Source organism: Roseospira goensis, assembly GCF_014197795.1.
Lineage (GTDB): Bacteria > Pseudomonadota > Alphaproteobacteria > Rhodospirillales > Rhodospirillaceae > Rhodospira > Rhodospira goensis.
On sequence record NZ_JACIGI010000026.1, the window covers coordinates 1 to 50,492 of the forward strand.

General features: G+C 72.4%; 43 protein-coding genes. 20 read left to right on the forward strand and 23 right to left on the reverse strand.

What is annotated here, in order from left to right:
* Positions 1-201: 201 nt before the first annotated feature.
* Complete coding sequence (locus GGD88_RS13695) at positions 202-3,927, reverse strand: vitamin B12-dependent ribonucleotide reductase (protein WP_184436384.1); 3,726 nt, start codon at positions 3,925-3,927, stop codon at positions 202-204.
* 470 nt (positions 3,928-4,397) lie between these two features.
* A complete protein-coding gene (locus tag GGD88_RS13700; RefSeq protein WP_184436386.1) occupies positions 4,398-6,986 on the reverse strand; it encodes a hypothetical protein in 2,589 nt (862 codons plus the stop codon).
* A 543-nt stretch (positions 6,987-7,529) separates the two neighbouring features.
* On the opposite strand from GGD88_RS13700, the gene GGD88_RS18920 reads away from it, so the two are divergent.
* Positions 7,530-7,913 (forward strand): DUF2155 domain-containing protein, encoded by a 384-nt coding sequence (locus GGD88_RS18920; RefSeq protein WP_343056372.1) that lies wholly within the window; start codon positions 7,530-7,532, stop codon positions 7,911-7,913.
* Here the strand turns inward: GGD88_RS18920 and aat are convergent.
* The 9 genes from aat to GGD88_RS13750 all read right to left on the reverse strand — a co-directional run bounded on the left by aat (position 7,829) and on the right by GGD88_RS13750 (position 18,415).
* On the reverse strand, positions 7,829-8,503 hold the full coding sequence (gene aat / locus GGD88_RS13710) for a leucyl/phenylalanyl-tRNA--protein transferase (protein WP_184436390.1): 675 nt from the start codon (positions 8,501-8,503) through the stop codon (positions 7,829-7,831). The genes GGD88_RS18920 and aat overlap by 85 nt on opposite strands.
* Before the next feature lie 155 nt (positions 8,504-8,658).
* Complete coding sequence (locus tag GGD88_RS13715) at positions 8,659-12,156, reverse strand: ATP-binding protein (RefSeq protein ID WP_184436391.1); 3,498 nt, start codon at positions 12,154-12,156, stop codon at positions 8,659-8,661.
* Positions 12,153-12,866, reverse strand: a complete 714-nt coding sequence (locus GGD88_RS13720) for an OmpA/MotB family protein (protein WP_184436392.1) — start codon at positions 12,864-12,866, stop codon at positions 12,153-12,155. Before GGD88_RS13720 ends, GGD88_RS13715 begins: the two co-directional genes overlap by 4 nt.
* Positions 12,863-13,816: a hypothetical protein gene (locus tag GGD88_RS13725; RefSeq protein WP_221237154.1), complete on the reverse strand. Its 954-nt coding sequence runs from the start codon at positions 13,814-13,816 to the stop codon at positions 12,863-12,865. The genes GGD88_RS13720 and GGD88_RS13725 overlap by 4 nt, the downstream gene beginning before the upstream one ends.
* 428 nt (positions 13,817-14,244) lie before the next feature.
* Entirely contained in the window at positions 14,245-14,634 is a 390-nt protein-coding gene (locus GGD88_RS13730) for a response regulator (RefSeq protein ID WP_184436394.1), read from the reverse strand.
* Positions 14,635-14,792: 158 nt separating this feature from the next.
* Entirely contained in the window at positions 14,793-15,587 is a 795-nt protein-coding gene (locus GGD88_RS13735) for a MotE family protein (RefSeq protein ID WP_246423769.1), read from the reverse strand.
* A 267-nt stretch (positions 15,588-15,854) separates the two neighbouring features.
* On the reverse strand, positions 15,855-16,421 hold the full coding sequence (locus tag GGD88_RS13740) for a DUF6468 domain-containing protein (RefSeq protein ID WP_184436395.1): 567 nt from the start codon (positions 16,419-16,421) through the stop codon (positions 15,855-15,857).
* 142 nt (positions 16,422-16,563) lie between these two features.
* A complete protein-coding gene (gene fliM, locus GGD88_RS13745; protein WP_184436396.1) occupies positions 16,564-17,766 on the reverse strand; it encodes a flagellar motor switch protein FliM in 1,203 nt (400 codons plus the stop codon).
* Between the two features lie 76 nt (positions 17,767-17,842).
* Positions 17,843-18,415 carry a flagellar basal body-associated FliL family protein gene (locus GGD88_RS13750; RefSeq protein WP_184436397.1) on the reverse strand — a complete coding sequence of 191 codons (573 nt, stop codon included), beginning with the start codon at positions 18,413-18,415 and terminating at the stop codon, positions 17,843-17,845.
* Between the two features lie 385 nt (positions 18,416-18,800).
* Between GGD88_RS13750 and flgF the strand changes: the two genes are divergently transcribed.
* The 4 genes from flgF to flgH all read left to right on the forward strand — a co-directional run bounded on the left by flgF (position 18,801) and on the right by flgH (position 22,642).
* Complete coding sequence (gene flgF / locus GGD88_RS13755) at positions 18,801-19,544, forward strand: flagellar basal-body rod protein FlgF (RefSeq protein ID WP_184436399.1); 744 nt, start codon at positions 18,801-18,803, stop codon at positions 19,542-19,544.
* A gap of 159 nt (positions 19,545-19,703) precedes the next feature.
* On the forward strand, positions 19,704-20,489 hold the full coding sequence (flgG, locus tag GGD88_RS13760) for a flagellar basal-body rod protein FlgG (protein WP_184436401.1): 786 nt from the start codon (positions 19,704-19,706) through the stop codon (positions 20,487-20,489).
* A 46-nt stretch (positions 20,490-20,535) separates the two neighbouring features.
* Positions 20,536-21,696: a flagellar basal body P-ring formation chaperone FlgA gene (flgA, locus tag GGD88_RS13765; RefSeq protein WP_184436403.1), complete on the forward strand. Its 1,161-nt coding sequence runs from the start codon at positions 20,536-20,538 to the stop codon at positions 21,694-21,696.
* Between the two features lie 136 nt (positions 21,697-21,832).
* Complete coding sequence (gene flgH / locus GGD88_RS13770) at positions 21,833-22,642, forward strand: flagellar basal body L-ring protein FlgH (protein ID WP_184436405.1); 810 nt, start codon at positions 21,833-21,835, stop codon at positions 22,640-22,642.
* 72 nt (positions 22,643-22,714) lie between these two features.
* Here the strand turns inward: flgH and GGD88_RS13775 are convergent, their stop codons facing one another.
* Positions 22,715-23,302: a HupE/UreJ family protein gene (locus GGD88_RS13775; RefSeq protein WP_184436407.1), complete on the reverse strand. Its 588-nt coding sequence runs from the start codon at positions 23,300-23,302 to the stop codon at positions 22,715-22,717.
* Between the two features lie 502 nt (positions 23,303-23,804).
* Between GGD88_RS13775 and GGD88_RS13780 the strand changes: the two genes are divergently transcribed.
* The 7 genes from GGD88_RS13780 to GGD88_RS13810 all read left to right on the forward strand — a co-directional run bounded on the left by GGD88_RS13780 (position 23,805) and on the right by GGD88_RS13810 (position 31,128).
* The gene (locus GGD88_RS13780; protein WP_184436409.1) at positions 23,805-24,152 is read left to right on the forward strand and encodes a flagellar biosynthesis regulator FlaF; all 348 of its coding nucleotides are present in this window, start codon (positions 23,805-23,807) and stop codon (positions 24,150-24,152) included.
* A 260-nt stretch (positions 24,153-24,412) separates the two neighbouring features.
* Positions 24,413-25,900 carry an FAD-linked oxidase C-terminal domain-containing protein gene (locus GGD88_RS13785; protein WP_184436411.1) on the forward strand — a complete coding sequence of 496 codons (1,488 nt, stop codon included), beginning with the start codon at positions 24,413-24,415 and terminating at the stop codon, positions 25,898-25,900.
* A 206-nt stretch (positions 25,901-26,106) separates the two neighbouring features.
* Positions 26,107-27,345 (forward strand): glycolate oxidase subunit GlcE, encoded by a 1,239-nt coding sequence (gene glcE, locus GGD88_RS13790; RefSeq protein ID WP_184436413.1) that lies wholly within the window; start codon positions 26,107-26,109, stop codon positions 27,343-27,345.
* Between the two features lie 3 nt (positions 27,346-27,348).
* Positions 27,349-28,623: a glycolate oxidase subunit GlcF gene (gene glcF / locus GGD88_RS13795; RefSeq protein WP_184436415.1), complete on the forward strand. Its 1,275-nt coding sequence runs from the start codon at positions 27,349-27,351 to the stop codon at positions 28,621-28,623.
* A gap of 526 nt (positions 28,624-29,149) precedes the next feature.
* Positions 29,150-29,569, forward strand: coding sequence for a secondary thiamine-phosphate synthase enzyme YjbQ (locus GGD88_RS13800; protein ID WP_184436417.1), 420 nt, complete (start codon positions 29,150-29,152; stop codon positions 29,567-29,569).
* Positions 29,553-29,846 (forward strand): DUF3253 domain-containing protein, encoded by a 294-nt coding sequence (locus tag GGD88_RS13805; protein WP_184436419.1) that lies wholly within the window; start codon positions 29,553-29,555, stop codon positions 29,844-29,846. Before GGD88_RS13800 ends, GGD88_RS13805 begins: the two co-directional genes overlap by 17 nt.
* Positions 29,847-29,877: 31 nt before the next feature.
* Positions 29,878-31,128, forward strand: coding sequence for an ABC transporter substrate-binding protein (locus tag GGD88_RS13810; protein ID WP_246423770.1), 1,251 nt, complete (start codon positions 29,878-29,880; stop codon positions 31,126-31,128).
* Between the two features lie 26 nt (positions 31,129-31,154).
* Here GGD88_RS13810 and GGD88_RS13815 read toward each other — a convergent pair whose 3' ends face one another.
* The 11 genes from GGD88_RS13815 to GGD88_RS13865 all read right to left on the reverse strand — a co-directional run bounded on the left by GGD88_RS13815 (position 31,155) and on the right by GGD88_RS13865 (position 40,120).
* On the reverse strand, positions 31,155-31,343 hold the full coding sequence (locus GGD88_RS13815) for a hypothetical protein (protein ID WP_184436421.1): 189 nt from the start codon (positions 31,341-31,343) through the stop codon (positions 31,155-31,157).
* Between the two features lie 135 nt (positions 31,344-31,478).
* The gene (locus GGD88_RS13820; protein WP_184436424.1) at positions 31,479-31,823 is read right to left on the reverse strand and encodes a NirD/YgiW/YdeI family stress tolerance protein; all 345 of its coding nucleotides are present in this window, start codon (positions 31,821-31,823) and stop codon (positions 31,479-31,481) included.
* A gap of 26 nt (positions 31,824-31,849) precedes the next feature.
* The gene (locus tag GGD88_RS13825; protein ID WP_184436426.1) at positions 31,850-31,996 is read right to left on the reverse strand and encodes a hypothetical protein; all 147 of its coding nucleotides are present in this window, start codon (positions 31,994-31,996) and stop codon (positions 31,850-31,852) included.
* Positions 31,997-32,265: 269 nt separating this feature from the next.
* Positions 32,266-32,880 carry an SMC-Scp complex subunit ScpB gene (gene scpB, locus GGD88_RS13830; protein ID WP_246423775.1) on the reverse strand — a complete coding sequence of 205 codons (615 nt, stop codon included), beginning with the start codon at positions 32,878-32,880 and terminating at the stop codon, positions 32,266-32,268.
* Positions 32,881-32,959: 79 nt separating this feature from the next.
* Positions 32,960-33,766 (reverse strand): segregation and condensation protein A, encoded by an 807-nt coding sequence (locus tag GGD88_RS13835; RefSeq protein WP_184436430.1) that lies wholly within the window; start codon positions 33,764-33,766, stop codon positions 32,960-32,962.
* Positions 33,767-33,898: 132 nt separating this feature from the next.
* Entirely contained in the window at positions 33,899-34,579 is a 681-nt protein-coding gene (locus GGD88_RS13840) for a site-2 protease family protein (RefSeq protein WP_184436432.1), read from the reverse strand.
* A complete protein-coding gene (nagZ, locus tag GGD88_RS13845) occupies positions 34,576-35,598 on the reverse strand; it encodes a beta-N-acetylhexosaminidase (protein ID WP_184436434.1) in 1,023 nt (340 codons plus the stop codon). Before nagZ ends, GGD88_RS13840 begins: the two co-directional genes overlap by 4 nt.
* Positions 35,585-36,712, reverse strand: coding sequence for an SPOR domain-containing protein (locus GGD88_RS13850; RefSeq protein WP_184436435.1), 1,128 nt, complete (start codon positions 36,710-36,712; stop codon positions 35,585-35,587). Before GGD88_RS13850 ends, nagZ begins: the two co-directional genes overlap by 14 nt.
* Positions 36,712-38,487: an arginine--tRNA ligase gene (argS, locus tag GGD88_RS13855; RefSeq protein WP_184436436.1), complete on the reverse strand. Its 1,776-nt coding sequence runs from the start codon at positions 38,485-38,487 to the stop codon at positions 36,712-36,714. The genes GGD88_RS13850 and argS overlap by 1 nt, the downstream gene beginning before the upstream one ends.
* Before the next feature lie 44 nt (positions 38,488-38,531).
* Positions 38,532-39,758 carry a deoxyguanosinetriphosphate triphosphohydrolase gene (locus tag GGD88_RS13860; RefSeq protein ID WP_246423771.1) on the reverse strand — a complete coding sequence of 409 codons (1,227 nt, stop codon included), beginning with the start codon at positions 39,756-39,758 and terminating at the stop codon, positions 38,532-38,534.
* A gap of 113 nt (positions 39,759-39,871) precedes the next feature.
* Positions 39,872-40,120, reverse strand: coding sequence for a YfhL family 4Fe-4S dicluster ferredoxin (locus GGD88_RS13865; RefSeq protein ID WP_184436437.1), 249 nt, complete (start codon positions 40,118-40,120; stop codon positions 39,872-39,874).
* Positions 40,121-40,497: 377 nt separating this feature from the next.
* Between GGD88_RS13865 and GGD88_RS13870 the strand changes: the two genes are divergently transcribed.
* From GGD88_RS13870 to mnmC, 8 genes are all read left to right on the forward strand, one after another.
* Positions 40,498-42,219 (forward strand): 2-oxoacid:acceptor oxidoreductase subunit alpha, encoded by a 1,722-nt coding sequence (locus tag GGD88_RS13870; RefSeq protein ID WP_184436438.1) that lies wholly within the window; start codon positions 40,498-40,500, stop codon positions 42,217-42,219.
* A 49-nt stretch (positions 42,220-42,268) separates the two neighbouring features.
* On the forward strand, positions 42,269-43,093 hold the full coding sequence (locus tag GGD88_RS13875) for a 2-oxoacid:ferredoxin oxidoreductase subunit beta (protein ID WP_184436439.1): 825 nt from the start codon (positions 42,269-42,271) through the stop codon (positions 43,091-43,093).
* Positions 43,094-43,110: 17 nt separating this feature from the next.
* The gene (locus GGD88_RS13880) at positions 43,111-43,638 is read left to right on the forward strand and encodes a ferritin-like domain-containing protein (protein WP_246423772.1); all 528 of its coding nucleotides are present in this window, start codon (positions 43,111-43,113) and stop codon (positions 43,636-43,638) included.
* A gap of 10 nt (positions 43,639-43,648) precedes the next feature.
* Positions 43,649-44,701 (forward strand): zinc-binding dehydrogenase, encoded by a 1,053-nt coding sequence (locus GGD88_RS13885; RefSeq protein WP_184436440.1) that lies wholly within the window; start codon positions 43,649-43,651, stop codon positions 44,699-44,701.
* Positions 44,702-44,771: 70 nt separating this feature from the next.
* Complete coding sequence (locus GGD88_RS13890; RefSeq protein WP_184436442.1) at positions 44,772-45,491, forward strand: alpha/beta hydrolase; 720 nt, start codon at positions 44,772-44,774, stop codon at positions 45,489-45,491.
* Between the two features lie 172 nt (positions 45,492-45,663).
* Positions 45,664-48,024: a methyl-accepting chemotaxis protein gene (locus tag GGD88_RS13895; RefSeq protein WP_184436444.1), complete on the forward strand. Its 2,361-nt coding sequence runs from the start codon at positions 45,664-45,666 to the stop codon at positions 48,022-48,024.
* A 20-nt stretch (positions 48,025-48,044) separates the two neighbouring features.
* Positions 48,045-48,377, forward strand: coding sequence for an HNH endonuclease (locus GGD88_RS13900; RefSeq protein WP_246423773.1), 333 nt, complete (start codon positions 48,045-48,047; stop codon positions 48,375-48,377).
* Positions 48,374-50,365, forward strand: coding sequence for a bifunctional tRNA (5-methylaminomethyl-2-thiouridine)(34)-methyltransferase MnmC2/FAD-dependent 5-carboxymethylaminomethyl-2-thiouridine(34) oxidoreductase MnmC1 (gene mnmC / locus GGD88_RS13905; protein ID WP_184436446.1), 1,992 nt, complete (start codon positions 48,374-48,376; stop codon positions 50,363-50,365). Before GGD88_RS13900 ends, mnmC begins: the two co-directional genes overlap by 4 nt.
* The last annotated feature ends 127 nt before the right edge of the window (positions 50,366-50,492 follow it).

Genomic DNA, 50,492 nt, shown 5'->3' on the forward strand with positions numbered 1-50,492 from the left:
TCGGTTATAAACCGAATTCGCACCGGGCTGGGGGCATGCCCCCAGCCCGGTGCAAGCGCGGCTCACCCAGTCTCACATCTGCCTGGACCTACACAGGGGCGGCGCCTCCACACGGCGCCGGAGGTTGATCTGCCATGATGGGCGGGCACGGCCCGCGCGCGCAAGAGACCCCATGCCGCGCGGACCGGCCCGTTCTGCGTGTCACGAACAGCCGCTGGTCGCTCCGCACGTGTCGCACTTGAGGCAGGTGCCATTGCGGACCAGCGTGAAGTTGCCGCATTCGGCGCACGAATCGCCCTCGTACCCCCTCATGCGGGCTTCCCGGATGCGGGCCATGGTGGCCTCGCCCCCGCCGGGGACGGCCGTGACCCCGGCGCCGCCGCCGAACCCGCCGGCCGCGACCGCGCTGACGGCGCCGGCCTGGCCGACCATCGCACCACCGCCGGCCTCGGCACCGACGGCGCGGGCCTCGACCGTGGCCGCCGTCCGGGCTCCGGCGTCACGCTCGTGGCCGCGACCGGTGCCGTGCAGCACATACAGGTTGGAGCGCACGTAGCCCGCCGACACGGAGCGCGGCAGCGCCTCCTCCTCCCAGTCCTCGGCAAAATCGCCCTCGTCGTTGCCGCGGCCCAGCGTGTCCGCGCGCAGGTCGTCGGGCTGGACGTGCGCCAGATCGTTGCGGCCCAGGTAGGAGATGGCGATCTCGCGGAACATGTAGTCCAGGATCGAGGTCGCCATCTTGATCGCGCCGTTGCCCTCGACCATGCCCGACGGCTCGAAGCGGGTGAAGGTGAACGCCTCCACGAACTCCTCCAGGGGAACCCCGTATTGGAGACCGATCGAGATGGCGATGGCGAAGTTGTTCATCAGCGAGCGGAAGGCGGCCCCTTCCTTGTGCATGTCGACGAAGATTTCGCCGAGCTTGCCGTCCTCGTATTCACCCGTGCGCAGATAGACCTTGTGCCCGCCGATCACGGCCTTCTGGGTGTACCCCTTGCGCCGGTCCGGCAGGCGACGGCGCTGGGTGCGGTGCACGACGCGCTCCACCACCCGTTCCGCGACCACCGCGGCGCGCTCGGCGGCCGGCGCCTCGGCGACCGCCTCGATCAGGTCGTCGGCGTCGTCGTCCAGCACCTGGGCGTTCAGCGGCTGCGACAGCTTGGAGCCGTCCCGGTACAGCGCGTTGGCCTTCAGGCCCAGCTTCCACGAGGTCCGGTAGGCGCGGTCGCAGTCCGCGATGGTGGCGTCGTTGGGCATATTGATGGTCTTGGAGATCGCCCCCGAGATGAACGGCTGTGCCGCCGCCATCATCTTGATGTGGGCGTCCATCGACAGGTAGCGCGTGCCCAGCCGCCCGCAGGGGTTGGCGCAGTCGAACACCGGCAGGTGTTCCGGCTTCAGGCCGGGGGCGCCCTCCAGGGTCATGGCACCGCAGACGTGGGTGTTGGCGGCCTCGATGGCGGCGCGCGAGAAGCCGAGCGCGCCCAGCATGTCGAAGCCCGGGTCGGCGAGCTGCTCGGCGGTGAGGCCCAGCACGCGGGTGCAGAGGTCCTCGCCCAGGGTCCAGACGTTGAACACGTAGCGGATGTCGAAGGCGCTCGCCAGCGCGTCCTCCAGACGGGCCAGCGCCTCGTCCGTGAAGCCCTTAGCGCGCAGGGCCGCATGGGTCAGCGCGCCCTCGCCCGCCGGCGCGCCCTCCAGGGTGCCGTGACCGGTGGCGTAGCGGCCGACGGCGGCGATGGTCTCAGGGTCGTAGCCGAGCGCCCGCAGACCCTGCGGCACCATGCGGTTGATGATCTTGAAGTAGCCGCCGCCGGCCAGCTTCTTGTGTTTGACGATGGCGAAGTCGGGTTCGATGCCGGTGGTGTCGCAGTCCATCACCAGGCCGATGGTCCCCGTCGGCGCGATCACCGAGACCTGGGCGTTGCGGTAGCCGTGGGCCTCGCCCAGCGCCAGGGCGCGGTCCCACGCGGCCACGGCGGCCTCAACCAGATCGGCCTGGGGACAGGCGGCGTGATCGAGCGGCACCGGCGTGACCGACAGGCCCTCGTAGCCGCTGAGCGCCCCGGTGGCGGCGCGGCGATGGTTGCGCATGACCCGCAGCATGGCGTCGGCGTTCTCGGCGTAGCGCGGGAAGGCGCCCAGTTCCTCGGCCATCTCCGCCGACGTGGCATAGGAGACACCGGTCATCAGCGCCGTGATGGCGCCGCACAACGCCCGGCCGGCGTCGCTGTCGTAGGGCAGACCGCTGGCCATCAGCAGGCCGCCGACATTGGCGTAGCCCAGGCCCAGGGTGCGGTAGGCGAACGACCGCTCGGCGATCTCACGCGCCGGGAACTGCGCCATCAGCACCGAGATTTCCAGCGCGATGGTCCACAGCCGCACCGCATGGGAGAAACCGGCGACGTCAAAGGATCCGTCCGCCCCGCGGAACTGGATCAGGTTCAGGGACGCCAGATTGCACGCCGTGTCGTCGAGGAACATGTACTCCGAGCACGGGTTGGAGCCGTTGATGCGCCCGCCCGCCGGGCAGGTGTGCCAGTCGTTGATGGTGGAGTCGAACTGTAGCCCCGGGTCGGCGCAGGACCACGCCGCCTCGCAGATCTGGTCCCAGAGCGCGCGCGCCTTCATCGTCTTGGCCACCGCGCCGTCGAGGCGGCGGGTCAGTGTCCAGTCGCCGTCGCGCTCCACCGCTTCCAGGAAGGTGTTGGTGACCCGCACCGAGTTGTTGGAGTTCTGTCCCGAGACGGTCTGGTAGGCGGCCGAATCCCAGTCGGCGTCGTAGGTCTCGAACTCGATGGTGACGAAGCCCTGGCGGGCGTACTGAAGGGCGCGCTGGATCACGTTCTCCGGCACCAGGGCCTTGCGCGCCGCCAGCACGGCCTTCTTCAGGGTCTTGTTGGCCTTGGGCTCGAACCGATCGGGCGCATCGGCGGCGCCGTCCCACGCCCGGCACGCCCCCAGGATGGCGTTCAGGTGGTGGGCCAGCGTCTTGGAGCCGGTGACCAGGGCGGCCACTTTCTGCTCCTCGCGCACCTTCCAGGAGATGAAGGATTCGATGTCGGGATGGTCGACGTCGCAGATCACCATCTTGGCCGCGCGCCGGGTGGTCCCGCCGGACTTGATGGCCCCGGCGGCGCGGTCACCGATCTTCAGGAAGCTCATCAGGCCGGACGAGCGCCCACCGCCGGACAGCGGCTCGCCCTCGCCGCGCAGCGACGAGAAGTTGGTGCCGGTGCCGGAGCCGTACTTGAACAGGCGCGCCTCGCGCACCCACAGGTCCATGATGCCGCCGTCGTTGACCAGGTCGTCGTTGACCGACTGGATGAAGCAGGCATGCGGCTGCGGGTGCTCGTAGGCGGTCCCGGACGCCACCAGGTCGCCGGTGCGGTAGTCGACGTAGTAGTGCCCCTGGGACGGGCCGTCGATGCCGTAGGCCCAGTGCAGGCCGGTGTTGAACCACTGCGGGCTGTTGGGCGCGCCCATCTGGGTCGCCAACATGCGCCGCATCTCATCGAAATAGGCCCGCGCATCGGATTCGGCATCGAAGTAGCCGGCCTTCCAGCCCCAGTACGTCCAGGTTCCGGCGAGGCGGTCGAACACCTGGCGCGCGCTGGTCTCGCCGGCCGTACGCTCGGCCGCCGGACGGTCCGCCAGGGCCGCGTCGTCGGCCGCGTGACGCCACAGCCACTGCGGCACGTCCGCCTCCTCGACCGGCCGCAGCGCGACCGGCACGCCGGCCTTGCGGAAGTACTTCTGGGCCAGCACGTCGCAGGCGACCTGCGACCAGGCGGCCGGGACCTCGATGTCCTCCTGCCGGAACACCACCGAGCCGTCCGGATTGCGGATCTCGCTGGCGGTGTGCCGGAAGGCGATGTCGGCGTAGGGGTCCTGGCCCTCGGTCGTGAAGTGGCGGTCGATGCGCATGATGCGGGGTCCCCTGTCGCGAGCGTGATCGGTCGGCGCCCCCGCCGCCACGGGGGCGGACGCGGACGCCGCAGGTCTCATGAATGGCAACGGCCGGCGCGCGCCGCGCCAAGCCTGAGTCTCGGGAAACCCGGGGCGGACACTGGATATCGTGGTCGCCCCGGTGGATGGCCCCAAGACTATGCATCCCGGGGCGCGGTGGCAACAGATATATTGTTATCCACAGGATGTGGATAACCAAATATGGTGGCTGGGGAGGCTTGACAGGGGCCGGACCGGGCGGCGGCCCTGGGGCCGGCGCGGCGCTGCGGGCGCGCCATCCACAGGCATGCTCTGCCGGGCCGCGTCCGGCCGGCGCGTCACCCCGACGCGGCGGCTGGGGATCCGACCGACTCGGTCTCTCGACCGGACCCCGGCGCGGGACCGGCGGGGCCCCACGGACGGGGGGAGACGGGCGGCCCGTCCGGGCGCTACTGCGCGCCGCCGCCCGGCGCCGCCTGACCGGGGCCGCCTGGCCCCTGGGTCATGACCTCCTCGAAGCGGGCCATGGCCAGCTTGAGGCCGTTCACCCCCTTGTTGGCCTGGGTGCTGGCCGCGATGGCCTGGCGCGCAGCGTCCTCGGGAGTCCAGCCGCTGCCGCCGCCGTCCGACCCAAGCACGAACGACAACTGGCGCGACAACGCCTCGTACTTGGCGACGGCGTCCTTCAGGCTGCCCTCGGCCGTGGTGATGATGTCCCGCACCTCGGCCAGCCCGGGCCGGCGCGGATCATCCGACGGCAGCGCCTCCATGCGGCGGACCAGATCGGCCCGCACCGGATCGACCTGCCCGAGGATGTCCTTGGCCTTGGCGTGCTGCGCCTCGACCTGGGCGGCGATGCGCGAGAACTGCTCACGCGGCGCCGGGTCCGCCGGGGCCCCGGCCCCCTCGTCCGAGGACTCGAACGGCCGCACCCGGGCCGGCCGTGGTCCCTCCGGCAACGGCGCCGGCTCGGCCACCGGCGCCGGGGGCGGCGGCGCGGCGGCGACGGACTCACGTTGGGCGGGCTCGCGTTGGGCGGGCTCGCGGTTGGAGTCACGGCTGGAGTCGCCGGTGTCGGGGCCGCCGGCGATGCCGGTCGCCCCGGTGGCGTTCGGACGGCCGGGCCACGGCGGCACGGCCGGTTCGGGCGCAGAGGTCGCAACGGGTGCGGCCTGGGGCGCTGGGTCGGCGGTGGACGAACCCGGCCACGGGGGCACCGCCGGGTCCGGCGCGGTCGCGGCGCCCGGCGCTTCGGGCCACGGCGGAACCGACGGCTGGGGGGCGCTGACCGGCGCCGGCGCCCCCATGGGGCGCGGCAGGGGCGCGCCGGGCGGCGGCAGCTCCAGCGAGCGGGTGCGCGGCAGCAGACCGGCGGCGTAGGCGCGCGCCTGCGCGGGCGGCAGCGCGCCCGGCTGGAAGCTCGCCCCCGCGCCCGGGGTGCGGAGCGGTCCCCCCTGAGCATCCGGCGAGACCGTCGCGGCCCCCGGCGGCGCGCCGAGGGGCGCGGCCGGCGTCGGCGGCGCCGGCGGGGTGGAGATCTCGGGCTGACCCATCGCCGGCGTGATGGCGCGGTAGGCCGGCATCGGGCCGGCGTAGTCCGGATGCACCGTCACCGACGGATCCCCGGGCGGGCGCGCCAGCGGATTGACGGCCGGCGCCCAGTCGGCGGGTCCGCCGCGCCGGAACGGCCCGCTGCCGGCGGGCGGCAGCGCCGCCGGCCCGGTCGCCTGCACCGGCGGCGGCGACGGCAGGGTGCGCCCCAGGGAGTCGGACACGGCATCGCGTTCCGCCGGAGCGGCGGCGAGAGCGGCGGCCGGTGCCGGTGCAGACGGCGGCGGCGGTGCATCCAGCGCCCCCAGCCCCCCGCCGGTCGGCGCGCCCGGCGTTGGATCCGCCGGCGTCGAAGCGGCCGCCGCCCCGCCGATGCGCGGTTGCGGAGGGGGCGCCGGCACGGCCGGCAGAGGCGCGGTTGCCGCGGACGCACGCGCCGGCGGGGCAGTCTGCGCCGGACTCGCCGGAGCCGAACGAGTCGCCGGCACCGCCGGCCTCGGTGTCCAGCCCGGCGCGGCCTGGGGGGGGACCTGATCGGCGACCGGCACGGACGCCGGCGCGGCTGCGGGCGCCGGTGCCGGATCCCGCGCGGGCGGAGGCTCGGCCGGCGTGGCCGCGGCCGGCGCCGGCGCGGGCTCCGCCTCGGGCACAGTGGGCGGGGGCAGCGGCGTCGGGGTCCAGCGCGGCGCGGCGGGCGAGGAGTCCACCGGCGATGCGGGAGACGACTCCAGCGGTCGCGGTTGCGCGACACTGGACGCCGGGGCGGGGACCGGGGCGGACACCCCCGATCCGGGCGCGGCCGTGGCCGATGGGGCCACCGGCTCCGGCGCATCGGCGGGCGGAACCTCGGGGACGGCGGGAGATCTCCTCTCAGCGAGTCCCGCACGCGCAGGCTCCGGTGCAGCCCTGGGCTCAGGCCCCGGCTCGGGTCCCGGCCGCGCCACCACCACGGGCGCCGCCGGACCCACGGGGTCCGGACGCCCGTCGTGCGCCTGGGCAAGCCGCGCCTGGGTAAGCAAGGTGTGACCATGCTTGGTGATGGCGGCCGCCGTCTCCGACTCCGCGCGCAGCCGCGCCACCACCGTGGGGTCCACGGCCTCCAGGCCGGCCGTCAGCTCACGCACGATCATGGCGCGGCGCGCACGGCCGGCCGACAGAGCCATGATGGCCTCGTCGAGCTGCTCGCGGCGGCGCCCCTCGGCCGCCGCCCGTTCCTTGCGGACGACGGCAAGGAGGCCTGTCAGACGCCGCACTTCGGCCTTGGCCTGGTCGTACAGATCCTGCGCCTCGGCCCGCGTGCCGGCCGCCTGGGCGAGCATCGGGGCGGTCGTCGGCGTGGCGGTCGGCGTGGCGGTCGCGGGACGCTGTCGCGCCGGCGGCACCAGCGCCGCCGCCGCCGCATCGACCCGGCCCGCCTGGGCCTCGCCCCGGGCCGTCGCCGCCTGCGAGGTCAGCATGGCGGCCGCCGTCACGCCGGCGATCGGCATGCAGGCCACCATCGCCAGCGCGAGCAGGCGCTCGCGGGACCACGCCCCGCGGCGGCAGCCCCCGCCCCGGCCGCGCGACCGCGCCCCGTCACCCCGCTGTGCCCGCCTTGCCGTCACCCAAGCCTCCCCAGGGCCGTGGCCCGATCGCGTCTCGGGTCGTCGCCGGCCGACCAACCGGCTCGACCGCGAAGCTACGACAGAACCTTCAAAACGCTTTCCACGTTATTGTTTTGCCACATTATTGTCGGTATCACCAGTGACAAAAGGCGGGTCGCGTACCGGCCCTGCCTTGCTTCCGCCCGAAAGGGACGGCACACAGGGCGCCGTCTGCGGCATCCTCACCCGTCCCTCTCTTGCCCGAGCCCCGCCATTATGCCAGTGCATCGCCTCCGTCCCCGTCAAGTCCTGCGTGGCGCATCCGGTTGGAGACCGGCCCGGCAGCCCGGCAACCGGTCGCGCCTGGCATCGTCGCTGGCCGCAACCGCGGCGGCCGCGGCGCTGACGGTGGCCGCGTCGACGGCGCCGCCGATTGGCCCGACTCCGGTGCAGGGGGGGCCCCTCGACGACCGCCCGCGCATCGAGTCGGAGCAGGCGGTGCTGCGCTGGCTGGACAAGTCGACCGCCCGAGTCGACCGCATCACGGTTCCGGTTGAGGGGACCGTGACCCTGGGCGCGCTCGACGTGACAGTGCGCGCCTGCCGCCGCACCGCGCCGGACCAGCCCCCCGAGCACGCGGCCTTTCTGGAGGTGCGCGAGACCCACCCGGGAGAGGCGCCGCGCAAGATCTTCCAGGGCTGGATGTTCGCGTCGAGCCCCTCGCTGTCGGCCCTGGAACACCCGGTCTACGACGTCTGGGTGCTGGAATGCGTGGACGCCGCCCCGGACAGCCCCGCCAGTTCCGACTCCACCGCCGCCGGCTCGCAATAGAACCGGCCCCACGGCTTGGCCAGCGCGTCGTCCAGCCGGGCGTGGTACAGGCCGCGCGGGATCTCCACCGCGCCGAAGCGGCTCAGGTGCTCGGTGATGAACTGGGTGTCCAGCAGCCGGAAACCGCCGGCCCGCAGGCGGGCCACCAAGTGGCACAGCGCCACCTTGGAGGCATCGGTGGCGCGCGAGAACATGCTCTCCCCGAAGAACGCGCCCGCCAGCGCCAGGCCGTAGAGCCCCCCCACCAGCCGGTCGCCCTGCCAGCATTCGACGCTGTGCGCCATGCCCCGGTCGTGAAGCGACAGGAACAGGGTCTCGATCTCGTCATTGATCCAGGTGTCCGGCCGGCCCGGCACCGGTGCCGCACAGCCCTGCACCACCGCGGGAAACGCGGTGTCCACCCGCACCTCGAACGGCCCGCGGCGCAGCGTCTTGCGCAGCGAGCGCGGCACGTGGAACGCCTCCAGCGGCAGCACCCCGCGCATGTCGGGGTCGACCCAATAGACCTTGGGATCGTCACGCCCGCGCGCCATCGGGAACAGTCCGGAGGCATAGGCACGCAGCAGAATGTCGGGGGTGATGTTGAACACGGGGCACGGCGGGGCTGGATATGGGAGCGGCGGAGCGAGGACGACGGCGGCACCGGCCCGGACCGACCGTCGCCCGTGCCACCTGCGCGGCGGATGAAGCGGGCGCGCAAACGCCGTCCTGACCCTCTGGTTTAGAGAGCCGATCGCGATCGGCTCTAGTTTATGGCGCTCAGGCGTTCCTCGCGCAACTTGTCCCGGTAGGCGGTCAGGTAGCTGCGGAACTTCTCCGCCTGCCGGATCTTCCCGCCCACCGAGGCGATGTCGATCACACCCGATTCCGGCGTCGCCGTCACCAGGTCGAACGCATCCTGGAACGGCGTGCCGTCCAGCGTCTCCAGGTAGCGCTGACGCAGCAGCGACACGCCGGTCTCGTCGCCGGCGAGCGTGAGGGCCGTCGCCCAGTCGATCAGCCGGAAGGCGTCCTTCTCGGCCAGCCCCTCGCCGTCCGGCGGCGGCGACGGCACCAGCTCGGCCAGCGCGCGCGCGGCCTCGGCCCAGTTCTGGTCGCGCCAGTGGATCTCGGCGCGCAGCACCCGGGCGTCCTCGCTGGGGTCGTTCTCCAGCAGGGCGATGGCCGCCGCGGCATCGCCGGTGTCGGCCAGGCCACGGGCCCGCAGGTGCCGGCGCTGCCGCTCCAGGCGCTCGGGCAGCGGCGCGAAGCGGGTCTTCTGCAAGGCGTCGAGGGCGTTCTGGGGCTGGCGGTTGAGCAGATAGACCAGCGCCAGGCGGGCGCCCACCTTGGTTCGGTCGAGCCCCTTGAGGCGGTAGCGGATCTGGCGCTCCAGCAGGGCGGCGGCCGGGTCCAGCAGGTCCACTGCCACCAGGCGGTCGGCCAGCCGGCGGATCATCTCGTCGCCCTTGTCGCCGGTCGGGGTCAGCTCGCGGAACTCGTCGAACAGAGCGATCGCCTTCAGCGGCGCCATGTCGTTGGCCGCGCCCTCCAGGAACAGGGTGTCGAAGACCGCGCGCATGGTCTCGGTCAGCTCCTCGGCGCCCGGCCGCTCCTGGAAGTACGACGCCGCCAGCCGCAGGGTGCGCAGCGCATCGCCGTAGCGCTGCTGCTCCAGGTAGAGCGCGCCCAGATCCTTGAGCAGGCTGTATTCGAAGTCGCCGCCGCGCCAGGCGAAGCGCAGGCCCTCCAGCCCCTGAATCAACGCGTCGGTGTCGATCAGGTCCAGGCGGTGTTCCAGGTCCAGGCGGTCCCGGGTGGCCAGGGCCGCGTGCCGGCGGCTGTAGCCCGCCTCGGCCTCCCGCCACGCGGCGATGGCGGCCTCGAACGCCCCGGTGCTGGCCAGCAGCTTGCCTTCCAGGTACTGGATCGCCGCCTCGTCGTGGGTGGTGTTGAACTCGGGATCGCGCGCCGACTCCAGGAACGTGTTGGCCGCCAGGTCGTCGCCGGCCTCGATGGTGGCATCGGCCGCCACCAGCGCCAGCGGAATGCGCACGTCCGGCGGATAGTTCTCCAGCACCGCCCCGGTGGCCTCCAGAACGGCCGCCTGCAAGCCCGCCTGCCCGAGCCGGGACTGGGCGGCGGCGCGCCAGAAGGCGGCCTCGTCCACATCCGCGAGGCTGGGGTGGCTGAGGTCGTCGACCGCCTGGCCGTCGCGGTGCATGAGGAAGCGGGTGGCGCCCCGCAGCGCCCGGAACGCGGCGGTGTTGACCATCTCCGTGTGGTCCGCTGCGATCGCCCGCAGAACCCCCAGGGCCTCCGGCGCATAACCGTTGGCGAAGTAGAACCGTGCCAGCTCCAGACGCGCCTCGCCGCGCTGGCTCTCCGGGGCCATGGCGACGGCATAGCGCAGGTCGTTGAGGACGGCCTGGAAATCGCGGTCGCCCGAGTCGCGCCGCCACCCCGGGATGTCGAACACCGCCTTGAGGGCGCCCTGCCCCAGGGTCGCCAGCGTCTCCAGGCGACCGCTCTCCGGCGACAGGATCAGACCGCCCTCGGCGGTCACCTCGGCGCCGCTGCGGCTGGAGCGCATCTCGATGCGGTCCGAGTGCGGCACCACGACCACACCCTGGGCGGTCACCGGGAGCGTCACCTCCGGGAAGCGGCGTTCGGGATAGACGCCATGGCCGAGCTGAATCAGCGGCAGCACGAAGAACTGGTCGCCGCGCTCCGGATCGCGCACCGGCACCACGCGTCCGCCCTCCACGACGGGCAGCAGCAGGCGCGCGCCCACCGGGGAGTTGACCTGCGGCTGAACCGCCACCGGCCGCTCGGGCCGCAACGGGCGCTGCATCAGGTCGACCACCCACAGCAGGCCGTCGCGCCGCAGCGACGGATTGAACCCCGGCGCGGTGGTCAGGCGGACCAGGGTCGAGTCCGGCCCGACCCGGACCTGCTCGACCGAGCGCACCACACCCGCGCCGGCCCGGCGCAGCAGGTCCAGATCGACCTCCTGGAAGCGGTCGAACACCACCCAGAGATACCCGGCCCGGCGGAACACGGCGGCCGCGGTGGGCTTGTCCCACGAGAATCCAAGGCTGACCACGGCCGGGCGGCCATCACCGGCGCCGGCCTCGTCGGTGTTGCGCACGGCCTCGGCCAGGCGCTCGGCGATCGCGGCCTCGGCACCGGGGCTCAGCGCCGCGCCACGATCCGTCCCCACGCCGGCGCCGGCGTCCGCGTCCGCGCTGGCATCGGCCGGCGCGTCGGGGGTGGGCTCGGCCGGCGGCGCCGCGACCGACGCCGGCACCGGCGCCGCCAACGGTGCATCGGCCGCGTCCTCCACAGGTCCCTCAGCTCCCTCGACGGCCCCGGCATCCGGACGCGCCGCGTCCGCCGCGCCCGTCCGGGGTGCGATCGGTGCCACGGGCGCCGGTTCGGCGGCCGGTTCGGGCTCGTCGGCACCCGCGGCCGTTTCGGCGGGTTGCGGCGGCGTCGCGCCGGGCGGCGGCAGGGTGACGTCCAGCACCACCTTCGGACCCGCCGTGAACGCGCGCGGCGACGCCCCGGGCGGGATGCGCATCGCGAACACGCTCGCGTCGTCCTCGACCGCCGTCGTCAAATCCGTGAAGCCCTCGGGCAGGTCGCCCCGGATGCGGTCGAGCGACAGCGGCACGGCCCGGTCGAAGCGCACCGTGACCCGGTCACCCTCGCTGTCGACCGCATAGTCCACGGACCGGGGCCAGTCGAACACGATGCGCTGGAAGCCGTCATGACTGCCGGTGCGGACGCGGATCGGGCCGGGCGCCGCGGCGGTCGGCGCGGCCGCCGCCGGGGACTCGGCCGGCGCCGGGGCAGGGGTCGGCGCCGGGGGCGGCGCGGCCGGACCGCCGACCAGGTCGATCACCACCCCGCTGCCCAGGGTGAACACCCGCAGCGTGAAGTCGTCCTTCAGTAGCATGGTAACGGTGCGGCGGTCGCCGGAGACCTGCACCGTGTCGACGTAGGCGTCGAGCCGGCCGGGCACCAGCGCCACGTCGGCCGGCACCGGAGCGTCGAACGCCGCCACCAGACTGCCACCCCGGATCTCCACCGTGTAGCGCACCGGCACGTCCCAGCGGAACACCATGCGGCCGTAGCCGTCGTTCGGCGTGGCGATCACGTCGGCGGCCCGGGCGGGGGCCGACCCGGGGCCAAGGCCGGCCACGACCCCGGCGACCAGCAGCACCAGAAGCAGCAGTGCGCGCAGCACAGGGCTGGTCATCCCGCGCCTCCCTCGGGACGGTCCGGCAGGATGACGATATCGACCCGGCGGGCCAGGCGCGCCCGCTCCGACTCCGCCACCTCGGCCAGGGCGCCCTGGCGGGTGTCGGCATGGCCCCACACCTCCAGCGGCGCGGCGTAGCCGGCACCACGCAGGCCGTTGGCCACCGCCGCCGCGCGCGCCAGCGACAGCTCCCAGGTATTGGCGAACGGGCTGTCCGGCCCGGGCGCTTCCGGGCCGGTGTGGCCGGCCACGGCAATACGATTGCGCAGGTTGGCGAGCAGCGCCCCGAGTTCGGCCACCACCGGCCGCGCCGTCGCGGCCACGGCCGCCTGACCGGGATCGAACAGCAGATCGGCGGGCAGCAGAACCACCAGGCGGTCGTCGAGCCACTGCACCAGCGTGCCCGCGAACCGGGGGTCGTCGGCAAAGGTCGTCTCCAGCACCGACGCCAGATAGCCGAGCCCCTGCCCCGGCGGGCGCACCAGTCCCTCGACGCCGACGGCGGGGCCGTCGGAGGCGTCATCCACCACCCGGTGCGGATTGAAGGTCTCGGTCAGCGAGGCCGACAGGCGCTCGAACGCCTCGATCTTGAAGGACGACATGGAGAACATCAGCACGAAGAACGCCAGCATCAGGACCACGAGGTCACTGAAGGTCACCATCCATGCGGTGCTGCTCGACGAGGTGTGGCGTCGCGGGCCGGTCATGGTTCCATCTGCTCCGGGAGCGGCCGCGCGGCCGCGCCCGCGTCCTCTCCAAGCCCCGTCCCGCGGCCCGGCTGACCCGGCCCCGGCGGCCCCTGATCGCGCATGGTAGCACCTTCCCGGCCGGGTTGGGGACCCTGCGCGGGCGCCGCCGGCGCGGGGCTCGCCGGGTCGCGCGGCGGCGGGTCGATCGGAACGGCGTCGGCCGGCGCGCGGCCGAGATCCGGGTCCCAGCGCGTGACGTCGACGACCCGGAAGGTCAGCCGCAGCCACGCCGGATCGCCCGGGGCCAGCCCGACGATCACCGATCCGGGCGCGGCCCCGCGCGCCGCCATCGTGGCGCCGAAGACACCGGCGCGCCGGGTCGCGAGATCGTCGCCGGACACCGGCAGGCGCCCCGGTCCGGGCCCGGTGTCGCCCTCGGGCGCGGTCTGCAGCACCACGGCCATCTCGAACCGCCGTCCGGTCGGCGCCCCGGCCAGGGCGGCCACCACGCTGTCGAGCATGGCCGCGCGCCGGTCCCGCAGCCGGGCGGCGCCGGGTTGGAACACCGCCTCCGTGCGCAGCGCCAGTTCGACGGCGCGGCCCGGGTTGATGCGCTCGACCCGCACCGACGGCACGTCGGCGCGAAACAGGTCGGTGACCAGCGCGATGACCGTCTCGGCGGCGCGGGCCTGGCCGGTCAGGTCGTCCAACGGCAGCGGGCCGGGCCGCGCCTCTTCCGCGTCGCGTGACGCCGAGAAGGTGAGGGTCAGACTGTCCAGCACCGCGCTGGCGCGCTGGCGTTCCAGGCTGGACAGCGCATTGAGCATGATGAAAAACGCCAGCAGCAGAAGGTACAGGGCGAGGAACAGCGCGATCGAGCCGCGCGCCACCGGGGCCACGGCCCAGCCCCCCGGATCGCCGCCGTCGCCCCCTGTCCACGGGCGGCCCGGCGCACCGGGCGCGGACACCCCCGCAGACACCCCAGAGGCGCCTGACGGGCGGCGCGGCGGCATGCCCCCCGCCATGCTAGCGGACGGCACCGGTCGGGACGGACGCGCCGTCGGTCATCGCACACCTCCAGTCGCCGCGTCACGCCGCTTCGGCGCTGCCTCGGAGTCGGCGCCACGGTCCGTTCAGGATGGCATGGAGGCCCTAAACAAATGCTTTCGCCGTGGACCACCGACCCGGCGCGATCGTCCCGGCGCGATCATCCCAGCACGATCATCCCGGCACGATGGCCCCGGACCGGGGGGGCCTGCGGCGACACGGCAGCGGCACGACGGCATGCGCACCCGCGGGCGGCGCCGTGCCGGCGCGGCCTCGCGGACGGTCGGCCCAGCGGGCTCCGGCGACCGCCGCCCCGCTGATGGCGGGGCAACGGACCCCGACCGCGGGATCAGAAGTCGCCGAGGACGCTGGCCATCTTGGACTTCAGGGTCTCGGCGTTGAACGGCTTCACGATGTAGTTCGACACGCCGGCTTCCTTGGCCGCGATCACGTTCTCAGACTTGGACTCCGCCGTCACCATGATGAACGGCGTGCCCTTCAGCTTGGCGTCCGCCCGCACCTCGCGCAGGAGCTGGAGCCCGGTCATCGGCTCCATATTCCAGTCGGAAATGATGAGGCCGTATTCGTTGCCGGACCGCAATTGCTGCAGGGCCTGGCTGCCGTCCATCGCCTCGTCGATATTGTTGAAACCGAGCTGACGCAGCAGGTTCCGGATGATCCGGAGCATGGTCTTGTAGTCATCCACGATGAGGATGCGCATGTTATGATCGACGGCCATCGTTCTCCTCACTCGCGTACGCGGCGTCTCATCCACCCGATCCTGGACGCAGCCCGTCCCGGCTACTTAATGGAAGCGGACGCGCCCGTGCAAGTCCCCTTTTTGTGTCGCGGTTTGGGTGATCGGCGCCGCGGCTGCCGCGGCGCCCCGCCCGGGTGTCAGGGCAAGGCGGCCTCCTGCTCCGGGGCCATCGGATCGCGGCCGGGCAGAGCGCGCCGGCGCGCCAGTTCTGTGGTCACTTCCTTCGCCCGGGTCGGCGTCATCTCGGCCAGAATGGCGGCGGACGAGCGCTCCTTCATGTTCTCGATGACGGTCAGCAGGATCGGCATCTCAAGGTCATTGAAGATGCGCGCGGCGTCCTTCGGCTTCATGGTGGCGTAGATGCTGACGAGCTGGTCGATCTGGGCCTGTTCCTGGGCCGAATGCTGCTCCAGCAGGCCCTGGATGACGCCCTCAAGCTCCTTCAACTCGCCGATCCGGGTCTCGATACGCCGTTCGGCGGCCTGCAGCAGGGCCTCGCGATTGGTCAACTCGCGTTCCACGGCGTCCAGTTCCTCCCGCCGTTCGGCCAGCCGTTGCAGGAGGTTGATCTCGGACTGCGTGAAGCCCGGCGGGGTGACGCCGGCCGCGGCCTCGGCTGCCATGTCGGGAGCACCATTGGCGGGCGGCGGCGGCATGCCGCCGGGCGTGGCCGGACCGATCGGCTCGGCTTCCGGACCCACCCGCTCGGGCGCCGCCGTCACCTGCGGGGTGGGCGCCGGCGTGGCGGACCGGCCGGTCTCGACGGCCAGCGCCTGACTCTGACCGACATGGATGGTCGCCACCCAGCCGTTGAGATCCTCGTACAGCGCGCCGATGCGCACCGACAGCATGAGCACACCGGCGACGATCACCGCCTGAAGCACGCCGAACCGCGGCAGCCCGCGCCGCTGCGCCCGCCGGCTCCCGGCCAATGGCCGCGCGCCGGGGCGCTGGCGGGACCCGGCGGCGGCGCCTGTCGCGCTCCGGCCCTTCGTCCGCCCGGCGGTCCTGCTCCGGCTCGCTGCACTGGCCTGCGCCATCGGGATCCCCTTTGCGTTGGACATGCTCTTGCGTTGGACATGCTCTGCGGTGGGCATGGATCGGACCGCCCGGCACCGGGCCGCCCGCAAGACTGTCGAGCGCCACTACAGCAGAGAGGCGTTAAGAAACCTGAAATGCAGACCCGCCGCGGGGGCGGATCAGCGCACGGATTGAAGGGCGCGCAGGAGTTCGCGCTCGGCGTCGGAGCGTTCGTCCTCGACGAAGAAATCGTCGTCGGTGTCCTCAGTGACGGGCGCCGGCCGCTCGCCGCCCCCGGCGCGGCCGGGCACCGGCGGCGGCGCCGGCACCGACGGCCCCGAGGCCGGCGCCGCGCCCGCGGTCCCGCCCCCCCGTCCACGGCGTTCGCCGGGGCGCGGCGTGGCGCGGACCCCAGAGCCCGCCCCGCGCCCGGCGCGCGTCCCGTCCTCCAGAGTGCCGAGCACGCTCTCGGCCCGGTCCACCATGAAGGCCAGGTCGTCACGCAGCGTCTGGGCCTTCTCGACCCGGTCCTGCAACGCGCGGCCGGCGTCGTCGGCCGCCTTGCGCAGTTTCGGAATCCCCGATTCCGCACGGTGCGTGGCCTCGTTGAAGTTGCCGATCAGGCGCGCCAGTTCGTCGCGGTTGCGGCGCAGGTCGGCGAGCCGCCCGTTGAGGATCCAGGCGAAAACGATGGTCGGCACCAGGAGCGCGACGATGACGATATCGAGAATCAGGCTGAGGGACATGTTCGCCTCTCGTGCGCGGACCCGGGCCATCCGGCTGCCCCGCGATGGATGGGCGTCGGACTCCGGTCCGCCGGCGCGTCCGACCCGGGCGCCGGCGGCATGAACACTTGCGGCCTTGCGGACGCGACGACTGCGGCGCCGCTCACATCGGCTTGGCCTTCTGGGGCGCCTTTTGATCGACGCGGATGGCGATGTTGCTGCCGCGCCGCCCCATGCGGCCGGAGAACATCGGCACATCGCCGCAGCGCAGCATCACCGCCGAGTCCGGCGTGGCATTGAACATGATCTGGGAGCCGACCTCCAGATTGAGGATGTGGCGCAGCGGCAGTTCGACCTCGTCCAGGATGGCCTCCATCTCCACCTCGGTGAACCACATCTCCTCGGCCAGGTGGGTTTCCCAGATGGAGTCACGGCCGAACTTCTCGCCCATGAACATCTGCAACAGCAGCTCGCGCACGGGCTCCAGGGTGGCGTAGGGGATCAGCAGCTCCAGGCGGCCGCCGCGATCTTCCATGTCGATGCGCAGCTTGGCCACGATGGCGGCGTTGGCGGGCCGCGAGATGGTGGCGAAGCGCGGGTTGGTCTCCAGCCGCTCGAAGCGGAAGGTGACCGGCGAGAGCGGATCGAACGCCGCCGACAGGTCAGCGAGGACAACGTGCACCAATCGCTCGACCAGATTGCGTTCTATGGTGGTGTACGGCCGACCCTCGATGCGCATCGCCGCGGTGCCGCGCCGGCCGCCCAACAGCACGTCGACGATCGAATAGATCATCGAGGAATCGATGGTGAGCAGGCCAGAGTTGTCCCACTCTTCGGCCTTGAACACCGACAGCATCGCGGGCAGCGGAATAGAGTTCAGGTAGTCACCGAACCGCAGCGACAGGATATTGTCCAGCGAGACCTCGACATTGTCCGAGGTGAAGTTGCGCAAGGACGTGGACATCATCCGAACCAGCCGGTCGAACACCACCTCCAGCATCGGCAGGCGTTCATAGGACACCAGGGCGCTGTTCAGGATCGCCTGGATGCCCGACTTGTCGGCGCTGACCTCCTCGCTTTCGTCGAAGCCCAGCAGGCTGTCGATCTCGTCCTGATTGAGGACGCGGGTGCTTTCTCGGCCGGTCCCGCCGCCCCCGGCCTCACCCTCCTTGTCATCCTCCTCATCGCCGAGCATGGCTTCCCATTCGGCGGCCATGGCGTCGGACGTGCCGCCACCGTCATCGCCCGCGCCGGACTCGGCGGCCTCACCGCCCTCTTCCTCCTCCACCATGGCGGCCCATTCGGCCATCATGGCTTCCTCGTCTTCCTTGCTGACCTCGCGGCCGGGTTCGTCGGACGGCGTCATGGGGGCGGTGTCCTCGATCGTCGCTCGTGTGCGGTCGGACGACGGCGGCGCGGCCACGCGGGGCCGGGCTGCCCGGTCACTGGACCAGCATCTCCTTGAACAGAACGGCGTTCACGCGCGCCGGCCGGACCGCGTTGCCGACCCGGCGCAACAGCTCCTCGCGCACGCGGTAGATCCCGGCGGCCCCCTGAAGGTCCTCCACCCGCAGTTCACGCAGGAAGACCTGGAAGTTGTCGATGACGCGCGGCATGACCTCCTCGACGCGGGCAACGTCGGCCTGGCTGGCCAGTTCCAGACTCACCCTGACCTTCAGGTAATGCTGCTGGCGCCCGCCGGTGTTCAGGTCAACCACCATCTCCGGCAGGTCGTAGAACACGGTCTGGCCGAGCGCCCCGGCCGCGCCGTCGTGGCCGTTGCCGCCCCCCCCGTGGCCGTCGTCGGCGCTCTCAGCCTTGTCGCCGCCGGCCACCATCTCCATCACCGGATCGAGCACACCGGTGAAGAACGCCCCGGCCGCCCCGCCGATGACCAGCAGCAGCGGCAGGATGATGATGAGCAGCTTGCGCTTGCCGCCGGAGGACTTGCCTTCCTCTTCGAAACCATCGTCGCCGTCGGCGTCGTAGTCGTCTTCTTCCAGGTCGTCGGCCATCGCTCTTCGCATCCGCTCGCGGGCGCAGCCCCAGGGTCGGCGTCGCGACGGTCCTCCGTCCCGAGCCCACCGGGTCGGCGCCCCCGCTGCCTCGACAGACCGGAGGACGCCCGACGCGGCGCGTCCGCGTCCCGATACGCCCCCTCCGGCTCCGCAGAGGCTAGGGCGGCACTCCTTAAGATTTCGTTCAGCGGGTCGCGCCCCCGGCAAGAACTGCCCGGCAACGGACACCGGGGCGGCAGACGCACCGGGGGCCGGCACCGCCCGTGCCGCCGCGATCCACCGCTACGCTCTTGCGGGCATCGCTGGCACGCGTCCTGCATGACCCGTGGCGCGTCGGGCCCCGTGCGGGCCGCGCCGGCATTCCAAGAGGACCGTCGAGGCCATGCAGACACCCTCCTACATCGCCCTGTCCCGCCAGACCGCCCTGTGGCGCCAGATGGACGTGGTGGCGACCAACGTCGCCAACATGAACACGCCGGGCTACAAGGCCGAGGGCATGATGTTCTCCGAGTACCTGGCCCGCTCCCGCGGCAGCGAGGGCGCCGGCTCGGACAGGCTGTCTTACACCATCGACTTCGGCACCGTCCGCGACCTTGCGCGCGGGCCGATGGAGGCGACCGGCAATCCGCTGGACCTGGCCCTCAACGGCGAAGGCTATTTCGAGGTGGAGACCGACTTCGGCCGCTTCTACACCCGCAACGGCCGCCTGATGCTGGACCAGGACGGGATGATCGTGACCTCGTCCGGCCATCCGGTGATGAGCACCGACGACACCCCGTTCTTCATCGCCCCCAACGAGACCACCGTCACCGTCGCCCGCGACGGCACCGTCTCCACCGAGAACGGCGCCATCGGGCAACTGCGCGTGGTCTCGTTCGAGGACGAACAGGCGCTGCTGCGGGTTCAGGCCGGGATGTACGACGCCGGCGAGCAGGAGGCCCAGGACGTCGCCCGGGTGACCGTGGAACAGGGCATGCTGGAGGGCTCGAATGTGGAGCCCACGGCCCAGATCACGCACATGATCCAGGTGCACCGGGCCTACGAGTCGGTGCAGCGCATGATCGAGGCGGAATCGGAGCGCCAGAAGCAGGCGATCAAGACCTTCACCGGGTCGTCGGGCGCCTAGAGCCGATCGCGATCGGCCCGAGACCGGGACACAGCGAAGCAGGGGGTGGCACCCGGCCACGGCCGCCCCGGACAGTGAATGAGGCCGAGACCAAGGCCGAACGGCTCCCCGCCCCGCGCGGGACGGGTCGCAAAGCGGAACAGACGGGCGGAGGAGATCATGCGGTCGCTCAACATCGGTGCCACCGGCATGCTGGCGCAGCAGCAGAACGTGGAAGTCATTTCCAACAACATCGCCAACATGAACACGACGGCCTACACGCGCCGCCGCACCGAGTTCCAGGACCTGCTCTACCAGACCCTGCGCCGCGCCGGCTCCACCTCGTCCGACACCGGCGACATCGTGCCGGCGGGCGTGCAGGTCGGCCTCGGCGTCAAGACCGCCGCCGTCTATCGCATCACCGAGCAGGGCAGCATGCTCAACACCAACAACAGCCTGGACCTGGCCATCGAGGGCAAGGGCTACTTCCAGGTCGATCTGCCCTCCGGCGAGACCGGCTACACGCGCGACGGCTCGTTCCAGCTCAGCCCCGACGGCGAGGTGGTCACCCACGACGGCTACAAGGTCCAGGGCATCCAGGCGATCCCGAACGAAGCCGTCAGCATCACCATCAACAAGTCGGGCGAGGTGCTCTACAAGCTGGACGGCCAGAACGCGCTCCAGAACGCCGGCCAGATTCAGCTCGGCATCTTCCCCAACGAGGCCGGCCTCAACCCGGAAGGCGACAACATCTACACCGAGACCGAGGCCTCCGGCGCGCCCGCCGCCAACAACCCGGGCCAGCCCGGCTACGGCACCGTGCTCCAGGGCTTCCTGGAGACCTCGAACGTCAACGTGGTGGCGGAGATCACCGAACTGGTGAGCGCCCAGCGCGCCTACGAGATGAACTCCAAGACCATCACGACCTCCGACGAGATGATGTCCACCGTCTCGCGCATGAAGTAACCACCCCCGAACCAGCCGGACCGGTCTCCGTCCGGAGGGAGTCGCCATGATCCGCATCGCCCGCCCCCTCGCCGCCACCGTCGCCCTGCTCCTCGCCCTGGGCGGGGCCGCCGGGGCGCGCGCCAACGAGGTCGTGCTGAGCGCCCCGGCCCCGCCGGCCGGGACCGCGGACGGTGTGGCGGCACCCGCGCCGGCCGAACCCGATATCACGGCGCTGGCCGAAGCGCTGGTCGAGGCCGCCAACCGGCGGGAGTCCGCGGCCGCCGCACTCGCGGCACTGCCCACGGCCCCCGCGGCGATGACCCGGGACGGCCGCGCCCGCGCCACGTTGCGCCCCGAAACCACCATCGAGCGGCCGTTCATCCATCTGGGCGACGTCTTCGGGGATCTGCCCGAGTCGATGGCCTCGGTGCCGGTCGGCCACGCCCCGGACCCCGGCGGCCGTCTGGTGCTGGATGCCCGCTATCTGGCGGAGCTGGCCACCGAGTACGGTGTCGACTGGATGCCGGCCAGCCGCTTCGTGCAGGCGGTGGTTCACCGGCGCGGCTACGACATCGGCCGCGCCCATGTCCTGGAGGCCGTGCGCGCCCGTCTGTTGGAGGCCGGCATGCCCGCCGACGCCGAGGTCGACGTCAGCGTGCTGAACGTGCACGCCACCGTGGGCACCGCGGACGAGGCCCGCGTCACGGTGCGCGACCTGTACTTCGACGACCGGACCGGCCGCTTCAACGCGCTGGTCGACGTGCCGGCCGAAGGGCCGAACAGCCGGCCGGTGCGCCTGACCGGGTCCACCCATGTCTCGATCGAGGTGCCCGTGCTGGTGCGGCCGCTGCGTCGCGGCATGGTCGTGCGCGCCGAGGACGTGCGCTGGGACACCATGCGCGAGGGCAACCTGCGGCCCGACATCCTGCTCGACCCGGACGACCTGATCGGCAAGGCGGCGCGCAACGGCATCCAGGCCGGGCAGCCGGTGCGCGCCAACCAGGTGACCCCGCCCGAGGTGGTCGAGCGCAACGGACTGGTCACCATGGTGCTGGAGACGCCGTTCATGACGGTCACCGCCCGCGGCCGCGCGCTGGAGGCCGGCGCGGTGGGAGACACGGTGCGGGTCGCCAATGTGGCCTCCGACAAGGAGGTGCTGGCCGAGGTCACCGGCCGCAATGCGGTGCGGGTGCGGGCCGGCACAATGAGCGCGACCGTGAACTGAGGCCCGCGCCGCGGCCCCTAACCGGCTGGTAACCCCCGCCGTGCCATACCAGGATCCGACTGGATCGCACCGGGACGCCTCCGCCCCCGGACCGTCCCGATCCCGCCACCGGCGGAATCCCCCAGGGAGAAGACCGATGACCGCTCCGACCCGTTCCGCCCCCGCCATCCCGCCCGCCGGCGCCGGCCGCGGCTGGGTCCGGGCCATCGCCCTGGTGGCCGCCGCGGGCCTGCTCGGCGGCGCGCTGGGCGGCTGTAACACCCTGAAACGGCTCTCCGAGGTCGGCGACCCGCCGTCGATGACGTCGGTCGAAAACCCGACGCTGCAACGGGACTACAAGCCCGTCAGCATGCCGATGCCGACACCGGAGGTCGCCCAGCCCAACCCCAACAGCCTGTGGCGCCCGGGTGCGCGGGCCTTCTTCAAGGACCAGCGCGCCAGCGAGGTCGGCGATATCCTGACGGTCGTGGTCGACATCGAGAACGAGCGCGCCAATCTGGCCAGCTCGCTGAATCGCGGCCGCGAGACCGGCGAGGGGGCGGGCCTGGACAACTTCTTCGGCTACGAGGCCGGGCTCAGCACCATCTTCCCGAACGAGATCAGCCCGTCCAATCTGGTCAACTTCGGCTCCACCAGCGAGCATCAGGGCACCGGCGCCATTCAGCGCACCGAGACCGTCAATATCCGCCTCGCCGCCGTGGTGCTTCAGGTGCTGCCCAACGGCAACCTGGTGATCGCCGGCCGCCAGGAGGTGCGGGTCAACGGCGAGCTGCGCGAGTTGACCGTGACCGGCGTGATCCGGCCGCAGGATGTGCGCTCGGACAACACCATCGAATGGGACAAGATTGCCGAGGCACGGATTTCCTACGGCGGGCGGGGATCGGTGACGGATCTGACCGAGCCGCGCTACGGTCAGCAGATCTACGATATCCTGTTCCCCTTCTGACCGCGATCGCGGCGCGTGGCGGACACGACGGCCGGCCGGAGCTTCCCCCGGCCGGCCGTTCGTGTGCCAGTGTCAGAGCGCCCCGGTCAGGATGCCGACGCCGGCCAACGCCGTCAGCGCCCCACCGGCCCGCACCGCCTTCAGGCCATGGGCCTCGCTCAGCCGGCCCAGGCCGAGGCCCGCCAGGATTCCAGCCGCATGCAGCAGGGCGGTGGCACCCATGAAGCCCAGGCCATAGGTCAGACCGGACATCGCCACCGGCATTTCGGTGCCGTGGGCGTGGCCGTGGAAGATGGCGAACAGACCCACGACCGCCGCCGCGACGGCCACGGGCAGGCTGCGCCCGAACGCCACCAGGGCGCCGACCACCACCACCGACAGGGCGATGCCGAGTTCAACGTAGGGCACGGCGATGCCGGCCACGCCGGCGGCCCCGCCCACGGCCATCATCGCGACGAAGGCCGCCGGCACCAGCCAGAGGGAGCGCCCGCCGAGCACGGCGGCGAACAGGCCGACGGCCACCATGGCCAGCACATGGTCGAGACCACCGATGGGATGCATGAAGCCGTGGCTCAGGCCGGCGGCGGCTCCGACTCCGGTGTGGGCGGCGGCGGGGCCGGCCAGCACCAGCCCGGCCAGCACGAGGGGAAGACGTCGCATGGTCACTCCTGTGGTGTGGGTCTCTTGGTATGGGTTTCTTGACGATGGGTCTTTCCGGGGATGCCCCGAAGCCGGGGATCGGCGGTGGCGGCACGCGCGCGGGATGCGGACCCGCCGGATGCGTAAGAAGAATATCCGGTTCCTCCTACGCATCAAGCCCGCCGGTCCCGGACCGCGCCCGGATGATCGCGCGGGGGCGGGCGCCGGGACGCGACACCATCCGGATCGAAATGGTCAGCAGACAACAAAGGACTGACAGGATTCCGTCTCGCGACAGGCAAGACTGTGGCCGATTTCAGGAGGCGTGACAGAGAATAGGTAGTGCGCTACCCTAAACAGGCTATGGCGTAACCTGGCCCGATCCCAAAGACAACCCTGATCCCAAAGACAACAAAGTCAAACTTTCCTCAACCACCAGGGTATCGCTGTCGCATCATCCGTTGCAAGACGTGGGCGCAACCTTACCTTCGCGTCCGAAATCAAGACGGGGGACCTCCACGCCATGACCGATGAGTCCGGCTTCACGGCCATTGAAGAGGAGGCCAGCGCGCTCGCGCAGGTCGCCCTTGCCCTCTCCAACGCCCGGGCCGGCAACGACCTGCCCGCCCTGTCGGCCGCCCTGGACACCAACCTGCGCCTGTGGATCGGGATCCGGACCCTGGCCTCGCGCGAGGACAGCGTCCTGCCCCCAGAGGTCCGCGACAACCTGATCCGCCTGTCCCGATATGTCTCCGACAAGTCCGCGGGGCCGCGCGACAGCCTCAGCGACGAGGACCTCGACGCCATGATCAACGCCAACCTGCAGATCTCCGAGGGGCTCCTGGAGAGCCAGGCGCGCGGCACAGCCTGACGCCGTCGGGCGGCGGGCGGGCGCGCCGACCCCCGGACAATCCGGCCGCCCGCCCGTTTCCACGCTTCGGAAAACGATTCCACGAACCATTGAACCGGCCGGCGCGCGGCGGTACATGGCAGGGCACTGTCGTGTCGCCATCGCGCGGGCTACACTCCCGGGCGACGCCGCCGCGACCCCACACGAGCCTCACACAAGAGCCTTACACAAGACCCCGCTCACGGGGCGCGGCACAGGACAGGCCCCAGGGAGGAGCGCCCATGCGCATGCCGGAGCCGGATGCCGGGATCATCGCCCGGCGCGCCACCATCGCCCGTGACCTCCAGGCCCTGGTTCCGGGCGAGGGCGTGATCGTCGACGAGGACGCCTTGCGCGCCTACGAGTGCGACGGCCTGTCGGCCTACCGCCAGCCGCCGATGATCGTCGTCCTGCCCTCCACGACCGAGCAGGTCTCCAGGGTCCTGCGCTACTGCCACGAGGCCGGCGTCAAGATCGTGCCACGGGGCGCCGGCACCTCGCTGTCGGGGGGCGCGCTGCCACTCGCCGACGCCGTCACCCTGGGGCTGGGCAAGTTCAACCGCATCCTCGACATCGACTATGAGAACCGCTGCGTGGTCGCCCAGCCCGGCGTCACCAACCTGGGCATCACGACCGCGGTGCAGGGCGAGGGCTTCTACTACGCGCCCGACCCGTCCAGCCAGATCGCCTGTTCCATCGGCGGCAACGTTGCCGAGAACGCGGGCGGGGTGCACTGCCTCAAGTATGGCCTGACCACCAACAACCTGTTGGGCCTGGAGATGGTCCTGATGACCGGTGAGGTCATCCGCCTGGGCGGCAAGCACCTGGACGCCGGCGGCTACGACCTGTTGGGGGTGGCGACCGGCTCCGAGGGCCTGCTGGGCGTTATCACCGAGGTCACGGTGCGCATTCTGCGCGCGCCCGAGACCGCACGCGCCGTGTTGATGGGCTTCCCCGACAGCGACTCGGCCGCCGCCACGGTCGCCGCCATCATCGCCGCCGGCATCATCCCCGCCGGCCTGGAGATGATGGACAGGCCGGCCATCCACGCCGCCGAGGACTTCGTCCACGCCGACTACCCGCTCGACGTCGAGGCGCTGCTGATCTGCGAGCTGGACGGCCCCGAGGCCGAGGTCACCCACCTGATCGAGCGGGTCGAGGGTCTGGCCCGCAACAACGGCGTCCAGACCCTGCGGGTGTCCGAGAGCGACCAGGAGCGCGCCCTGTTCTGGGCCGGGCGCAAGGCCGCGTTCCCGGCGGTGGGCCGCATCTCGCCCGACTACTACTGCATGGACGGCACCATCCCGCGCCATGCCCTGCCCACGGTGCTGAAGCGCATGGCGGAGATGGCCACCCACTACGGCCTGCGCGTCGCCAACGTGTTCCATGCCGGCGACGGCAACCTGCATCCGCTGATCCTGTTCGACGCCAACGTGCCCGACGAACTGGAGCGCGCCGAGGCCTTCGGCGCCGACATCCTGCGCCTGTGCGTCGAGGTCGGCGGGGTGCTGACCGGCGAGCACGGCGTCGGCGTGGAGAAACGCGACCTGATGGGCACGATGTTCACCGAGACCGACCTGATGCAGCAGCAGCGCCTGAAGTGCGCCTTCGACCCCGGCCAGTTGCTGAACCCGGGCAAGGTCTTCCCCACCCTGCACCGCTGCGCCGAGCTGGGCCGCATGCACATCTCCGGCGGCAAGATGCCGTTCCCAGACATCCCCCGGTTCTGAGCGGCGCCGTGTGCCCGGCGCCGCGTCACCGCCGACCGCGCGTCACCGAGCCGTAGCCGTAGGTTGGGGTGACGCCTGCAGGGCGGAACCCCAACAGCCCGGTGGGAGTCTCGCGCCCTCGCGTTGGGGTTCGCTGCGCTCACCCCAACCTACGTTTGACGGCGCGTCGCGCCCCCGACAGACATCACCTCTCCCATGAGCCCCCCATGACCCAGACCTACCGCCCCGAGAGCCCCGAGCAGGTCGCCGCCCTGGTGGCCTGGGCCGTGGCTGAAAAGACCCCGCTGGACCTGCGCGGGCACGGCACCAAATCCGACATCGGCCGCCCGGCCAACACCAGCCACGTCCTGGACCTGAGCGCCATCGCCGGGCTCGTGGACTACACCCCCAACGAACTGGTGCTGACCGCCCGCGCCGGCACGCCGCTGTCGGAGATCCAGGCCGCCCTCGACGACGCCGGCCAGATGCTGGCGTTCGAGCCGCCGGACTGGCGCGGCCTGCTGGGCCAGCCGGACGGCCCCGACGCCCCCTCGGGCACGCTGGGCGGGCTGGTAGCCTGCAACCTCGCCGGCCCGCGCCGGCTCAGCGCCGGGGCGGCGCGCGACCACGTGCTCGGCGTCCAGGGGGTCTCGGGTCGGGGCGAGGCGTTCAAGTCCGGCGGCCGGGTGGTCAAGAACGTCACCGGCTTCGACTTCTCCAAGCTGCTGACCGGCTCGTTCGGCACCCTGGCGGCGCTGACCGAGCTGTCGCTCAAGGTCATGCCGCGCCCGGAAGAGACCCGCACCGTGCTGATCCACGGCGTCGGCGAGCAGGCCGCCATGGAGGTGATGTCGCTCGGCCTGCGCTCCCCACACGAGGTCTCGGGCGCCTGCCACCTGCCGGCCGAGGCCGCCGCCCGGGCAGGCCTGGGCGATGCCACGCGCAGCGTGACCGCCTTGCGGGTCGAGGGGCCGGGACCGTCGGTGGACTGGCGCTGCACCGCATTGCGCAACGAACTGGCCGGCTGGGGGCCGACCGACGCCCTCGACGACGCCGCCAGCCGCCCGTTCTGGGCCGCCGTGCGCGACGCCCGCCCGCTCGCGGCCCCGCCCGAGGCGCAGGTCTGGCGGCTGTCCGTGCCGCCCATGAGCGGTGCCCGCGTGGTGCAGGCGGTGCAGCAGGCCGCGCCCGGCGCGGTGCTGGCGCAGTGCTACGACTGGGGCGGCGGGCTGGTGTGGCTGGCGCTGGCGCCGGCCCCGGACGCCCATGCCCCGGCGGTGCGCGCGGCCATCGACCACCACGGCGGCGGCCACGCCAGCCTGATTCGCGCCGACCGCGCCGTGCGCGCCCACGTGGCGGTGCTGCAACCGCTGCCGCCGGCCCTGGAGGCGCTGTCGCGGCGCGTCAAGGAGAGCTTCGACCCCAGCGGAGTCCTGTCGCCGGGGCGCATGGCGGAGGGACGGTAACCCATGCAGACCAACTTCGCGCCCGAGCGCCTCGCCGCCGACCGACTGGTGCGCGAGGCCAATGACATCCTGCGCACCTGTGTCCACTGCGGGTTCTGTACCGCCACCTGCCCCACCTACGTCCTGCTGGGCGACGAACTGGACAGCCCGCGCGGCCGCATCTACCTGCTCAAGGACATGCTGGAGAACGACAAACCGGCCAGCGATACGGTGGTCAAGCACATCGACCGCTGCCTGACCTGCCTGTCGTGCATCAGCACCTGCCCGTCCGGCGTGGACTACATGCATCTGGTCGACCACGGCCGGGCGCACATCGAGCGCACCTATCGCCGCCCGTTGCAGGACCGCCTCTTGCGCCGTCTGCTGGCGACGGTGGTCCCGTACACCGGGCGCTTCCGCTGGGCCATGCTGGGGGGCTGGCTGGCGCGCCCGCTGGCCGGGCTGGCGCCGGGCCGGTTCCGGGCGCTGGCGCGGATGGCGCGCAAGCGGCCGGCGCTGCGCTCCGAGATCGACGGCGCCCGGGTCATCTCGGCCGAAGGCCCGGTGCGCATGCGGGTCGCGGTCATGCGCAACTGCGTGCAGCCGGCGCTCAACCCGGAGATCGACTCGGCCACCTTGCGCCTCTTGCGCCGCCACGGCTGCGAGATCGTGATCGCCGAGGGCCAGGGCTGCTGCGGCGCCGTCGTGCACCACATGGGCCAGGAGGAGCCCGCCAAGGCGTTCGCCCGCGCCAACGTGCGAGCCTGGACCGCCGCCGGGGTCGACCGTGTGGTCGTCAATGTCTCCGGCTGCGGGACCACGGTGAAGGACTACGGCCACATGCTGGCCGACGACCCCGACATCGCCGACGACGCCCGGGCGATCAGCGCCAAGGCCGTGGACGTCACCGAGCTGCTGGCCGAGCTGGGCCTCAAGGATCCGGTGAAGGAACCGGGCCTGACCGTGGCCTATCACGCCGCCTGCTCGCTGCAACACGGCCAGCAGGTCAAGACCCACCCCAAGGCCCTGCTGGAGGCCGCCGGATTCCACGTCAAGACGCCGATGGAGCCGCACCTGTGCTGTGGCTCGGCCGGCACCTACTCGATCACCCAGCCCGACCTGTCGCACCAGCTCCGCGCGCGCAAGACCGAGAACCTGCATGCGCTGAAGGCGGACGTGATCGCGACCGGCAACATCGGCTGCATGACCCACCTGGAGCCCGGGCTGGACGTGCCCATTGTGCACACCGTGCAACTCCTGGACTGGGCCACCGGCGGACCGAAGCCGCCGACGCTCTGACATCCGCTGCCCGGTCTCGCGCCCACGCTCCGGCGTGGGCGCCTTTCGGGGTCGCCCGGTCCCACGCGGGAGCGTGGGACCGAGATGGGAGAGAGTCTTGCGCCCACGCTCCGGCGTGGGCGCCTTTCGGAGTCGCGCGGTCCCACGCGGGAGCGTGGGACCGAGATGGGAGAGAGTCTCGCGCCCACGCTCCGGCGTGGGCGCCTTTCGGAGTCGCGCGGTCCCACGCGGGAGCGTGGGACCGAGATGCGAGAGAGTCTCGCGCCCACGCTCCGGCGTGGGCGCCTTTCGGGGTCGCGCGGTCCCACGCGGGAGCGTGGGACCGAGATGGGAGAGAGTCTTGCGCCCACGCTCCCGCGTGGGCGCCTTGCGGGGTCGCGCGGTCCCACGCGGGAGCGTGGGACCGAGATGGGAGAGAGTCTTGCGCCCACGCTCCCGCGTGGGCGCCGGCGTCGAGTGGCTCGTTGGGTCAGTGTCGCGACGCCTGCGGCCTTGACGCCGGCGCGATCCTGGGCACCCTGGGGCCATGCGCCAGCACCACGTCCTCCTGCCGGTCGAGACCCGCGGCACCGGCTTCGTCGAGATCACCCGCGACGTCGCCCGCGTGGTGCGCGACAGCGGCATCGCCACCGGCCTGCTCACCCTGCTGATCCGGCACACCTCGGCCGGCCTGACGATCACCGAGAACGCCGATCCGGACGTGCTGGCCGATCTGACCGACCGCCTGGCCGTGCTGGCGCCGCGCGACCCGTCGCTGTACCGCCACGGTATGGAAGGCGCGGACGACATGCCGGCCCACATTCGCACGCTGCTGACCAACGTGCAGCTCTCCATCCCGGTGCTGGACGGCCGCCCCGCGCTCGGCACCTGGCAGGGGGTGTTCGTGGTTGAGCACCGGGCGCGCGGCAGCCGCAGGCAGGTAGTGGCCCATGTCCTCGGCGACTGACCCGGAGAGCCCGGACCCGATCGCCGCCGCCATCCTGGACCATGTGGCGGCGCGCGGGCCGGGCAAGACCCTGTGCCCGTCCGAGGTCGCCAAGGCCCTGGCCGGCGGTCCCGACGGCGGCCCCACCGGGGACTGGCGCCCGTTGATGAAACCGGTGCGCGCCACCGCGATCGCCCTGGCCCGGGCCGGCCGCATCGGGATCTACCGCAAGGGCAAGCCGGTCGCCGACCCGGGCGCGGTCAAGGGGGTGATCCGGCTCGGGACGGCGCCGGAATAAGGGTCATCACCCGCCGGAAGGGAACGCAGCCATGTCCGACACCTTCGGTCCGATGCCCCGCCGTCGCCTGCTGACCGCCGCCGGCGCCGGCCTCGCCCTGGCCGCCCTGCCGGGGGTGCGCTCCGCCCGCGCCGCAGCCCCCGACCCGCAGGACTGGGACACCGTCCTGAACGCGGCGCGCGGTCAGACGGTCTACTGGACCGCCTGGGGCGGGGACGACAAGATCAACCGCCACATCGACTGGATCGGCAAGCAGGTGCGGGATCGCTTCGGCGTCACCCTGCGTCACGTCAAGGTGGCCGACATCGCCGATGTCATCGCCCGCCTGCTGGCCGAGAAGGCCGCCGGCCGTACCGAAGGCGGCCAGGTCGATCTGATGTGGATCAACGGCGAGAACTTCCTGACCGCCAAGGACGCCGGGCTGCTGTACGGCCCCTTCGCCACCGCCCTGCCCAACTGGCGGTACGTGGACGTGGCGGGCAAGCCCACCGTCACCGTCGACTTCACCGTGCCCACGGACGGCCTGGAAAGCCCCTGGGGCATGAGCCAGTTCACCCTCGCCTACGACTCGGCGCGCATGCCGGAGCCACCGCGCAGCCTGCGCGCGCTGGGCGACTGGGCGCGGGCCCACCCCGGGCGGATCACCTATCCGGCGCCGCCGGACTTCCTCGGTTCCACCTTCCTCAAGCAGGCGCTGCATGACCTGACCGCCGATCCGGCGGTGCTGGCGCGGCCCGTCGAGACCGCCGCGTTCAGCGCCGCCACCGCGCCGGTGTGGGCGTGGCTGGCGGCGGTGCGGCCGTCCCTGTGGCGCGAGGGCCGCGAGTACCCACGCAGCGGCCCCGATCAGCGCCGCCTGCTGGCCGACGGCGAGGTGGATATCTACTTCAGCTTCCACCCCTCCGATGCCTCCTCGGCCATCGCGCAGGGACTGGTACCGCCCAGCGTGCGGACGGTCATGTTCGAGGGCGGCATGATCGGCAACACCCACTTCGTCGCCATCCCTGCGACCGCGACCGCCAAGGCCGGGGCGCTGGTGGTGGCGGACTTCCTGCTCTCGCCCGACGCCCAGGTGGAGAAACAGCACCCGGACGTGTGGGGCGACGACACCGTGCTGGCGATGGACGCGCTGTCGTCTGCGGATCGGGCGCGCTTCGACGCGCTACCGCTGGGGCCGGCGACGCTACCGCTCGATGCGCGCGCGCCCGCCCTTCCGGAGCCGCATCCATCCTGGATGACGGCCCTGGAGGCCGAGTGGCAGCGCATCCACACCGGCGGGTGACCGGTCCACCCGCCGCCGGGTCGGCGTCAGGCCGCCGCCCAGGCGCGGCCGAAGGCCGGGGAGCGCGGCCGCGGGTCCAGCAGATCCCAGAGACCTGTCAGGATGTGGGCCAGACGCTCCCGCAGCCACGTCAGGCCGGCGTCGATCTGCCACAGCGGCAGCGTGACGACGGCGTTCCACACGGCGCCCAGCGCCTGGATCCAGTCCTCAGTCATGGCGTCCCTCCCTACGCATGAAGCCGGCATAACCCGACGACGGTAGGGGACATTCGGACGCGACGCAACAAAGGCGCGGACCCCGGGATCCACGCCGGACCCCGATCGCAGGCCACGGTCGACGCCGCACCATCGTCACTCGTCGGACCGGGGGAAGCGGACCACCGACCCATCGGGCAGCACCATCTCCCGGGCATAGATCTCGGGCGGGCCGTCGTCATCCACGATGCCGCGCACGGTCACCCGGTCGCCGGCGCGGGCCGGCACAATGTTCGGCCCGACATAGACCTCGATCCGTCCGGAGTCGTCGGCCAGCCGGAACTCGTCCTCGTCCGTGACCCGCTCCACCGTGCCCTGGACCGTGACCACGGTTCCGGGCTGGAGGGCGCCGATGGGGGTCACCGTCTCCGCCTGGACCGCCCCGGCCGTGACCGTCAGAGCCGCCACGATGGCCCAAGGGCGTGCCAGGGTCGGAAGCATGCGGCGCGTCATCCGCCCGTCTCCCGTCAGTCGATGGCAGCGAGCAGGAGACCCAGCGCCAGCACGCCGGCCAGCACCAGGACGTAGCGCGGCAGACGCAACGTCACCTCTTCCTTCAACCACTCCATCGGCCGCTGCCCCTTGTCGGAGCCGGGAAGCTTGATGTCGGTCATAACCTGCCTCCTTAAGGTTGGGGAAGTCGCGCATCGGGACGGTCCGGCCGCCGCGACGACCGTCGTTCACCGTCCCCGACGCCACACCGGACAGACCGCCGCACGGCGCGGTCGGACGTCCGACCTCACGCGCGCGACCCTCACCCTGGTCCAACGCGCGTTCAACTTGAGGTTCCGTCCCCGGGATATGGTGTGCGCCGCACCCGGATGACAAGCCCCCCTCTGCGGAGTCGTGCCCGGCCACCCGGCGATGTCCCCGGGCGCTCGCCTCAGGCGCCATCCCAACCGCCGGACCCGGCGTCCGCGTCTTCGTCCTCCGGCGTTTCCCGGTCCTCCAGCGTGCCGGGGTCGGCGGCGCGGGCACCGTAGGCGGCCAGGGCGGGGCGGGCATCCAGCAGGCCGGCGGCGCGCATCTCCTCGATTCCGGGCAGGTCCTTCAGGCTGTCCAGCCCGAAGTGGTCCAGGAACGCGTCCGTGGTGCCCCAGGTGAGCGGCCGGCCCGGGCTCTGGCGCCGGCCGCGCGGGCGGATCCAGCCCGCCTCCAGCAGCACGTCGAGCGTGCCCTTGGACACCGTGACGCCGCGAATCTCCTCGATCTCGGCGCGGGTGACCGGCTGGTGATAGGCGACGATGGCCAGCGTCTCGACCGCGGCCCGCGACAGCCGCCGGTGGTCGACCGCATCCAGGGTCATCACCTCGGCCAGGTCGGGCGCGGTGCGGAACGCCCACCCCGCGCCCCGCTTGACGAGCTGCACCCCGCGCCGGGCGTACTGCGCCGCCAGCATCGCCAGCAGCGCCGGCACGTCGGCGCCCGCCGGCAGCCGCGCGGCCAGGGCCGCCTCGGTCATCGGTTCGGCGGCGGCGAACAGGACCGCCTCGACCATGCGCAGGCGTTGGAAGGTCTCGCCGTCCGCCGCCACAGCCGAATCATCGGTGCTCTCGTCCGTTCTCTCGTCCGTCCTCTCATTCGTCATGGCCGGCCTCGCGGCGTCGCAGGTACAGCCGCCCGAACGGGCCGTCGTCCTGACGCAGGTCCGCCCGGCCCTGGCGCGCCAGCTCCAGCCCGGCCACGAAGGTGGCCCCCAGCGCCGAGCGCCGCTGCAACGGCGCGGCCAGATCCTCGGGCAGGAATTGCACCAGCGCGGTCCAGTCGACGGCCCGGCCCAGCAGCGACTCCAGCCGGGCCAGCGCCTGCTCGACCGACATCAGGTCGAACGGCTCCACCGTCAGTGGGGTGGGTCGGGCGCGCCGGTGCAGGCCGGCATAGGCCGCCAGCAGGTCGTGCAGGGACAGGTCGAAGACGGTCTGTCGGCGGACCGCCACCGCCTCCGGCGCCCCGCGCGCGAAGCTGTCCCGGCCCAGGCGCGGACGCGCGAACAGGGCCGCACCAGCGGTCCGCATCGCCTCCAGGCGCTGCAACTGGAACTGGAGGGCGGCGGCCATCTCGGCCCCGCTGGGCTCGTCGTCGCCCGCCGGTGCCGGCAGCAGCAGGCGCGACTTCAGGAACGCCAGCCACGCCGCCATGACCAGATAGTCGGCCGCCAGGTCCAGGTGGCGCTCCCGCGCGGCGCGCACGAAGGCCAGGTACTGTTCGGCCAGGTGGAGGATGGACAGGCGCGCCAGATCCACCTTCTGGTCGCGCGCCAGGGTCAACAGCACGTCGATGGGACCGTCGAACCCGTCGAGGCGCAGCACCAGGGTGGCCGGGTCGAGGGCCTCGCCGCCCGCGTCCTGCGTCTGATCCGTCGCCGCGCCGTTCGACTCCGCCATGGTGCCCCCTCGCCGGTGGCCCGGTGTGATCCCAGCCGACGAAATGAACAGGCTCCGTCGGCGTCCGGACCGGTCAGCGCCCGATCACAGGCCCGCTCATAGGCCCGATTACAGGCCCGATTACAGGCCCGATTACAGGAACGTGATGGTGCCGATCACCTGTCCCAGTGCCTGCACGATCGGCCACAGCACCGCGCCGAAGGGATCGAAGCCCACCCCCACCTCGGCAAGGCCGAACGGCAGCACGAACAACACCAGCACCAGAACCAGGATCCCGAACCGCTCCATCCGCGCCAGCGGCATCGCCAGGGCACGCGGCAGCAAGCCCACGGCCACCCGGCCGCCGTCCAGCGGCGGCAGCGGGATCATGTTCAGCACCGCCAGGAACAGGTTCAGGATCACCATGTTGTTGAGCGTCTGCGCGGTCCACTCCGTCATCGCGACCGGGGTCAGCGGCACCAGATGGAACAGCAGCGCGGCCACCGTCGCCATCAGGATGTTGGACGCCGGCCCGGCCGCCGCCACCAGGACCATATCCCGGCGCGGGTTGCGCAGGCGGCCGAAGTGAACCGGCACCGGCTTGGCCCAGCCGAACAGGAACGGCGCCCCGCTGACGAACAGCAGCCCCGGCAGCGCCACCGTCCCGATGGGATCGACGTGGCGGATCGGGTTGGCGGTCACCCGGCCCAGCCGATGGGCGGTGTCGTCGCCCAGCTTCCAGGCGACCCAGCCGTGCGCGGCCTCGTGCAGGGTGATGGCCAGCAGCACCGGGATCACCCAGGTGGTGGCGGTGACGATAAGGTCGGCGGTCATGCCTCGATCAGATCCTTCAGGCGGGCGCGCGCGGCGTCGGGGTCGAACGGCGCGGGCGGATGCAGGGCGGCGCGCGCCCGGGCCAGACGGGCCTGGCCGGCCGCGTCCAGGGGCCGGCAGCCGGCCACGACGGCGCGCATCTCGGACAGCTTGCCGTTGCAGTGCAGAACCACGTCGCAGCCGGCGTCGAGCGCGCGCCGCGCCCGCTCGGCATAGGCGCCGTTCAGCGCCTTCATCGACAGATCGTCGGTCAGCAACAGGCCATCGAACCCCATATGGGTCCGGATGATGTCTCGCACCACAACGGACGACAGGGTCGCCGGCACGGTCGGGTCGATGGCGCTGTAGACCACATGGGCGGTCATGCCCAGGGCGGCGTCGGCCAGCGCCCGGAAGGGCGCGAAGTCCACCGCGTCCAGGCGGTCGCGCCCGGTGTCCACGACCGGCAGGCGCACGTGGGAATCGGCGCGCGCGCGGCCGTGCCCGGGCAGATGCTTGATGACCGGCAGCACCCCGCCGGCCAGCAAGGCGTCCGCGCACACCCGGCCCAGGTCGGCCACCACCGCCGGGTCGGACCCATAGGCGCGGTCGCCGATGATGTCATGCCCCTCCGGGTCGGCGACGTCGAGCAGCGGCATGCAATCGACGTCGATCCCCAACGCGGCCAGCTCATGCGCGATCAGGCGGGCGTTCAGCCACACGGCCTCGCGCCCGGCCGCCGGGTCCCGGTCGTAGACCGGCACGAACACACCCTGGGGCGGGGCCGCGCGCCAGTGTGGCGGTCCCAGGCGGCGCACGCGGCCGCCCTCCTGGTCGATGAGCACGCAGGCGTCGGGCCGCCCGGCCACGGCGCGCATCTCGGCCACCAGGTCGGCGACCTGGGCCGGACTCTTGATGTTGCGGCGGAACAGGATGAAGCCCAGCGGACGCGCGTCCGCGAACAGGGCCCGTTCGTCCCGGGTCAGGCGCGGGCCGGAACACCCCAGGATGGCCGCCAGCGGCGCCTCACTCGCGGACAACCAGACACTCCACGTCGCGTTGCTTCAGGGACCGGCACAGCCCTTCGGCCGTGGCGATGTCGTCGAACGGCCCGGCCCGCAGGCGGTAGAACTGGCCGCGCTCGCCCAGGTCAGCGAACACGACCACGTGCGGGACCGTGCCGAGCAGATCGGGGTGGGCGTCGGCCAGCCGGCGCCATTGCTCCTCCGCCGGTGCCCGCTCGCGGAAGGCCGCGAGCTGCACCTGCGGCCCCTGCTCCGCCGCGGCGGTCACGTTCTCGGCCGTCGGGGTCGGGGGTGGCGCGGGTGTCGGGGCGGGCGACGGCGCGGCAGCGGTCTCAGGGGCAGTCTCGGGGGCGGTCTCGGCAGCGGTCTCGGGCATAGCCTCGGGGGACGCCTCGGGGGCCGGGGCCGGGGCCGGGGCCGCCGCGTCCCCTTCCGCCGGGCCGGTCCCCGGCACGGGAGCCGCCTCCGGGATCGCCGGTACGGGCGGCGGCCCCTCCGCCCCTGGAGCGGCCTCTGGGCCGGCCTCCGCGACCGCAGCGGGCGCGCCGAGGGCGGTCTCGGGCGGCGCGACCGGCTCGGGCTCCGGCTCCGGCGTCGGCGGCGCCACCGGCCGCGCCGGGCCGGGCAGGAGCTGCTCCACCGCCGGCGCATCCTCGACCCGCGCGGTCTCGCCCAGGCGCTCGTAGACCAGCTTGTCGGTGTCCTCGACCTGAAGGCCGCCCGGATCCGCCGGCTTGGTCTTGTAGGGCTCGGGATCGGCGGCCACGACCGGCAGCGCGGCGCGGGGTGGCGGCGGCAACGGCTGCTCGCCGACGGTGGCCATCAGGTCGCCGGTGCTGGTCGAGGTCGGCGGCACCGGCGCCAGGATCAGCCACGCCGCCCAGCCCACGACGGCCAGCCCCACCAGCACCGCCAGCGTCAGCCAGACCGCGCGCAGGCTGCCGCCGCCCCGCCGACGCGGTTCCGGGACCAGCGCGTCGTCGTCATCCAGGTCGATTTCCATGTCCTGTTGATCGGCCGCGGACATCGGGGGCGGGGCCTCGTCGTCGGGCGTTATGCGGAACAGCGCCTCGTCCAGGGCGATCGGTTCCTCCCGCCCGTCCTGTCGCGCCTTCTTCAGTCCGGGCATCAACGAAGTTCCCTGACCGGCTCCACGCCTATGATCTGCAATCCGGAGGCTATCACCGTCGCCACACCCTGGACAAGCGCGAGCCGGGCCAGCGACCGCGCCGGGTCATCGGGCACCAGGAACCGCAGTTCCGCGTCGTCCTTACCCTTGGTCCACAGACCGTGGAAGGCCGCGGCCACCTCGCCCAGAAAATACGGCACGCGGTGCGGCTCGTGGGCCTCGGCGGCGCCCTCGACCAGACGCGGCCAGCTCGCCAGCAGGCGCACCAGGTCCCGCTCCTCCGGCGCCTCAAGGACCTCGACGGCCGCGTCCGCCAGCCCGGCCGGGCTGAGGTCGCGGCCGGGGAACAGGGTCTCGGCGTGGCGCAGCACCGAACAGGCGCGGGCGTGCGCGTACTGAACGTACCACACCGGGTTGTCGCGGCTCTGCTCCGTGACCTTGGCGAAATCGAACTCCAACGCGGCGTCGTTCTTGCGCGTCAGCATGATGAAGCGCACCACGTCCTTGCCGACGCGGTTCACGACGTCGCGCAGCGTGACGAAGGTGCCGGCGCGCTTGGACATTTTCACCGGCTCGCCGCGATCCAGCAGGGAGACGAGCTGGCACAGCTTGACGTCCAGGTGGGCGTGACCGTCGCTGACCGCGCGGACCACCGCCTGCAACCGCTTGACATAGCCGCCGTGGTCGGCGCCGAACACGTTGATGAGATCGGAAAAGCCGCGCTCCACCTTGTCGCGGTGATAGGCGATATCGCCGGCAAAGTAGGTCCAGGAGCCGTCCGACTTGCGCACCGGGCGGTCGACGTCGTCGCCGAAGCGGGTGGCGCGGAACAGGGTCTGCGGTCGCGGCTCCCAGTCCTCCGGCGTCTTGCCCTTGGGCGGCTCCAGCACCCCGGTATAGATCAGGTCCTGCGCCTCCAGGAACGCCAGGGTGGCATCCACGCGGCCGGCCTGGACCAGCCCGCGCTCGCTGGTGAACACATCGAAGGCGACCCCGAGTGCCGCGAGGTCATCCTTGATGGCGTCCAGCATCATGGCGACGGCGCGCTCGCGCACCGGCGCCAGCCACGTCGCCTCCGGCTCATCGACGTAGGCATCCCCGAACTCCGCGGCCAGCCTCTCGCCGACGGGCACCAGGTAGTCGCCGCCGTACTCCAGCTCCTTGCGCGCCAGCATGGCGGCAATGTCGGCCTCGCCGAGGCGGCCCAGCGCCTGGAGGTAGCGCGCGTGGGCGGCCCGCGCCAGCGCGTCCACCTGGGCGCCGGCATCGTTGATGTAGTACTCGCGCGCGACCCGGAAGCCCGCCTTCTCCAGCAGCGCCGCCAGCGCGTCGCCCACCACGGCGCCGCGCGCGTGGCCCACGTGCATGGGGCCGGTCGGGTTGGCCGAGACGAACTCCACGTTCACCCGTCGCCTGTCGCCGATCCGGCTGTCACCGTAGGCGGGGCCGGCCCGCAGGCAGTCCCGCAGGCACGTCAGCCACACCGCCGGCAGCAGGCGCAGATTGATGAAGCCCGGGCCGGCGACCGACGCCTCCGTCACGCCGGCGGCCCGCTCCAGACGCGCCGCCAGCGCCGCCGCCAGATCGCGCGGCTTCTGACCGGCCGGCTTCGCCAGCACCATGGCGGCGTTGGTCGCCATGTCGCCGTGGCTCGGATCGCGTGGCGGCTCCACGGTCACACGGCCGGTGTCCAGACCGGCGGGCAACAGGCCCTCGGCGGTCAGGGCGTCGAGTTCGGCCAGAACGATGTCCTTGTAGGCGGCGAAGATGTTCATCACGGGGGCTCTGGTTCTTGGACGGGGGACCGCGCCCGGGCGCGTCACGGCTTGACGACGGGGTCGAACAGCCGGGCGTGCTCGTCGAGCGCGAAGCGATCGGTCATGCCGGCGATATAGTCCGCGATCACCCGCGCCAGGCGGGCGCGGTCGCCGCTGGCCTGCTCGGCGCGTTGGCTCCAGGACCGCGGCAGCAGGATCGGCTCGGCCAACAGCAGATCGAACAGGTTCCGCACCACCCGCCGGGCCTTGCTGGTCATGCGGTTGACGCGCGGGTGACGGTACATGTTGGGGAACAGGAAGTCCTTGAACCCCTGGTCATGGGCGCGCATCTCGGCCGAGAAGGCCACCAGCGGCCGGCCCAGCGCGCGGACCGCCGCGACCGAGTCCGGGCGGTCCTCGCTCCAGCGCCGGGCCGTCTCCGCGCACAGGTCGGTGACCATGGCGTTGATCAGGCGGCGCACGGACTCGTGGATCAGCCGGCTGCGCTCCAGCCCGGGATGGGCCTGCGCGACCGCCCGGAACACCGGCCCGACCAGGGGCACCTCGCGCAGGTCGTCCTCGTCGAACAGGCCGGCGCGCAGGCCGTCGTCGATGTCGTGGGCGTTGTAGGCGATGTCGTCGGACAGCGCGGCCACCTGGGCTTCCGGTCCGGCGAAGGTGTGCAGGTCCAGGTCGTGGACGGCGGCGTACTCCTGGATCGCCAGCGGCAGCGGCTCGGCCTGATGCGGCCCGGTGAGCGGTCCGTTGTGCTTGACCAGCCCCTCCAGGGTCTCCCAGGTCAGGTTGAGACCGTCGAACGCGGCGTAGCGGTGCTCCAGCTTGGTGACGATGCGCAGACTCTGCGCGTTGTGATCGAAGCCCTCGTAGTCCCGCATGCACGCCTTGAGGGCGGTCTCGCCGGCATGGCCGAAGCAGGTATGCCCCAGGTCGTGGGCCAGCGCCAGCGCCTCCGCCAAGTCCTCGTTCAGGCCCAGCACGCGGGCGACCGAACGCGCGATCTGAGCCACCTCCAGGCTGTGGGTCAGCCGGGTACGGTAGTTCTCGCCTTCGTGATAGACGAAGACCTGGGTCTTGTACTGGAGCCGGCGGAACGCGCCCGAGTGAATAATGCGGTCGCGGTCGCGCTGGAACGCGGTCCGGGTGGCCGACTCCGCCTCCGGCACCAGCCGCCCGCGCGACCGGGCCGGGTCGCTGGCGCAGGCGGCCAGGACTCCCTGCGGCGACGGGCGGGACGGCGACGGACCGGGGGCGGCGGAGGGCTGCATCATGATGGCGCGCACCCTACCCGCCGCCCGGGCCGGTGGCAACGGCGCGGCCCCATCGGCCCCTCCCCATCGGCCCCTCCTGGGGACGTCGGTCCTAGGGGGGCGGTCCTGGCGGGTCAGGCCGCCTGCAGACGCTCGTACTTGGCCTGGAGTTCGGCCTGGCTCTCGTCGTGGGCCGGATCCTTGACGATGCACTCGACCGGGCACACGGCGACGCACTGGGGCTCATCGTAGTGACCGACGCATTCGGTGCAGCGGGCCGGGTCGATCTCGTAGATGATATCGCCTGCGGAGATGGCCTCGTTCGGGCACTCGGCGGGGCAGGCGTCGCAGTTGATGCAGACGTCCGTGATCTTAAGGGCCATGGATCGGGTGTCCCAGTTATGCGGTCGTTGACGGTGTGCGGTCTTTGACGAACGGCGCGGACCGGACACGCTACGGCCGCCGCCTTTGTCACGGTGCCAAAACGATGCGCCGGCCGCAACCACTGCCGGAGACGGGGCGGATCGCGCCGGCGGCCCGCGCCCGTCGGAAAGAAGCAACCCGGTAATGTGAAAATACGCCGAGCGCATTGATTCGCATCAATGCCATGATAGGGTCCGAGTGCGTTGAACTTCGGGGTCCGGCGCCGGCGCCCACCCGGTCCGTGCGTCGGGACCCCATCCCCCCCTTCCCCGGGGGCCGAGCGGCGCGCCGGGTGCGCCGGTCCGACCCCGTGCCTCGAAAGGCTGGAACAACGGTCATGACGCTTTCCTCGGTTTCCATCGCCCTGACCGGCAGCGGCGGTGCCGGCGTGATGACGGCGGGTCAGATCCTGCTCGACGCAGCCGCCAAGGCCGGCTTCTACGGCCTCATGGGGCGCACCCTCGGGCCGCAGATCCGCGGCGGCGAGTCCGCCGCCCTGCTGCGCCTGGCGACCGGCCCGGTCGATGGTCCCGACGACGGCTACGACATCCTGCTCGCGTTCGACTGGGGCAACATCGAGCGCTTCCAGGATGAACTGCCGCTGAACACCGGCGGGCTGATCATCGCCGACCCGCACCAGGGCGCCGTCCCCGACATCATGCTGACCGGCGACGACATCCGGACCGCGATGGTGCCGTTCCACGACCTGGCCAAGCCGATCGCCGGCGGGCGCGTTAACATGGTGGGCCTGGGCCTGATCGCCGCCCTGATCGGCCTCGACCCCGCCTTCCTGCTCGACCGCGTCGCCCGCCAACTCGCCGGCAAGGGCGAGGCCGCGCTGGAGGCCAGCCGGGCCGCCCTGGCGGCGGGCGCCGCGGCGGCCGCCGACATCGCCGGCGTCTCCCCCCTGGCGGCCCCGGCGCCGCGCACGGGCGACCGCTGGTCGATCACCGGCAACGATGCCGCCGGGCTGGGCGCCATCCAGGGCGGGGTTCGCTTCTGCGCGGCGTATCCGATCACGCCGGCGACCGACATCCTGGAGTGGCTGGCGCCCAATCTGCCGAAGGTCGGTGGCACACTGGTGCAGTGCGAGGACGAACTGGCGTCGATCAACATGATCATCGGCAGCAGCTTCGGCGGCACGCCCTCGCTGACCGCCACCTCCGGCCCCGGCCTGGCCCTGATGACCGAGAGCCTCGGCCTGGCGGTGGCCTCCGAGACGCCGGTGGTGGTCGTCAACGTGCAGCGCGGCGGCCCCTCGACCGGCATCCCCACCAAGTCCGAGCAGGCCGACCTCAACATCGCGGTCAACGGCCTGCACGGCGACGCCCCGCACGTCGTCACCGCGCCGCTGTCGATCGGCGACTGCCTGTTCACGACCCAGTGGAGCGTCCATCTCGCCGAGGCCATGCAGACCGCGGTCATCGTGCTGTCGGACCAGACCCTGGGACAGTCCCGCGCCATCATCGACCCGCCCGCCGACCTGGCGTTCGTCGGCAAGCGCCGCGTGCCGGAGCGCATCGAGGCCCCGTACGAACGCTATGCCGTGACCGCCGACGGCGTCTCGCCGATGGCGTTGCCCGGCCAGGAGGGCGGCGCCTACACCGGCGACGGGCTGGAGCATGATCCCGTCGGCCATCCCTCCACGCAGACGGCGCATCACCAGGCCCAGCTCGACAAGCGCCGACGCAAGGTCGAGGGCTTCGACTACGGCGACCACTGGGCCGAGGTGGACGGCGACCCGGACGCCGACATCGCCATCGTCACCTGGGGCTCCACCGCCGCGCCGGCCCGCGAGGCCATGGCGCGCGCCCGCGCCCTGGGTTTCAAGGTCCGTCTGGTCGCCGTGCGCCTGATCCACCCGGTGCCCGTGGACCGGCTGCGCTACGCCCTGTCCGGGGTGTCGCGGGTGCTGGTGGTGGAGCAGAACCACGACGGGCAGTACTGGCGCCACCTGCGCGCCCACATGGACCTGCCGGGGACCGTCGCGGCCCTGCACCGCCCCGGCCCGGTCGGCCTGCGTCCGCGCGAGATCCTGGCGCGGCTCCAGAGTCAGTGAGCGAGTCCGGTCCCCCATGCCCCCCAGGAGCCACCAAGGAGCGCGAACCATGGACGCGGTCGTTGCCAAACCGCAGTCGTTCAAGTCCGACCTGAAACCCGTGTGGTGCCCCGGCTGTGGGGACTTCGCGGTGCTGTCCGCCATCACCCGCACCCTGACGGAACTGGGCCTGCCACCACGCGAGGTCGCCCTGATCTCCGGCATCGGCTGCTCGTCGCGGCTGCCGGCCTATACCTCTGTCTACGGCTTCCACGGCGTGCACGGCCGCGCGCTGCCGCTGGCCAGCGGCCTGAAGCTGGCGCGCCCCGATCTGACCGTGCTGTCGGTCGGCGGCGATGGCGACGGCTTCTCCATCGGGGGCAACCACTTCGTCCACGCCTGCCGACGCAACGTGGATCTGACCTACATCGTCATGGACAACAGCGTCTACGGCATGACCAAGGGCCAGGCTTCGCCCACCACGGAGGCGGACTGGACCGGCTCCAAGCTGACGCCGGAGGGGCCCGGTCTGGCGCCGTTCCGGCCGCTGGAGATGGCCCTGTCGTCGGGCGCCAGCTTCATCGCGCGCGCCTTCTCCGGCGACCCGCTGGAGCTGACCCGCCAGCTCTGCGCCGCCATCGAGCACCGCGGCTTTTCCTTCGTGCACGTGCTCAGCCCGTGCGTCACCTACCGGCCGGAACAGAAGGGCTGGCGGGCGCGGGTGCACGGCAGTTTCGAGGCCCCGACCGCCGACCGCCGCGAGGCGTTCCTCCGGCTGCTGGACGACGACGGGTTCGCCACCGGCATCCTGTACCAGGGCCGGGAGACGCCGTTCCAGCCCACCGCCCAGGCCACCGCGCCGGTCGCGGCGCTGGGCGCCCAGTTCGCGGTCTGACGGAGGCCCCGCCCCTCATGCGCATGGACACGGTCTCGCCCATGGACACGCTCGAAGACTTCATCGCCCACGCCATCGCCCTGGAGGAGGACTCGGCCATCCGCTTCGACGACATGGCCGACGCGCTCGACGTGCACCAGAACCACGAGGTCACGGTCCTGTTCCGCAAGATGGCGCACTTCTCGCGCCTGCACCTGGCGGAGGCGCAGAAACTGGCGGAGGGCCTCACCCTGCCCCGCTTCAAGCCGTGGGAGTACAAGTGGCCGCAGGCGGAACCGCCCGAGACGCCGGAGCTGGACGCGACGCACTACCTCATGACCCCGCATCACGCCCTGGTGATGGCGCTGGAGAGCGAAAAGCGCGGCCACGCGTACTACGCAGGTCTGGCGCAGAGCCACGCCAACGCCCGCATCCGGGAGTTGGCGCAGGAGTTCGCCGAGGAGGAAGCCGAGCATGTGGCCCTGCTGGAGGCCATGATGGCGAAATACCCGGCGCCGCCGGCCGACTGGGACGAGGACATGGACCCGCCGGTGTCGGTGGATTAGGAGACTGCCCGTGACCGACCTGCCGACCACCATGCGCGGCGTCTGGCTCACCGGCCATGGCGACCTTGAGCGGCTGGAGACACGCGACGACATCCCCGTGCCCCGGCCCGGTCCGCGCGACGTCCTGATCCGGGTCGCCGCGGCCGGTGTCAACAACACCGACATCAACACCCGGATTGGCTGGTACTCCAAGAATGACGGTGACGCGGCCGACGCCAGTTGGGCCGGCACGCCCCTGCGGTTTCCCCGCATCCAGGGCATCGACGTGTGCGGGCGCATCGTGGCTGTGGGCGCGGAGGTCCCATCCGAGCGGCTGGGCGCGCGCGTGCTGGTCGAGCCCTGCCTGCGTGAGGCCGATGGACAGGCGCTCCAGTCCCCCTGGTACCTGGGGTCGGAATGCGACGGCGGGTTCGCGGAATACACCGTGGTCGCATCCCGGCACGCTCATGCCGTCGACAGCCCTCTGAGCGACGTCGAGCTGGCCTCCTTCCCCTGCTCCTACTCGACGGCCGAAGGCATGCTCACCCGTGCCGGCATCGTGGCAGGCGCGCGGGTGCTGGTGACCGGTGCCTCCGGCGGTGTCGGCTCGGCCGCCGTGCAGCTCCTGAAGGCCCGCGGGGCCTCGGTCATCGCCGTGACCAGCGCCGGCAAGGTGGCGGCGCTGCGCGACCTGGGCGCCGACGAGACCCTGCTGCGCGACGACGACGTGGTCGCGGCACTCGGCCGTGACAGCGTCGACGCCGTCGTGGATCTGGTGGGTGGGCCGACGTGGCCGGCCCTGCTCGACGTCCTGCGCCCGGGTGGACGCTACGCCGTCTCGGGGGCGATCGCCGGACCGATGGTGGACCTGGACCTGCGCACGCTCTATCTCAAGGACCTGACGCTGTATGGCTGCACGGCGCTGGACCCGGAGGTCTTCCCGGCCCTCATCGGTCACATCGAAACGGGACGCATCCGGCCGATGGTTGCCGCGACGTTTCCGCTCGACCGCATCCGGGACGCCCAGACCGCCTTCCTGTCCAAGGCGCATGTGGGAAAGATCGTCCTGACCGTGGATGCCTGACCGGCTCCGACGGCATCGGGACGCCCGCCACGCGCCCGCCCTCATGCCCCCGCCCGGAGGTCCTTTCCCCATGACCGATTCCGCCCCACAGTCGCTCGACGGCCCCACCCTCGCACCGGCCGCCGGCGGTCCGCCGCGCCGGCTGGTGGTCCTGCTGCACGGCTACGGCGCCGACGGCAGCGACCTGATCGCGCTGGCGCCGCATCTGGCGCCGGTGCTGCCGGATGCCGCGTTCTTCGCCCCGCATGCGCCGGAGCCCTGCGAGGTCATGCCGGTCGGGCGCCAGTGGTTCAGCTTCACGGCCTATGACCCGGACCTGTGGCGGCGCGACGCGGCCAACCTGACCGCCGCCCTGGATGTCATGGCGGCGGGCGCGCGGGGCGCGGCGCCGGTGCTGAACGCGTACCTGGACGGCCTGCTGGCGACCCATGACCTCGGTCCCGAGAGCCTGGCGCTGGTCGGCTTCTCCCAAGGCACCATGATGGCCCTGGACGTGGCCCTGCGCCGCTCCGCCCCGGTCGCCGCCGTGATCGGGTTCTCGGGCGCGCTGACCGGCGCGGCGAGCCTGGCGGCGGAGATCACGGCCCGCCCGCCCGTCACCCTGGTGCACGGCGAGGACGACCCGGTCGTGCCCTTCCCCGCCCTGGGCCATGCCGAAGCGGCCCTGCGCGCCGCCAACGTGCCCGTCACGGCCCATGCCCGCCCCGGCCTGGGCCATGGCGTCGACCCCGAGGGGCTGGAGATCGCGGCGGCCGCCCTGCGCGCCGCCTGGCCCGGCGCCGACGCCTGAGCGCGGATCGCACCAGTATCACCACCGATGAACCGTTTCGCCTTTCACGTTGTTTCCGGCCGGAGTAGGGTAAGCGTCGGCGGCAATGAAGTGTCGTTGCGTCTCGCGTCCGGCCCTTCGGACGCTGGGAGGGGTCCGGGGGGGACCGCGCACAGAACGCGGAGCGGTCGGAATGAATATCTTAGCGCGCCTTGTCCTGGCGCTTGGGGGCGTGTCCCTGATCGCCGCCGTGGCGGTGGCTGTCGTGTTCACGCTGTTCATGGAGCGGCTGACGGATCAGGCCGCGGAACAGCAACTTGCATCCCTGTTCAGCCGGCTCGACACCAGCCTGGCGGCGGAGGGGGAGCGGGCGCTCTCGCTGGCCACGGTGGTGGCCGAGAACCCGACCGCCAGCGCCGCCTTCGACGCGGGTGACCGGGAGGCGCTCCTGGCCATGTATCGGCCGGCGTTCGAGCGCATGCGCGACGACTTCGGGGTTCGGCAGTTCCAGTTTCACACCCCGCCGGCGACCTCGTTCGTCCGCATCCACAAGCCGGAGAAGTTCGGCGACGACCTGTCGGGCTTCCGCAAGACGGTGGTGGCGGCCAACCAGGAGCGCACCCCGATCCGCGGCCTGGAGCGCGGCGTGGCCGGCCTGGGCATGCGCGGCGTCTCGCCGGTGTTTCACGACGGCGCCCACGTCGGCAGCGTCGAGTTCGGGCTGTCGTTCGGCCAGCCCTTCTTCGAGAGCTTTGCGGCCGCCACCGGCGCCCGCGTCGGCCTCTACCTGCAGACCGACGGCGGGACGTTCGAGCCCTTCGCGAGCACCGACGCCAACGGCCGCCGCTACCTCACCGATACCGACCTGGCGGCGGCCCTCGACGGCACGCCTGTCACCGAGGAGATCACCGACGGCGACATCACGCTCGCCCTGATGGCCCGACCGGTCCAGGACTACCGCGGCCGCAACATCGGGGTCGCCACCATCGCGCTGGACGCCACGCCGTTTCACGAGCGCATGGCCGATGCCCGCTGGCTGGCGGTGATCGCCACGGTCGCCGCCCTGCTGGGCGCCTTGGTCATCGGCACGCTGATCGCGCGCGGGATCGCCGGCCCGGTGCAACTCGTCACCGATGCCCTGGTCCGGTTGTCGAAGCGCGACTACACGGTCGCGTTGCCGGACGCCAAGGGACGCGGCGAACTGCCGCGCATGATCCGTGCCCTCAAGGACTTCCGCGAGAAGGCACAGGAGGTGGACGCGGCGCAGCGCAGTCACGCGGCCCGCGTTGCGGATCTGGAGCGGCAGGCCCATGACGTTGCGTCGCAGGCCCGCCTGAACCTGCGCGGCACGGTATCGGCGGCGATCCAATCCAACGAGGCGATGATCACGCTCGCGCACATGATGTACGAGGTGAAGACGGCGAACACCCAGACCCAGACCGTCGCCTCGGCCGTCGAACAGATGGAAGCGTCGACCCGCGAGATTTCCGGCACCTCGGAGCAGGCCGCCCACGATGCCGAAAGCGCCCGCACCGCGGCCGGCGAAGGGGTCACCGGTGCCGGCAAGGCGGTGGAGTCCATGGAAGACATCTATACCGCGGTGCGCGGCGCGGCCGACCGCGTCGACACCCTGGCGGAAGCGTCGGCGCAGATCGGCGAGATCGTGCAGCAGATCGAGGACATCGCCGACCAGACCAACCTTCTGGCGCTGAACGCCACGATCGAGGCGGCCCGCGCCGGCGACGCCGGCAAGGGCTTCGCGGTGGTGGCCAACGAGGTCAAGAGCCTCGCCAGTCAGACGGCCCGCGCCACCGAGGATATCCGGGGCCGCATCGCCACCCTGCGCGACGAAATCGCCACCATCGTCGAGGCCATGGACACCGGCGCCCGCGCGGTCGAGGACGGCCGCGGCGTGATCAGCGGCCTCGGCGGACAGCTCGAAGGCATCGCCGGCGGGATCTCCGGCGTCACCGAGAAGATGCAGGCCATCGCACATCTTCTCGGACAACAGACGCAATCGGCGCGGGACATTGCGAGCGGCACGGCGGCGATCGCGGATGTCTCTGGCCGCAACACCGAGGAGGTCCAGCAGGCTATCGATTCCATGGATGACGCCACCGGCGTGCTCAACGAGCAGGTCAACCGCTTCGCCAGCCTGGCCGGCTCCCTCGTCATGGTCGAGGTCGCCAAGAACGACCACGTGCTGTTCAAGAAGCGGATCGTTGATACGGTGATCGGTCGCGACACCTGGAAGGCGGAGGAGATCCCCGACCACACCGCCTGTCGCCTGGGGACGTGGTACAAGGAGGTCACCATCCCGGAGCTGCGGAACCATCCCGCCTATCGTGATCTGGACGCGCCGCACGCGGAGGTGCACCGGCACGGCCGCGAGGCGGTTCGCAAGGCCGCCGCCGGCGACATGGACGGGGCGCTGCAATCGCTCGACGCCCTGAACACGGCCAGCCACGCGGTGGTCAACCGCCTGAACGATCTCTCGGCCGTGGTCGAGGGGATGGAGGATCGCCGCCTGAAGGAAGAGGCGCAGGCCCTCTAAGCCCCATGACACGGACCGCCATGACCGCATCCGGACCCGAGGCGCTCGGTCCCTGTCCGCTGTGCGGCCGGCCGATGATCGCCGGCCCCAGCGTGGAGCGCCACCACTGGACCCCCCGGACCTTCGGGGGACGCGAGAGCGCCGCGATGCATCAGGTATGCCATCGCATGGTGCACCGCCTGTTCGACGAGGCCACCCTGGCGCGTGAGCGCAACACCGCCGAGGCGCTGCGCGCCCATCCCGACATGGCCCGCTTCCTGACCTGGGTGCGGCGCCAGCCGCCGGAGTACATGGACTGGGCCGAGCGTCCCGGCCGGCACGGCCGCAAGGGCGCCGCGCGGCGGCGGCGATGACCGGCGCCGGGACGGACTGGCCCCTCCGCCGCCCTCGTCTGCGCTGGACCGCCGACGGCACGCCGGAAAGCCTCGACTTCGGCGACGTGTTCGCGGCCCGCGCCGGGGCCGTCGCAGAGGTGTGCCATGTCGTCCTGGACGGCCTGGGCGCCCCGGACGTGTGGCGCCGCCCAGGCCCCTTCGTCATCGGCGAGACGGGATTCGGGACCGGCCTGAACCTGCTGGTCTGTTGGGACCTGTGGCGGCGCACCGCGCCGCCGGGCGCGCGGCTGCACTGGGTCTCGGTGGAGGCGTTCCCGCTGAGCGCTTGCGAGGCCGCCCGGGCGCTGGCCCGCCTGCCCGCGCTGGCCGACCTGGCAGCGCGGCTGGTGCGGGCCTGGCCGCCGGCCCTGCCCGGCCTTCATGCGCGGGCGCTCGACGACCGGGTGACCCTCACCCTGGCGCTGGGAGACGTGCGGGACGCCCTGCCCGCCCTGACCGGGCCGGTCGACGCCTGGGTGCTGGACGGCTTCGCGCCAGCGCGCAATCCGGCCATGTGGGATGCGGCCGTGCTGGCCGAGGTGGCGCGCCTCAGCCGCCCCGGCGCCCGCCTCGCCACCTACACCGCCGCCGGCGCGGTGCGGCGCGGGCTGTCCGACGCCGGCTTCAGAGTCGCGCGCGCCCCGGGGTTCGGCGGCAAGCGCGATTGTCTGCGGGCGGTGTTCGAGGCAGGATCGTCCAGCGTCCCCGCCACGCCACACCCCAACGGCCCCCGGATCGCGGTGATCGGGGCCGGCATCGCCGGCTGTGCGGTGGCGGCGGCGCTGCGCCGGCGCGGCGCCGGCGACGTGGTGGTGGTCGATGCCCGGGGCCATCCGCGCGACAGCCTGCCCCCCGCCCTGCTCGGTCTGCTGGAGCCGCGCCTTGAGAAGGCGGACTCCCCCGCCGGCCGCCTGCATGCCGCCGCCGCGTCGCAGGCGATCGCGCTTTACGACGCCCTCGCCGCCGCCGGCCTCAACCCATGGCGCGGCCCGCGCGGGGTGCTCGCGGCCGACCGGGGCCGGCGCGATGACGCCTGGCGCCGCGCCGTCGTGGATCGCCTGAGTTGGCCGCCGGAGCGTCTGGCGCTGCTGGACGCCGCGACGGCCGCCCGGACGGTCGGCACCGCCCCACCGGGCGCAACCGCGCTGTGGCACCCCCGGGGCGGCGCACTGGCGCCGCCGGCGTTGCTGCCGGCGCTGCTGGGCGACACGGCCGTGATGACCGCCGCCGTGGCCGCCGTCACGCCCCGCGACGATGGCGGCTGGCGCGTGTGCGACGCGACCGGCGCGGCGCTTCTGGACGCCGACGCCGTGGTGCTGGCGACCGCCTCGGACACCGCCAGGCTGTGGCCCGCCGCCGCGCTGCCATTGCGGCCGACGCGCGGACAGGTCAGCCTCCTGCGGGCCGCCGGGCCGGACGCCGCGCCCCGCGTCGCCGTCTCCAGCGGGGCCTACGCCACCCCCGCGATACCGGACGGCGCCGGCGGCTGGATCCGCATCCTCGGCGCCACCCAGGAGCCCTGGCGGCCCGGCGATCCCGACCCCTACGCGCCCCGGGCGGGCGACGACGCCCGCATCCGCGCCAACCTGGCCGCCGTCTGGCCGGCCCTGGCCGACGCGCTGGCGAGCGAACCGACGGTCGCGGCCCTGGCCGGCCTGCGCGCCACCACGCCCGACCACCTGCCCCTGGCCGGCCCGCTGTTCGACGCCGCCACCGTCGCGGCCAACCAGGGCGATGCCTTGCGCCGGACCGGGCGCGCGCCCGCCCCCCCGCCGGCGGTGACGGGCCTGTTCACCGTCTGCGGGCTGGGCTCGCACGGCCTGACCATGGCCCCCCTGGTGGCCGAGATGGTCGCCGCCCAGATCACGGGCACGCCGTGGCCCGTCACGGCGGACCTGGGCGCCGCGCTGTGTCCGGCCCGCTTTGCGGTGCGGGCGCTCATCCGGGGCCGTCCGGTCGGCGCCTGACAAAGCCCATGCGGGGATTGCGGGTCGATGTGCCAGGGCTATCGCATTTGGCCGATGATGGTTCTGGCGAAGTCGTTGGTCCAACCACAGCGCTTGCGTTTGCGACGGATGGAGATGCCGGGCCGGG

Excerpts from the sequence above, each read along its gene's own strand:
- GGD88_RS13695 (WP_184436384.1), bottom strand. The coding sequence starts at position 3,927 with ATGCGCATCGACCGCCACTTCACGACCGAGGGCCAGGACCCCTACGCC.
- GGD88_RS13700 (WP_184436386.1), bottom strand. The coding sequence starts at position 6,986 with ATGCCGATCGCCGGCGTGACGGCGGCCGCCATGCTGACCTCGCAGGCG.
- GGD88_RS13715 (WP_184436391.1), bottom strand. The coding sequence starts at position 12,156 with ATGACCAGCCCTGTGCTGCGCGCACTGCTGCTTCTGGTGCTGCTGGTC.
- GGD88_RS13720 (WP_184436392.1), bottom strand. The coding sequence starts at position 12,866 with ATGACCGGCCCGCGACGCCACACCTCGTCGAGCAGCACCGCATGGATG.
- GGD88_RS13730 (WP_184436394.1), bottom strand. The coding sequence starts at position 14,634 with ATGGCCGTCGATCATAACATGCGCATCCTCATCGTGGATGACTACAAG.
- GGD88_RS13740 (WP_184436395.1), bottom strand. The coding sequence starts at position 16,421 with ATGTCCCTCAGCCTGATTCTCGATATCGTCATCGTCGCGCTCCTGGTG.
- fliM (WP_184436396.1), bottom strand. The coding sequence starts at position 17,766 with ATGACGCCGTCCGACGAACCCGGCCGCGAGGTCAGCAAGGAAGACGAG.
- GGD88_RS13750 (WP_184436397.1), bottom strand. The coding sequence starts at position 18,415 with ATGGCCGACGACCTGGAAGAAGACGACTACGACGCCGACGGCGACGAT.
- flgF (WP_184436399.1), top strand. The coding sequence starts at position 18,801 with ATGCAGACACCCTCCTACATCGCCCTGTCCCGCCAGACCGCCCTGTGG.
- flgG (WP_184436401.1), top strand. The coding sequence starts at position 19,704 with ATGCGGTCGCTCAACATCGGTGCCACCGGCATGCTGGCGCAGCAGCAG.
- flgA (WP_184436403.1), top strand. The coding sequence starts at position 20,536 with ATGATCCGCATCGCCCGCCCCCTCGCCGCCACCGTCGCCCTGCTCCTC.
- flgH (WP_184436405.1), top strand. The coding sequence starts at position 21,833 with ATGACCGCTCCGACCCGTTCCGCCCCCGCCATCCCGCCCGCCGGCGCC.
- GGD88_RS13775 (WP_184436407.1), bottom strand. The coding sequence starts at position 23,302 with ATGCGACGTCTTCCCCTCGTGCTGGCCGGGCTGGTGCTGGCCGGCCCC.
- GGD88_RS13780 (WP_184436409.1), top strand. The coding sequence starts at position 23,805 with ATGACCGATGAGTCCGGCTTCACGGCCATTGAAGAGGAGGCCAGCGCG.
- GGD88_RS13785 (WP_184436411.1), top strand. The coding sequence starts at position 24,413 with ATGCGCATGCCGGAGCCGGATGCCGGGATCATCGCCCGGCGCGCCACC.
- glcE (WP_184436413.1), top strand. The coding sequence starts at position 26,107 with ATGACCCAGACCTACCGCCCCGAGAGCCCCGAGCAGGTCGCCGCCCTG.
- glcF (WP_184436415.1), top strand. The coding sequence starts at position 27,349 with ATGCAGACCAACTTCGCGCCCGAGCGCCTCGCCGCCGACCGACTGGTG.
- GGD88_RS13800 (WP_184436417.1), top strand. The coding sequence starts at position 29,150 with ATGCGCCAGCACCACGTCCTCCTGCCGGTCGAGACCCGCGGCACCGGC.
- GGD88_RS13805 (WP_184436419.1), top strand. The coding sequence starts at position 29,553 with ATGTCCTCGGCGACTGACCCGGAGAGCCCGGACCCGATCGCCGCCGCC.
- GGD88_RS13810 (WP_246423770.1), top strand. The coding sequence starts at position 29,878 with ATGTCCGACACCTTCGGTCCGATGCCCCGCCGTCGCCTGCTGACCGCC.
- GGD88_RS13815 (WP_184436421.1), bottom strand. The coding sequence starts at position 31,343 with ATGACTGAGGACTGGATCCAGGCGCTGGGCGCCGTGTGGAACGCCGTC.
- GGD88_RS13820 (WP_184436424.1), bottom strand. The coding sequence starts at position 31,823 with ATGCTTCCGACCCTGGCACGCCCTTGGGCCATCGTGGCGGCTCTGACG.
- GGD88_RS13825 (WP_184436426.1), bottom strand. The coding sequence starts at position 31,996 with ATGACCGACATCAAGCTTCCCGGCTCCGACAAGGGGCAGCGGCCGATG.
- scpB (WP_246423775.1), bottom strand. The coding sequence starts at position 32,880 with ATGGTCGAGGCGGTCCTGTTCGCCGCCGCCGAACCGATGACCGAGGCG.
- GGD88_RS13835 (WP_184436430.1), bottom strand. The coding sequence starts at position 33,766 with ATGGCGGAGTCGAACGGCGCGGCGACGGATCAGACGCAGGACGCGGGC.
- GGD88_RS13840 (WP_184436432.1), bottom strand. The coding sequence starts at position 34,579 with ATGACCGCCGACCTTATCGTCACCGCCACCACCTGGGTGATCCCGGTG.
- GGD88_RS13850 (WP_184436435.1), bottom strand. The coding sequence starts at position 36,712 with ATGCCCGGACTGAAGAAGGCGCGACAGGACGGGCGGGAGGAACCGATC.
- argS (WP_184436436.1), bottom strand. The coding sequence starts at position 38,487 with ATGAACATCTTCGCCGCCTACAAGGACATCGTTCTGGCCGAACTCGAC.
- GGD88_RS13860 (WP_246423771.1), bottom strand. The coding sequence starts at position 39,758 with ATGATGCAGCCCTCCGCCGCCCCCGGTCCGTCGCCGTCCCGCCCGTCG.
- GGD88_RS13865 (WP_184436437.1), bottom strand. The coding sequence starts at position 40,120 with ATGGCCCTTAAGATCACGGACGTCTGCATCAACTGCGACGCCTGCCCC.
- GGD88_RS13870 (WP_184436438.1), top strand. The coding sequence starts at position 40,498 with ATGACGCTTTCCTCGGTTTCCATCGCCCTGACCGGCAGCGGCGGTGCC.
- GGD88_RS13875 (WP_184436439.1), top strand. The coding sequence starts at position 42,269 with ATGGACGCGGTCGTTGCCAAACCGCAGTCGTTCAAGTCCGACCTGAAA.
- GGD88_RS13880 (WP_246423772.1), top strand. The coding sequence starts at position 43,111 with ATGCGCATGGACACGGTCTCGCCCATGGACACGCTCGAAGACTTCATC.
- GGD88_RS13890 (WP_184436442.1), top strand. The coding sequence starts at position 44,772 with ATGACCGATTCCGCCCCACAGTCGCTCGACGGCCCCACCCTCGCACCG.
- GGD88_RS13895 (WP_184436444.1), top strand. The coding sequence starts at position 45,664 with ATGAATATCTTAGCGCGCCTTGTCCTGGCGCTTGGGGGCGTGTCCCTG.
- GGD88_RS13900 (WP_246423773.1), top strand. The coding sequence starts at position 48,045 with ATGACCGCATCCGGACCCGAGGCGCTCGGTCCCTGTCCGCTGTGCGGC.
- mnmC (WP_184436446.1), top strand. The coding sequence starts at position 48,374 with ATGACCGGCGCCGGGACGGACTGGCCCCTCCGCCGCCCTCGTCTGCGC.